The sequence below is a fragment of the Streptomyces albiaxialis genome, from assembly GCF_039530985.1.
GTDB classification, from domain to species: Bacteria; Actinomycetota; Actinomycetes; order Streptomycetales; family Streptomycetaceae; genus Streptomyces; species Streptomyces albiaxialis.
The window spans coordinates 57,672-112,594 of sequence record NZ_BAAAPE010000025.1 but is presented as its reverse complement, the minus strand read 5'-3'; the positions used below and the strand labels follow the sequence as shown (position 1 = coordinate 112,594).

The 54,923-nt window shown below is 73.1% G+C and carries 55 protein-coding genes, 2 pseudogenes and 1 riboswitch (2 of these 58 cut by a window edge); of the genes and pseudogenes, 27 read left to right on the top strand and 30 right to left on the bottom strand.

Annotation, left to right across the window (positions count from 1 at the left end):
• The 7 genes from ABD343_RS36955 to ABD343_RS36925 form a co-directional block, all read right to left on the bottom strand.
• Positions 1 to 343, bottom strand: partial view of a hypothetical protein gene (locus ABD343_RS36955; RefSeq protein ID WP_344534761.1) — the 5' portion only. Its footprint begins 596 nt before the window's first position; 343 of the gene's 939 nt are visible here — the first part of the coding sequence; the start codon lies at positions 341 to 343; its stop codon lies off the left edge, out of view.
• A complete protein-coding gene (locus ABD343_RS36950) occupies positions 340 to 795 on the bottom strand; it encodes a hypothetical protein (protein WP_344534759.1) in 456 nt (151 codons plus the stop codon). Before ABD343_RS36950 ends, ABD343_RS36955 begins: the two co-directional genes overlap by 4 nt.
• A 206-nt stretch (positions 796 to 1,001) precedes the next feature.
• Complete coding sequence (locus tag ABD343_RS36945) at positions 1,002 to 2,261, bottom strand: serine hydrolase domain-containing protein (RefSeq protein WP_344534757.1); 1,260 nt, start codon at positions 2,259 to 2,261, stop codon at positions 1,002 to 1,004.
• Between the two features lie 602 nt (positions 2,262 to 2,863).
• Positions 2,864 to 3,367, bottom strand: coding sequence for a nucleoside deaminase (locus ABD343_RS36940; protein ID WP_344534755.1), 504 nt, complete (start codon positions 3,365 to 3,367; stop codon positions 2,864 to 2,866).
• Complete coding sequence (gene xdhC, locus ABD343_RS36935; protein ID WP_344534854.1) at positions 3,364 to 4,266, bottom strand: xanthine dehydrogenase accessory protein XdhC; 903 nt, start codon at positions 4,264 to 4,266, stop codon at positions 3,364 to 3,366. The genes ABD343_RS36940 and xdhC overlap by 4 nt, the downstream gene beginning before the upstream one ends.
• 1 nt (position 4,267) lies before the next feature.
• Positions 4,268 to 6,676: a xanthine dehydrogenase molybdopterin binding subunit gene (xdhB, locus tag ABD343_RS36930; protein WP_344534753.1), complete on the bottom strand. Its 2,409-nt coding sequence runs from the start codon at positions 6,674 to 6,676 to the stop codon at positions 4,268 to 4,270.
• Positions 6,673 to 8,169: a xanthine dehydrogenase small subunit gene (locus ABD343_RS36925; protein WP_344534751.1), complete on the bottom strand. Its 1,497-nt coding sequence runs from the start codon at positions 8,167 to 8,169 to the stop codon at positions 6,673 to 6,675. The genes xdhB and ABD343_RS36925 overlap by 4 nt, the downstream gene beginning before the upstream one ends.
• 897 nt (positions 8,170 to 9,066) lie before the next feature.
• On the opposite strand from ABD343_RS36925, the pseudogene ABD343_RS36920 reads away from it, so the two are divergent.
• The 4 genes and pseudogenes from ABD343_RS36920 to ABD343_RS36905 form a co-directional block, all read left to right on the top strand.
• Positions 9,067 to 9,396, top strand: a pseudogene (locus ABD343_RS36920) (transketolase C-terminal domain-containing protein); the annotation flags it as partial.
• A gap of 158 nt (positions 9,397 to 9,554) precedes the next feature.
• Complete coding sequence (locus tag ABD343_RS36915) at positions 9,555 to 12,323, top strand: AMP-binding protein (protein WP_344534749.1); 2,769 nt, start codon at positions 9,555 to 9,557, stop codon at positions 12,321 to 12,323.
• 50 nt (positions 12,324 to 12,373) lie between these two features.
• Positions 12,374 to 12,829 (top strand): nuclear transport factor 2 family protein, encoded by a 456-nt coding sequence (locus ABD343_RS36910; RefSeq protein WP_344534747.1) that lies wholly within the window; start codon positions 12,374 to 12,376, stop codon positions 12,827 to 12,829.
• A 21-nt stretch (positions 12,830 to 12,850) separates the two neighbouring features.
• Positions 12,851 to 13,879 (top strand): zinc-binding alcohol dehydrogenase family protein, encoded by a 1,029-nt coding sequence (locus ABD343_RS36905; protein WP_344534745.1) that lies wholly within the window; start codon positions 12,851 to 12,853, stop codon positions 13,877 to 13,879.
• A gap of 28 nt (positions 13,880 to 13,907) precedes the next feature.
• On the opposite strand, the gene ABD343_RS36900 is transcribed toward ABD343_RS36905, so the two are convergent.
• A complete protein-coding gene (locus ABD343_RS36900) occupies positions 13,908 to 15,239 on the bottom strand; it encodes a tyrosinase family protein (RefSeq protein WP_344534743.1) in 1,332 nt (443 codons plus the stop codon).
• A gap of 248 nt (positions 15,240 to 15,487) precedes the next feature.
• Here ABD343_RS36900 and ABD343_RS36895 point away from each other — a divergent pair, with 248 nt between their 5' ends.
• The 3 genes from ABD343_RS36895 to ABD343_RS36885 all read left to right on the top strand — a co-directional run bounded on the left by ABD343_RS36895 (position 15,488) and on the right by ABD343_RS36885 (position 17,916).
• Positions 15,488 to 16,399 carry a hypothetical protein gene (locus ABD343_RS36895; RefSeq protein WP_344534741.1) on the top strand — a complete coding sequence of 304 codons (912 nt, stop codon included), beginning with the start codon at positions 15,488 to 15,490 and terminating at the stop codon, positions 16,397 to 16,399.
• Between the two features lie 190 nt (positions 16,400 to 16,589).
• On the top strand, positions 16,590 to 16,991 hold the full coding sequence (locus tag ABD343_RS36890; RefSeq protein ID WP_344534739.1) for a peptidase inhibitor family I36 protein: 402 nt from the start codon (positions 16,590 to 16,592) through the stop codon (positions 16,989 to 16,991).
• Between the two features lie 73 nt (positions 16,992 to 17,064).
• The gene (locus ABD343_RS36885) at positions 17,065 to 17,916 is read left to right on the top strand and encodes a lysozyme (protein WP_344534853.1); all 852 of its coding nucleotides are present in this window, start codon (positions 17,065 to 17,067) and stop codon (positions 17,914 to 17,916) included.
• Between the two features lie 25 nt (positions 17,917 to 17,941).
• Here ABD343_RS36885 and ABD343_RS36880 read toward each other — a convergent pair whose 3' ends face one another.
• Positions 17,942 to 18,376: a VOC family protein gene (locus ABD343_RS36880; RefSeq protein ID WP_344534737.1), complete on the bottom strand. Its 435-nt coding sequence runs from the start codon at positions 18,374 to 18,376 to the stop codon at positions 17,942 to 17,944.
• Positions 18,377 to 18,477: 101 nt separating this feature from the next.
• Positions 18,478 to 18,879: a DUF2795 domain-containing protein gene (locus ABD343_RS36875; protein WP_344534736.1), complete on the bottom strand. Its 402-nt coding sequence runs from the start codon at positions 18,877 to 18,879 to the stop codon at positions 18,478 to 18,480.
• A gap of 199 nt (positions 18,880 to 19,078) precedes the next feature.
• Here ABD343_RS36875 and ABD343_RS36870 point away from each other — a divergent pair, with 199 nt between their 5' ends.
• Positions 19,079 to 19,450 (top strand): DUF6479 family protein, encoded by a 372-nt coding sequence (locus ABD343_RS36870; RefSeq protein WP_344534734.1) that lies wholly within the window; start codon positions 19,079 to 19,081, stop codon positions 19,448 to 19,450.
• Between the two features lie 48 nt (positions 19,451 to 19,498).
• Here ABD343_RS36870 and ABD343_RS36865 read toward each other — a convergent pair whose 3' ends face one another.
• On the bottom strand, positions 19,499 to 20,647 hold the full coding sequence (locus ABD343_RS36865) for an FUSC family protein (RefSeq protein WP_344534733.1): 1,149 nt from the start codon (positions 20,645 to 20,647) through the stop codon (positions 19,499 to 19,501).
• Positions 20,648 to 20,908: 261 nt separating this feature from the next.
• On the opposite strand from ABD343_RS36865, the gene ABD343_RS36860 reads away from it, so the two are divergent.
• Positions 20,909 to 21,037 carry an LPFR motif small protein gene (locus ABD343_RS36860; RefSeq protein ID WP_344534732.1) on the top strand — a complete coding sequence of 43 codons (129 nt, stop codon included), beginning with the start codon at positions 20,909 to 20,911 and terminating at the stop codon, positions 21,035 to 21,037.
• 42 nt (positions 21,038 to 21,079) lie between these two features.
• Here ABD343_RS36860 and ABD343_RS36855 read toward each other — a convergent pair whose 3' ends face one another.
• The 5 genes from ABD343_RS36855 to ABD343_RS36835 all read right to left on the bottom strand — a co-directional run bounded on the left by ABD343_RS36855 (position 21,080) and on the right by ABD343_RS36835 (position 25,717).
• Positions 21,080 to 21,931, bottom strand: a complete 852-nt coding sequence (locus ABD343_RS36855; protein WP_344534731.1) for an ABC transporter ATP-binding protein — start codon at positions 21,929 to 21,931, stop codon at positions 21,080 to 21,082.
• Positions 21,928 to 22,956, bottom strand: coding sequence for a FecCD family ABC transporter permease (locus ABD343_RS36850; RefSeq protein ID WP_425578364.1), 1,029 nt, complete (start codon positions 22,954 to 22,956; stop codon positions 21,928 to 21,930). The genes ABD343_RS36855 and ABD343_RS36850 overlap by 4 nt, the downstream gene beginning before the upstream one ends.
• A gap of 41 nt (positions 22,957 to 22,997) precedes the next feature.
• Positions 22,998 to 24,038, bottom strand: coding sequence for an ABC transporter substrate-binding protein (locus tag ABD343_RS36845; RefSeq protein WP_344534849.1), 1,041 nt, complete (start codon positions 24,036 to 24,038; stop codon positions 22,998 to 23,000).
• Positions 24,039 to 24,112: 74 nt separating this feature from the next.
• A riboswitch (cobalamin riboswitch) is annotated at positions 24,113 to 24,322 on the bottom strand.
• Between the two features lie 37 nt (positions 24,323 to 24,359).
• Entirely contained in the window at positions 24,360 to 24,734 is a 375-nt protein-coding gene (locus ABD343_RS36840; RefSeq protein WP_344534730.1) for a VOC family protein, read from the bottom strand.
• A gap of 125 nt (positions 24,735 to 24,859) precedes the next feature.
• A complete protein-coding gene (locus ABD343_RS36835; RefSeq protein WP_344534728.1) occupies positions 24,860 to 25,717 on the bottom strand; it encodes an SDR family oxidoreductase in 858 nt (285 codons plus the stop codon).
• 73 nt (positions 25,718 to 25,790) lie between these two features.
• Here ABD343_RS36835 and ABD343_RS36830 point away from each other — a divergent pair, with 73 nt between their 5' ends.
• Entirely contained in the window at positions 25,791 to 26,543 is a 753-nt protein-coding gene (locus tag ABD343_RS36830; protein ID WP_344534726.1) for a TetR/AcrR family transcriptional regulator, read from the top strand.
• 4 nt (positions 26,544 to 26,547) lie between these two features.
• Here ABD343_RS36830 and ABD343_RS36825 read toward each other — a convergent pair.
• Both ABD343_RS36825 and ABD343_RS36820 read right to left on the bottom strand, forming a co-directional pair.
• Positions 26,548 to 27,089: pseudogene (locus ABD343_RS36825) on the bottom strand (sensor histidine kinase); the annotation flags it as partial.
• Positions 27,082 to 27,771 (bottom strand): response regulator transcription factor, encoded by a 690-nt coding sequence (locus tag ABD343_RS36820; protein ID WP_344534725.1) that lies wholly within the window; start codon positions 27,769 to 27,771, stop codon positions 27,082 to 27,084. The pseudogene ABD343_RS36825 and the gene ABD343_RS36820, both read right to left, overlap by 8 nt.
• 87 nt (positions 27,772 to 27,858) lie before the next feature.
• Between ABD343_RS36820 and ABD343_RS36815 the strand changes: the two genes are divergently transcribed.
• A complete protein-coding gene (locus ABD343_RS36815; protein WP_344534724.1) occupies positions 27,859 to 28,503 on the top strand; it encodes a M15 family metallopeptidase in 645 nt (214 codons plus the stop codon).
• Positions 28,504 to 28,631: 128 nt separating this feature from the next.
• Positions 28,632 to 29,573: an endonuclease/exonuclease/phosphatase family protein gene (locus ABD343_RS36810; RefSeq protein WP_344534847.1), complete on the top strand. Its 942-nt coding sequence runs from the start codon at positions 28,632 to 28,634 to the stop codon at positions 29,571 to 29,573.
• Positions 29,574 to 29,607: 34 nt separating this feature from the next.
• Here ABD343_RS36810 and ABD343_RS36805 read toward each other — a convergent pair whose 3' ends face one another.
• The 6 genes from ABD343_RS36805 to ABD343_RS36780 all read right to left on the bottom strand — a co-directional run bounded on the left by ABD343_RS36805 (position 29,608) and on the right by ABD343_RS36780 (position 33,226).
• Positions 29,608 to 30,213, bottom strand: a complete 606-nt coding sequence (locus ABD343_RS36805; protein WP_344534722.1) for a hypothetical protein — start codon at positions 30,211 to 30,213, stop codon at positions 29,608 to 29,610.
• Positions 30,214 to 30,291: 78 nt separating this feature from the next.
• A complete protein-coding gene (locus ABD343_RS36800) occupies positions 30,292 to 30,735 on the bottom strand; it encodes a nitroreductase family deazaflavin-dependent oxidoreductase (RefSeq protein ID WP_344534720.1) in 444 nt (147 codons plus the stop codon).
• 209 nt (positions 30,736 to 30,944) lie between these two features.
• Complete coding sequence (locus tag ABD343_RS36795) at positions 30,945 to 31,256, bottom strand: hypothetical protein (protein WP_344534718.1); 312 nt, start codon at positions 31,254 to 31,256, stop codon at positions 30,945 to 30,947.
• Between the two features lie 147 nt (positions 31,257 to 31,403).
• Entirely contained in the window at positions 31,404 to 31,706 is a 303-nt protein-coding gene (locus ABD343_RS36790) for a transcriptional regulator (RefSeq protein WP_344534716.1), read from the bottom strand.
• Positions 31,703 to 32,197 carry a hypothetical protein gene (locus tag ABD343_RS36785; protein WP_344534714.1) on the bottom strand — a complete coding sequence of 165 codons (495 nt, stop codon included), beginning with the start codon at positions 32,195 to 32,197 and terminating at the stop codon, positions 31,703 to 31,705. The genes ABD343_RS36790 and ABD343_RS36785 overlap by 4 nt, the downstream gene beginning before the upstream one ends.
• 63 nt (positions 32,198 to 32,260) lie before the next feature.
• Positions 32,261 to 33,226, bottom strand: coding sequence for a phosphotransferase family protein (locus tag ABD343_RS36780; protein ID WP_344534712.1), 966 nt, complete (start codon positions 33,224 to 33,226; stop codon positions 32,261 to 32,263).
• Between the two features lie 156 nt (positions 33,227 to 33,382).
• Here ABD343_RS36780 and ABD343_RS36775 point away from each other — a divergent pair, with 156 nt between their 5' ends.
• A complete protein-coding gene (locus ABD343_RS36775; protein WP_344534710.1) occupies positions 33,383 to 33,592 on the top strand; it encodes a hypothetical protein in 210 nt (69 codons plus the stop codon).
• 185 nt (positions 33,593 to 33,777) lie between these two features.
• Here the strand turns inward: ABD343_RS36775 and ABD343_RS36770 are convergent, their stop codons facing one another.
• A complete protein-coding gene (locus ABD343_RS36770) occupies positions 33,778 to 34,140 on the bottom strand; it encodes an anti-sigma factor antagonist (RefSeq protein WP_344534708.1) in 363 nt (120 codons plus the stop codon).
• Positions 34,141 to 34,349: 209 nt separating this feature from the next.
• On the bottom strand, positions 34,350 to 35,852 hold the full coding sequence (locus ABD343_RS36765; RefSeq protein ID WP_344534707.1) for a SulP family inorganic anion transporter: 1,503 nt from the start codon (positions 35,850 to 35,852) through the stop codon (positions 34,350 to 34,352).
• A gap of 324 nt (positions 35,853 to 36,176) precedes the next feature.
• Between ABD343_RS36765 and ABD343_RS36760 the strand changes: the two genes are divergently transcribed.
• A complete protein-coding gene (locus ABD343_RS36760) occupies positions 36,177 to 36,566 on the top strand; it encodes a MerR family transcriptional regulator (RefSeq protein ID WP_344534705.1) in 390 nt (129 codons plus the stop codon).
• 13 nt (positions 36,567 to 36,579) lie between these two features.
• Here ABD343_RS36760 and ABD343_RS36755 read toward each other — a convergent pair whose 3' ends face one another.
• Positions 36,580 to 37,221, bottom strand: a complete 642-nt coding sequence (locus tag ABD343_RS36755; RefSeq protein WP_344534703.1) for a TetR/AcrR family transcriptional regulator — start codon at positions 37,219 to 37,221, stop codon at positions 36,580 to 36,582.
• A gap of 72 nt (positions 37,222 to 37,293) precedes the next feature.
• On the opposite strand from ABD343_RS36755, the gene ABD343_RS36750 reads away from it, so the two are divergent.
• Positions 37,294 to 38,754, top strand: a complete 1,461-nt coding sequence (locus ABD343_RS36750) for an MFS transporter (protein WP_344534701.1) — start codon at positions 37,294 to 37,296, stop codon at positions 38,752 to 38,754.
• On the opposite strand, the gene ABD343_RS36745 is transcribed toward ABD343_RS36750, so the two are convergent.
• The gene (locus ABD343_RS36745; protein WP_344534699.1) at positions 38,751 to 39,704 is read right to left on the bottom strand and encodes an SDR family oxidoreductase; all 954 of its coding nucleotides are present in this window, start codon (positions 39,702 to 39,704) and stop codon (positions 38,751 to 38,753) included. The genes ABD343_RS36750 and ABD343_RS36745 overlap by 4 nt on opposite strands.
• Before the next feature lie 112 nt (positions 39,705 to 39,816).
• Between ABD343_RS36745 and ABD343_RS36740 the strand changes: the two genes are divergently transcribed.
• From ABD343_RS36740 to ABD343_RS36725, 4 genes are read left to right on the top strand one after another with little or no spacing between them, the layout of a single operon-like run.
• Positions 39,817 to 40,581 (top strand): enoyl-CoA hydratase family protein, encoded by a 765-nt coding sequence (locus ABD343_RS36740; protein ID WP_344534697.1) that lies wholly within the window; start codon positions 39,817 to 39,819, stop codon positions 40,579 to 40,581.
• A 14-nt stretch (positions 40,582 to 40,595) separates the two neighbouring features.
• Positions 40,596 to 41,444, top strand: a complete 849-nt coding sequence (locus ABD343_RS36735; RefSeq protein ID WP_344534845.1) for a CoA transferase subunit A — start codon at positions 40,596 to 40,598, stop codon at positions 41,442 to 41,444.
• Entirely contained in the window at positions 41,441 to 42,238 is a 798-nt protein-coding gene (locus tag ABD343_RS36730; RefSeq protein WP_344534695.1) for a CoA-transferase subunit beta, read from the top strand. Before ABD343_RS36735 ends, ABD343_RS36730 begins: the two co-directional genes overlap by 4 nt.
• Positions 42,235 to 43,338 carry an NAD(P)H-dependent flavin oxidoreductase gene (locus ABD343_RS36725; protein WP_344534694.1) on the top strand — a complete coding sequence of 368 codons (1,104 nt, stop codon included), beginning with the start codon at positions 42,235 to 42,237 and terminating at the stop codon, positions 43,336 to 43,338. Before ABD343_RS36730 ends, ABD343_RS36725 begins: the two co-directional genes overlap by 4 nt.
• On the opposite strand, the gene ABD343_RS36720 is transcribed toward ABD343_RS36725, so the two are convergent.
• Together ABD343_RS36720 and ABD343_RS36715 are read right to left on the bottom strand one after the other, a co-directional pair.
• On the bottom strand, positions 43,322 to 44,479 hold the full coding sequence (locus ABD343_RS36720) for an acetyl-CoA C-acetyltransferase (protein WP_344534692.1): 1,158 nt from the start codon (positions 44,477 to 44,479) through the stop codon (positions 43,322 to 43,324). The genes ABD343_RS36725 and ABD343_RS36720 overlap by 17 nt on opposite strands.
• Positions 44,480 to 44,523: 44 nt before the next feature.
• Complete coding sequence (locus tag ABD343_RS36715) at positions 44,524 to 45,318, bottom strand: SDR family oxidoreductase (RefSeq protein WP_344534690.1); 795 nt, start codon at positions 45,316 to 45,318, stop codon at positions 44,524 to 44,526.
• Between the two features lie 132 nt (positions 45,319 to 45,450).
• Here ABD343_RS36715 and ABD343_RS36710 point away from each other — a divergent pair, with 132 nt between their 5' ends.
• From ABD343_RS36710 to ABD343_RS36675, 8 genes are all read left to right on the top strand, one after another.
• Complete coding sequence (locus tag ABD343_RS36710; protein WP_344534688.1) at positions 45,451 to 46,641, top strand: acyl-CoA dehydrogenase family protein; 1,191 nt, start codon at positions 45,451 to 45,453, stop codon at positions 46,639 to 46,641.
• On the top strand, positions 46,641 to 47,672 hold the full coding sequence (locus ABD343_RS36705) for an acyl-CoA dehydrogenase family protein (protein ID WP_344534687.1): 1,032 nt from the start codon (positions 46,641 to 46,643) through the stop codon (positions 47,670 to 47,672). Before ABD343_RS36710 ends, ABD343_RS36705 begins: the two co-directional genes overlap by 1 nt.
• A 246-nt stretch (positions 47,673 to 47,918) precedes the next feature.
• On the top strand, positions 47,919 to 48,764 hold the full coding sequence (locus ABD343_RS36700) for an SDR family oxidoreductase (protein ID WP_344534685.1): 846 nt from the start codon (positions 47,919 to 47,921) through the stop codon (positions 48,762 to 48,764).
• Positions 48,765 to 48,985: 221 nt separating this feature from the next.
• On the top strand, positions 48,986 to 49,522 hold the full coding sequence (locus ABD343_RS36695) for a hypothetical protein (RefSeq protein WP_344534683.1): 537 nt from the start codon (positions 48,986 to 48,988) through the stop codon (positions 49,520 to 49,522).
• 20 nt (positions 49,523 to 49,542) lie between these two features.
• Positions 49,543 to 50,061 (top strand): hypothetical protein, encoded by a 519-nt coding sequence (locus ABD343_RS36690; RefSeq protein WP_344534681.1) that lies wholly within the window; start codon positions 49,543 to 49,545, stop codon positions 50,059 to 50,061.
• Between the two features lie 235 nt (positions 50,062 to 50,296).
• A complete protein-coding gene (locus ABD343_RS36685; protein WP_344534680.1) occupies positions 50,297 to 50,773 on the top strand; it encodes an SRPBCC family protein in 477 nt (158 codons plus the stop codon).
• A 295-nt stretch (positions 50,774 to 51,068) separates the two neighbouring features.
• Positions 51,069 to 52,814: a hypothetical protein gene (locus ABD343_RS36680; RefSeq protein ID WP_344534679.1), complete on the top strand. Its 1,746-nt coding sequence runs from the start codon at positions 51,069 to 51,071 to the stop codon at positions 52,812 to 52,814.
• Between the two features lie 127 nt (positions 52,815 to 52,941).
• Positions 52,942 to 54,923, top strand: partial view of a tetratricopeptide repeat protein gene (locus ABD343_RS36675; protein WP_344534677.1) — the 5' portion only. Its footprint extends 535 nt past the window's final position; the window shows 1,982 of its 2,517 coding nt (coding positions 1–1,982); the start codon lies at positions 52,942 to 52,944; the stop codon falls past the right edge of the window.

Here is a 54,923-nt window from a genome sequence, read left to right as displayed (position 1 = left end):
CGTAACGGCCCCGGTGCGGCCAGCTCTTGGCCTCGGGGCGGGGCAGGCGCTTCCACTTCAGGCCCTTGTCGGCCATGCAGGACGCGATGAGGCGGTCCTGCGCGAGGGTGATGTGCGCCATCTGCGGGGAGTCCAGCGCGTAGGAGTCGAAGGGGAGGGTGAGTTCGCGGACCTCACGGGTCGGGAGTACGGGACGGGGGCCGGATGAGGACTCGGCGGCGTCGGACGGGGCCGGCCCCTTCTCGTCCGCGCATCCGGCGGTCAGCAGGAGCGCGGCGACAGCCAGTGCGGGCACCCCGCGCGAGCGCGGGGTGCCCCAGCCCTTGGGAGCCCTTCGGGTCACGGGCAGGACTTGTAGAGGGAGCTGGTGCGGTAGCCGACCCTGTTGTTGGACAGGTTGGCGTCCCAGCTCCACGGCTTGAACGTGTTGTGCGAGCCGCGGTTGTAATAGTCGGTCCACAGGGTCCACCAGCAGCCGCGGGTCAGGTTCTTCACCGAGCGGATGTGGTCGTTGACCCTGCCCCCGTTGTTGAAGCGGTTGTCGGAGAGCTTGTAGTCCGACTTGCAGAACTTCTTGTAGCCCCCGGTGTAGCTCGTGTACTGGTACGCGTGCAGCGGTGCGGGGCATGCCGCCGCCGCGGAGGCGGACGCGCCCGCGGCCGTTCCCCCGGACGCGCCCGCGGCCGTTCCTCCCCCGGACGTGCCCGTGCTGGCACCGGCCGCCGGTGCGAAGCTGAGCACGCCCGCGACGGTCAACGCTGCCGCGCCCAGCCCCAGTCGGATCTTCTGCCTCATGATGGTTCCCCCTTGGTTCCCCGTGTGCCGACGGGGAGGCGGTGGGGCCGGTCCGGCCCCGTCGTTCCGAGAGACGAAGCTACGGCGCGCGGGGCGCGCTGCCATCCCGCAGCGGATTGACCTCGCGAGGCAACTACGGGCGTACCACGGCCAGTTGACTACACCTGCCGTCACGGGGACCTCTACCGCCGTGGTACGAGAAGGCGTCAGCCGGTGAGGGTGCGGATCTCGCGCTCGGCGATCTCCCACAGCGGCACGCCGTCGCAGTTGCCGAGGATGACGCCGACCCAGCCGGTGTCCGGGTAGATGTTCCAGCTCGCCACGCTGCCGGGGTTCACGCCGGCGCGGCCGTTGACCCACTGGCCGTTGACGAGGCTGACCGGCATCATGTACGTCCCGAACGACGCGTCGGCGGGGGCCTGCCGCCCCTTCCGCAGGCCCCCGCCGCCCTGCGGGGCGAGCGGGATCTTGGGCCCGGTGAACAACTCGGCGTAGGGCCGGTCCAGCACCGTGCCGTCACGGAGCGCGTGCGCGAAGCGGACCAGGTCCGGCGCGGTGGCGAAGCCGCCGTCACCGGGTGCGTCGATGAAGTTGCGGCCCGGGTTCCTGCCGAGCTGGTTCGGGTCGGGGCTGCCCTGGTCCAGGTTGCGGACGGCGTCCACCAAGCTGCCGTCGGCGACTCGCATGTACGAGTGGGCGATGTGCTCGTCGGTGAGCCACTGCGGCCTGGTGTAGAACCCCGTACCGGTCATGCCGCAGCGCTCGAAGATGTGCTCCTGGACGTAGTCCCAGTACGTCGTGCCGGTCACGGCCTCGACGATCAGCGCGGGGATGGCGACCTCGGCCCCCGCGTGGTCGGTGGGGGTGCCGGGCGGGGCCACCAGTTTGGCCTTCCTGGCCCACCGTTCGTTGTACTCGCGCACCTCCTCGCGGCTGCGGAAGACGCGCTGCGGGTCCTCCTCCGGGGTGTTCAGCCCGGAGGTGCCGGAGAGCAGGTGGTGGATGGTCACCTGCTCGGCGATCTCCTTCGCGAAGCCCTTCAGATGGGTGCCCACCGTGTCGGAGAGCCGCACCTTGCCCCGCTGCGCGAGCTGCAGCACGGCCACCGCGCCGAACGGCTTGCCCGCTGAGGAGAGGTTGAACGCGATGCCCTCGTGGTTGCGGACCTTCCTCTCCCTGTCGGCCATCCCGTAGCTGCGCGACAGGATCGTACGGCCGCGGTGCGACAGCAGCACCACGCCGGAGAACTTGTCCTCGGCGGCCAGCTTCGCGACGTACCGGTCGTACGCCCCTCCCGGCCGGGCGTCCGGCGGGACGGCTCCGGAATCGGCACCGGCCTCGGCACCGGCGGCGGGCGGCGCCGCCACCGCCCGCTGGGTACCGGCCGCCGCCGCGCCGACGGCCGCCACCCCGCCCCACCCCAGCAGCTTCCGCCGGTTCACCCCGCGCGCGGATTCCGCGTCCATGCTCACGCCCTGCCTCTCCCGATCGACGAACCGACCGCCGACGCGCGGCGGTCCACGTCCCCAGGGAATGCGGGAGAGCGTTTCTGTGGCGTATGCGTTTTCCGATACGCCCGCGATACGTCCCATGGCGTAACCGCTCCTCGCGGTGAGGCGCGTGGTCGGAGATCCGCCCGAAGCCGTCGGCCGGGGCGCGACACGACGCCGTCCAGCAGGTGCTCGGCCTCCTCCCCGGCCATGCGAACGGGTACCGCATGGCGGCCGCCTTCGGTCGCACCGACGTCGCCGCCGGTCCGCGGCGCAAGCTGGTCTCGTCGGGAATCGTGCAGCCGCACCGGCGGAGGTACCTGCTCGCCCCCGACGGCCCTCGCGAACCCGACCGCGTATCCGGTCTTCCGCGCCAACGACGTGCGCCGGCCGGGAGCCGAGAGTCCCGTCCCCTTCGGACGGGCCGCTCGGCAGCGCCTCCTCCAGGGCGTGTCCCTGGGCCTACCGGCCCGCTGCGCACACGCGCACGCACGTACGCGCACGCACGGGCGCGGTGCCGTACCGCCCTACTGCGGCACGGCACCGGTGCCGGCACCGCACCCGTGGCCCGCCGTGCGTCAGTAGTCGACGCGGTCGGACTTCGCGACCCAGGTGTCGAACGGGGCGGTGCGGTCCGGCAGGTCGAGCTGTTCGACCTGCATCGGCCACATCTCGGAGGGCTTCTTCTCGAACAGGTCGTAGAACCTGCGGTCGTCGAACCCTGCCACCGCGGCGTCGTGCCGGTCGGCGGCGAAGACGAGCCGGTCGATACGCGCCCACAGGGAGGTGGCCAGGCACATCGGGCAGGGCTCGCAGGACGTGATCAGCGTGCAGCCGTCGAGGGCGAAGGTACCCAGCTCCTGGCAGGCCGCGCGGATCGCGTTGACCTCGGCGTGCGCGCTCGGGTCCAGGTTGGCGGTGACCTGGTTGTGCGCGTCGGCGACGACCCGGCCGTCCTTGACGATCAGCGCACCGAAGGGGCCGCCTCCGCTGGTCGCGCTGGTGGTGGCCAGCGCGATGGCCCGCTCCATCCAGGCGCGCTCGGATTCGCGGAGGCCCGGTTCCTGGGTACTGACGGTCATGAGTGCTCCTTGTCGGTGCTGGTACTGATACTGGTCCGGCTCTGCTCGAAGGTGCGCAGCAGGTCCGCCGCGACGCTCACCGCGATCGTGGCGGGCTCCTTGCCCGTGATCTCGGAGATGCCGATCGGGGTCTTGATCCGGTCGATGGTGGCGTCGTCGTGGCCGCCCTCGGTGGCCAGACGTTTGCGGAACCGCGCCCATTTGGCGGCGGAGCCGATGAGCCCGATCGAACCGAGGTGGTCGGTGCGCAGGGCCGCGTCGGCCAGCGCGGCGTCCTCCGCGTGGTCGTGCGTCATGATCAGGATGTGGGTGCCGGGGGCGAGCCCGGCGAGCACTTCCTCCGGCAGCAGGGGGGTGTGGTGGACGTGGACCCGCGCGACCGCGTCCGCGAGCGCGGCGAGCCGCTCGTCGGCGAGCATGTCGGCGCGGGTGTCGATCAGGTGCAGGTCGAGGTCGTGGCGGGCCAGGACGCGTGCCAGCTCCAGCCCGACGTGCCCGACGCCGAAGACCGCCACGGCCGGGACCACCGGCAGCGGCTCCAGCAGCACGGTGACGGTGCCGCCGCAGCACTGCACGCCGTGCCGGTTGGTGACCTTGTCGTTCAGCGCGAACTCCATCAGCTCCGGCTCTGGAACCGGCTCCGGCACCGGCACCGGCTCTGGAACCGGCTCCGGCACCGGCACCCGTTCCGGAACCGGCGTGCCGATCAGCTCGCGGGCGCGGTCGATCGCGGCGGCCTCGATGTTGCCGCCGCCGATCGACCCCCAGGTCCCGGCCGCGCCCACGACGAGCTTGGCGCCCGCCCGCCGGGGGGCGTGACCGCGCACGCCCGCGACGGTCACGAGCACGCCGGGCTCCCGGCGCTCCCGCAACCGCGCGACCGCGGCGACCCAGGTCATGTCAGGCATTGCTCAGGACACTCGCGCCCACGGCGACACCACCACCGTCGTCATCGCCGCCGCCGTCGGGCCGCGTGCCCCCGGCGCGAGCCGACTCGACCGCCCAGTACACGGCCTCCGGCGTCGCCGGGGAGGCGAGTTCCACGCTGACCCCGGCGGGCCCGAACGCGGCGGCGGCCTGCCGCAGCGCCTCCCGTACGGAGAACGCCAGCATCAGCGGCGGCTCCCCCACGGCCTTGGAGCCGTACACCGCGCCCTCCTCGGTGGCGTTCTCCAGCAGCGTGACGTGGAACTCCTCGGGCATCTCCGAGAAGCTCGGCAGCTTGTAGGTGCTCGCGGCCTGGGTCGTCAGGCGCCCGCGGTGCGGCCCGTCGCCGGTGTCCCAGCGCAGGTCCTCCAGCGTGAGCCAGCCCGCACCCTGCACGTAGCCGCCCTCGACCTGGCCGATGTCGATCATCGGGGAGAGGCTGTCGCCGACGTCGTGCACGATGTCCACCCGCCGGATGCGGTACGCGCCCGTGAAGCCGTCGACCTCGACCTCGGTCGCGGCGGCGCCGACGGCGAAGTACTTGAACGGGGAGCCCTGGAACGTCTGCGCGTCCCAGTGCAGGCCCTCGGTCCGGTAGAACCCCGCCGCCGAGAGCTGGACCCGCTGGAAGTACGCGGCGCGCACCAGGTCGTCCCAGGCCAGCTCCTTCTCGCCGCCCAGCGCACGCGCGACGCCCTCGACGATGCGTACGTCCGAGGCGTTCGCGCCCAGTTGGGAACCGGCCACCCGCAGCAGCCGTTCGCGGAGCTGCTCGCAGGCGTCCTTGATCGCCCCGCCGTTCAGATCGGCGCCCGAACTGGCGGCGGTGGCCGAGGTGTTGGGCACCTTGTCCGTACGGGTCGGGGCCAGCCGCACCTTGTGCAGCGGGATCCCGAGCGTGGTCGCCGCCACCTGCATCATCTTGGTGTGCAGGCCCTGGCCCATCTCGGTGCCGCCGTGGTTGATCAGGACCGAGCCGTCCTTGTAGATCAGGACCAGCGCGCCGCCCTGGTTGAAGGCGGTCAGGTTGAACGAGATGCCGAACTTGACGCCCGTGAGCGCGACCGCCCGTTTGGTGTGCGGGTGCGCGGCGTTGAACGCGGCGATCTCGCGCTCGCGGTCCGCGATACGGCCGTCGTCATGGACCTGCCGCCAGACGGTGGAGATCCGCTCGGGCTGCGTGACCGGCTGCCCGTACGGCGTCGACTGTCCCTGGCCGGGGCGGTAGAAGTTGCGCTCGCGCAGCTCCATGGGGTCCAGGCCGAGCAGCGGCGCGCACCGGCCCATGATGTCCTCGATCACGAGCATGCCCTGCGGTCCGCCGAAGCCGCGGAAGGCGGTGTTGGAGACCGTGTGGGTCTTGGCGATGCGTCCGGCGACGCGCGCGTGGGGGATCCAGTACGTGTTGTCGATGTGGCACAGCGCGCGGGCCAGCACCGGCTCGGACAGGTCGAGGCTCCAGCCGCCGTCCGCGACGAGCGTGGCGTCCAGCGCCTGGATGTGCCCCTCGGCGTCGAAGCCGATCCGCCACTCGGCGTGGAATCCGTGCCGCTTGCCCGACATGGTCAGGTCCTGGGTCCGGTTGAGCCGCATCCGCACGGGACGCCCGGTCAGCTTGGCGCCGAGCGCCGCGACCGCCGCGAAGCCGTGCGGCTGCATCTCCTTGCCGCCGAAGCCGCCGCCCATCCGCAGGCACTGCACGGTCACCTCGTGGCTGTGCAGCCCGAGCACGTGCGCGACGATCTCCTGCGTCTCCGAGGGGTGCTGGGTGCTGCTCTGGACGAACACCTGGCCGTTCTCGTCGATCTGAGCCAGCGCGGCGTGCGTCTCCAGGTAGAAGTGCTCCTGCCCGGCGAACTGGAACGTGCCGCTGAACACGTGCGCGGACTCGGCGAAGCCGGCGTCGACATCGCCGGTCACCATCACGGGCCGGGCGCCGTGGTAGCTCCCCGCCGCGATCGCGTCGTCCAGCGTGACCAGCGCGGGCTGCTCGTCCAGCTCGACCTCGACGGCCGCTGCGCCGATACGGGCGGCCTCCAGGGTCTCGCCGAGCACCCAGGCCACGGCGTGGCCGTGGAACATGACCTCGTCGGGGAAGAGCGGCTCGTCATGCTTCATCCCCGCGTCGTTGACGCCGGGCACGTCGGCACCGGTCAGCACGCGGACCACGCCGGGCACCGCGAGCGCGGCCTCCGTACGCAGCGCGGTGATCGTCCCGTGGGCCTTCATGACCTGGACCGGGTAGGCGTGCAGCACGTCCTTGGTGCGGTGGACCAGGTCGTCGGTGTAGAGCGCGGCACCCGTGACGTGCAGGGCCGCGCTCTCGTGCGGCAGCGGGACCCCGACGACGGGCTTCTCGGGACGCTCGGACAGATGACTCATGACGACACCGCCTCAAGGGATTCGGCGTACTCCGCGTACAGCTTCCGCAGGCTCTGGCCGAGCATCGCGGCCCGGTAGTCGGCGCTGGCGCGGTGGTCGCTCATCGGCGTGCCCTGGGCGCGCAGCAGTTCGGCCGCGGCCTCGACCGTCTCCGCCGACCACGGCTCGCCCTCCAGCGCCGCCTCGACGGCGAGGGCGCGGACCGGGGTGGCGGCCACGCCGCCCAGGCCGATACGGGCCTTCCGGACGATCCCGTCCCGGACGTCGAGCGCGAAGGCGGCGGCCACGCTGGAGATGTCGTCGAAGCGCCGCTTGGCGATCTTGTGGAAGGCCACGACCGGCGACAGCGGCAGCGGCAGGCGCACCGCGCGGATCAGCTCACCGGGACGCCGTACGCTCTGCCGGTAGCCGGTGAAGTAGTCGGCCAGCGGGACCTCGCGCTCGCCGTCCGCGTCGGCGAGGACCACCGTCGCGTCGAGCGCGAGCAGCACCGGCGGGCTGTCGCCGATGGGCGAGCCGGTTCCCAGGTTGCCGCCGAGCGTCGCGCTGTTGCGGATGAGCCGGGAGGCGAACTGCGGGAAGAGCTGCGCCAGCAGCGGGACCCGGCCGTCGAGCCGGCGCTCGATCTCGGTGAGCGTGAGGGCCGCACCGATCTCGATGTGATCGGACGTCGTCCGCAGCTCCCGCATCTCGGGCAGCCGGTCGAGGGCGATCACGCAATCGGCCCTGCGGGAGCGGATGTTCACCTCGACGCCCCAGTCGGTGCTCCCGGCGACGAGCACGGCGTCGGGCCGCTCGCGCAGCAGCCGCAGCGCCTCGGGCAGGGTGCCGGGACGCAGGAACACGCTGTCGTCCTGGGCGTACTCGGTGGCGACGGCTTCCGGCGGGGCCTGTTCGCGGCGCCGCGCCAGCGGGTCGTCCGCGGCGGGCGCGCCGACGGCGAACGCGGCGTCCCGGATCGGGCGGTAGCCGGTGCAGCGGCACAGGTTTCCGCTGAGCGCGTGCAGGTCGAACCCGTTCGGGCCGTGCTCGGCGTCGGGGCCGTCGGCAGTGGCGCCGTCAGCACCGCCCTCTGTGCCCCCGTGCGCACAGCGGCCGGGCCGGTAGTACTCGGCGGCCATGCTGCACACGAAGCCCGGCGTGCAGTAGCCGCACTGCGATCCGCCGCGTACGGCCATCTCCCGCTGCACGGGGTGCAGCGTGGGCAGGGTTCCCGGGGCACCCTCGGTGGCGAGGCCTTCCGAGGTGACGATCTCCTGCCCGTCGAGGGCCGCGACCGGAGCCAGGCAGGCGTTGACCGCCACCCAGTCGGTGGGCTTGTCCACTCCGGGACGGGCGACCAGGACCGAGCACGCGCCGCACTCCCCCTCGGCGCAGCCCTCCTTGCTCCCCGTGAGACCGCGCTCACGCAGGAAGTCCAGGACCGTGGTGTGGGGTGTGGCCGGGGAAATCGGCAGCTCCTCCCCATTGACCGTGATCCGCGCGGCTACCATGCGGCATCACCATTTCGGCGCGCGGCCGTCATTTCTGTTCCAGTCGCCATTTCAGGGGCTTTCTCTTTCTGTGGCGCAGCGTGAGAACCCGGGGTGCGAAACCAGCACGCCACGACGTGCCGCGGACGGGAAAGGGAATTCAAACGACACCGGCGGCGCGCCTCGCGTCCGCCGGAAAGAGGCTGCTCAGCAGTCGTGCGCGATACGGCCCGGAGTCCAGGCGGCGCGCCTGACGAGGCGATTCAGATCGGGATCCGAAATGGTGGACATCCGACATCGCCTCCTTCCATGTGTTCGCGAGCCGGTGCGACCGGAGCCAACCGGTGCGACCGAAGCTAATTTGCGGCGGATCCCCCGGTCAACCCTGTGCGCGAGAGATCGATATTGCTTCAGAGGAAGCCATGAAGCCACCCCCGGCACCTCCCCCGGCCTTGGTGATTCCTACAACCCGCCGGACGTACGGTGCTGGAGGTGTCGCCCGCGGAAATGCCTCCCGGAGACGCCGCGCACCGTCGGCGTCGAGGGCCGCTGGAGGCACGGGGGGGGGGGAACGGAGGGGCGAACGGAGCTGAACGCCCCCACCACGGCGGAACACGCCGCGACGGCGCTGGGGTTGCCCTTCCGGCGGGTGTCGCTCGCGGACTCGCCCGGGGCGTGGGACGAGCACGCGCTGGACGCGAGCGCGGGCGTGCCCGTACCCGTGCCGGACCGGGCGCGGTGCTGGCTGAACCGGTACCGGACAGGCGAGAGGATCCCTTCCGCACAAAGGACGGCGCCGGGACGGTGCATCTGCTGGCCTGCGTACGGACCGTCGCGGTCGCGCGGCTCTTCCTGTGAGCCGTCAGAGGCGTGCCACTGAGCTGTCAGGGGCGTACCGCGCTCAGGGCCGTGAGCCACCGGGCCGCCGACGAACTCACGGCGGAGGGCCTCGCGGTGCGGGTGATCGACCTGTACTCGCTCAAGCCCGTCGACGCCGGAGCGCTGCACAAGGCGGCAGCGGCGACGGGCTGTCTGCTGACCGTCGAGGACCACGTGCCGGAGGGCGGGCTGGGCGACGCGGTCGCGACGGCCTTCGCGGACGGCCGTCCGGCACCGCGCATGGTGCGGCTCGCGGTGGACACCGTGCCGGGCCCGGCCACCCACGCCGAACGGTTCCGCGAGGCGGGCATCGACTCCTCGGCGGTCGCCGCCGCCCTCCGGCGGCTCACCGACCGGCGGCCCGACTGACCGACCGACCCGACCGACCGCCGGGGCCGAGCGCCTCACCATGAAGCCCGAAAAGGGGCTTATGCCCTTTAACTGCTCTTGGCGTTTTATCAGCCTTTCTGCGAGGAAAGGCAGGCTATGCTCCTTCTTCCTGCCTCGATCACCCCGTGGGAGATCTGATGACCGCCCATCAGCAGGCCGCGGCGCACGCGCCGGAGGCGTCCGGGCTGAGCCGGCTCCTGTCCGACGCCGCCGACCGGCACCCCGGCAACGGGATCCGTTTCGGTTCCGGATCACCCGGGGCCCCGTGCACGTACCCCGAACTGCTGGAGAAGGCTCTTCGGCTGCTCGCGGGGCTCCGGGAGAGCGGGGCGGAGCCGGGCCGCCCCGTCGTGGCGCTGCTGCACGAGCCCGCCGATTTCGTCCCGGTGTTCTGGGCCTGCGTGCTGGGCGGCATGCCGATGTGCCCCATGAGCACCGGGAGCGGCGACGCGCGGGATCCGGCGGAGCGCCTGGGCGAGGTGACCGGGCTGCTGGACGCCCCGCTGACGGTCACGACGGAGGCGCTGAGCCGTCCGCTCGCGGGGGCGGGCGGACGCGTGGTGGCGCTGGAGCGGCTGTCGGCCGGGCCGTCCGGGGACGGCCTGCCGGATCCCGGCCCCTCCCCCGCCGCCCCGGAGGATCCCGCGCTCTTCCTGCTGACGTCGGGCTCCACCGGGGTGCCGAAGGCCGTACGTCTCACGCATGCCAATCTGCTCGCGTCCATGCGCGCGAAGGCCGGTCTGCTCGCTCTCTCCGAACGGGACACCGCGTTCAACTGGGTCTCGTTCGACCATGTCGCCGCCTGGGAAGGGCACCTGCTCCCGCTCGCGGTGGGCGCCGCGCAGGTGCAGACCGCGCCGGAATCCGTGATGGCCGACCCGCTGGAATGGCTGCGGACCATCGACGCGCACCGGGTGAGTCTCACGTTCACGCCGAATTTCCTCCTCGGGGAGATCAATACGGCGCTGGATTCGCGTACGTCACCCTTGGACGCCGATCTGAGCTGCGTGCGGCACATCCTGTCCGGAGGGGAGGCCAATCCCGTGGCCACCGGCGTCGCGTTCCTGGAGAAGCTCGCGCCGTCCGGGCTCGGCGGGAACGTGCTGCATCCCGCTTTCGGGATGACGGAGACCTGCGCGGGCAGCATCGTCAACGTGGAATTCCCGGAACGCGACCGGGGCGCGGAGACCGCCGCCGTCGGCCGCCCCGTGAACGGGCTGGAACTCCGGGTGGTGAACGAGGCGAATCTCCCCGTCGCCGAAGGGCAGATGGGCGAGGTCCAGGTGCGCGGCCCGATGGTGACCGGCGGATACGAGAACAATGCCGCGGCCACGGAGGGCGCGTTCACCGATGACGGCTGGTTCCGCACCGGCGATCTCGGGCGGCTGGACGACGGCCGCCTCACGCTCGTGGGCCGCAGCAAGGACACCGTCATCGTCAACGGCGTCAGCTATTCCGGCCGTGCCATGGAAGCGGTCGTCCGGGAAGTCCCCGGCGTCGACGAGACCCATGTGGCGGCGTTCGCCGTGTGCCCGCCCGGCAGCGACACGGAGAAACTGGCGGTGCTCTTCGGCAGCACTCTCGCCGATGAGAGCGAGAACGGCCTGCACGACCTGGTAACCGCCGTACGGGGCGCGGTCGTCCGGCGTTGGGGATTCCGGCCGGACATCGTGCTGCCGCTCCCCCGGTCCGCTTTTCCCCGGACGAGTCTGGGAAAGGTCCAGCGGTCGCGGCTGCGCGAGCGTCTGCGGAACGGTGAATTCGACGAGCGGCGCGCCGAGGTCGACGCGCTGCTCGGACGGATGGCGGAGGAACGCACACCGCCGCGGGGCGGGACCGAATCCACCATCGTCGATGTCTTCGCCGAGATCTTCCCCGAGGACGCCGCCGCCATCGGGGCCACGACGAACTTCTTCGACCTCGGCGGCACCTCCCTCGACATCCTGCGCCTCTCCCGCCTGATCGACCAGCGCTTCCACGGGACGTCCGTGCCGCTCTCGACCCTGATGACGGCCCCGACCCCGCGCGCGCTCGCCGGGCTCGTCGAGGGAGAGCGCACCAGGGCCCGTACGGCGTACGACCCCGTGGTCCCGCTCCAGACGACGGGCGGACGGACGCCGCTGTTCTGCGTGCACCCGGGGGTCGGCGAGGTGCTGGTGTTCGTGAACCTCGCGAAGTATTTCGCCGGTGACCGGCCCTTCTACGCCCTGCGCGCGCCCGGATTCCACCCGGGCGAGAGGCCCTTCGGCACCTTCGCGGAAATGGCCTCGGTCTACACGGAGGCGATCCGCGCACGGCAGCCGCACGGCCCCTACGCGATCGCGGGCTACTCCTTCGGCGCCGCCGTCGCCTTCGAGATCGCGAAGATCCTCGAAGCCGACGGGGAAGAGGTCCGGTTCCTGGGGAACTTCAATCTGCCGCCGCACATCCGGCAGCGCATGAACGAGCTGGACTTCGCGGAGACCGCCGTCAATCTCGCGATGTTCCTCGAACTGATCGGTGAAGAACAGGCCGAGTCGATTCCGCCGCGCATCCGTGAACTGCCGGAACACGAACAGATCGCCACGCTGCTCCGCTCCGCGGCCCCGGAACGCTCCGCGCAATTGGGTCTGGACCAGCGGCAGTTCACCGAATGGGCCCGCCTCGCCTCGCATCTCACGGGACTCGGCCGCACCTACGAGCCGTCCGGCAGCGTCCGCGCGATGAGCGTCTTCTGCGCCGATCCGCTGCACGGCACCCGGGAGGAATGGGTCCGGAAACTGCACGGCTGGAACGCGTTCACGGACGAGCCGAACCGCTTCATCGACGTTCCCGGCGAGCACTACACCCTGATGGGCCCGACCCACGTCCCCACGTTCCAGGAAATCCTGCGCGTCGAGATCGGCCGCGCCATGGGGGACGGCTGAACCGCGCATCCACCCGAACCCGTCCACGACAACCGCGAGGGACACGCCCCATGCCCGAACCGTCCTCCTCCCCGCACCCCGGCACGGTGGAATCCCGGGTCCGGCACCTCTACGAAGTCTTCAACACCGGCGAACTGACGCGCATGCTCGACTATTTCGCCCCCGACGTGGAAATCGTCCACCCCCTGGGCGTACGCGAGATCGGGCCCGGAATCGCCGGGGTCAAGCGCGGGCACGACGAGGCCCGCGCGTTCTTCGAGCAGGCACCCCGCACCCGAGGGCCGATGCGGCTCGACCCGGACGAGTTCCTCGTCGCCGGGAACAGGGTCGTCGTGTTCGGCACCCGCGAGGTGCATTCCCTCGACGGCCGGAGCGCCGTACTCGACTTCGTCCATTCCTGGACGCTGGCCGACGGGAAAGTCACGCGATTCGAGGACCATTTCGACACCATCGAGATGTGCCGCCTGCTGCGCCCCGAGAAGTTCGACCACCCGGACTGGCACTAGAGCGCGGCGACCGGAGTCCAGATGCGCGCGGCAGTCGTCACATCCCCCGGCCGGCCCCCGCGATACGGCACGGCGGCCGAACCCCGGCCCGCCCCCGGCGAGGTCGTCCTCGACGTCGTGGCCGCGGGGCTCCACCCCGTCGTACGGGCGCTGGCGTCGGGCGCGCACTACGCGTCGGACGGCTCCTGGCCGCACGTCCCCGGCATCGACGGCGTCGGACGCCGCCCCGACGGCACCCTCGTCCACTTCTCCGGTCTGGCCCCCGGGCGGGGCAGCATGGCCGAACGGGTCGCCGCGCCCGAGGCCGCGCTCGTACCGCTGCCCGAGGCGCCACCCGGCACACCGCCCGGGATCTGCGACCCCGTCCAGATCGCCGCGCTGGTGAACCCGGCACTCTCGGCCTGGCTCGCGCTGCGCCTGCGCGCATGTCTCCGGCCCGGCGAGAACGTGCTGGTCCTGGGCGCCACCGGCTGCGCCGGACGGATGGCCGTCCGCCTCGCCCACCTCGCCGGAGCCGCCGACATCGCCGCCGCCGGACGCGACCGGACGGCGCTCGGCGAACTGCCCGCGCTCGGCGCCACCCGCACGGTCGCCCTGGACGGCGGCACGGAGGACGATGCCCCCGATGACGGCAGCCGGGCGGACGGGGACCCGGAGGACGGCGGCACCGCGCTGGCCGAGGCCGCCGCGCGGGCCGATGTCGTCGTCGACTACCTGTGGGGGCCCGTCACCGAACGGGCGCTGGCCGCGGTCCTCCGGCGGCGCGACCGGGCCCGCAGCGGGCGCAGCCTGCGGTGGGTGCAGGTCGGGGACGCGGCCGGTCCGGACATCACGCTGCCCGCGCGGGCGCTGCGCCAGCGGGACCTCGAACTCCTCGGCAGCGGAATAGGATCCGTCGCGCCGGAGGCCGTGCGCGGCGCCACCCGGGAGCTGATCTCGACCCTCCCCGAGACCGGCCTGCGCGTCGCCGCGCAGGCCGTGCCCCTGGACGGGATCGAGCGCGCCTGGCCGCTGCGGCGGTCCGGCACCCGCGTCGTGCTGGTGCCCTGACGGCCCGCCCGGACAGCGACCCGGGGGCCTACCTGTAGACGTACTGCCGTCTGTGGTCCAGCACCATGCGCGGCGTGACGGTCCACTTCATCGCGCTGTGGAACGGTTCGAGCGGGGTGTCGAGCCCGGGCACCCCGGGCGACGGCGAGGACGTGGGCGCGTAGTGGCGCACGGAGGGGTACCTCGCCTGCCAGTCCGCCCAGATCTTGTCGACGTAGCTGTGGTTCAGGAAGAACGCCGGGTCGTTCGGGGACGAGCCGGTGGACATGTTGCCGCCGATCCACGCGTGCGCGGAGCCGTGCATCGCGGCGCGCCGGAAGGCCCACCCCTCCAGATAGCCGCGGAAGGCGGGCGTCGTCCGGTCGAACGGAGGCTTGTCGTAGCGCCTGTGCCCCAGGGTGCTCCGTACGTCGGCGGGGCCGGACGGCCGCCGGACGCGGCGCCCGATGTCCCGGCGCAGGAAGTCGCGGTCGTCCTCGCTCACCGTCACGGGCCAGTTCCCGGTGGAGGCGGCGAACGGCCCGGTGAGCACCTCGCCCTCCTGCGGGTCGTCCTCGTCGTCGAGTTCCGGCCGGTGGTAGCCGTCGCCGCCCAGCAGGTCGTCCGTGAAGGGGACCGCGCCGACGGTCTGCTGCCTGCTCCAGTCCCAGTACGGCAGCGCACGCGCCCCGGCGTCGCGGAGCTGCTCCTCGAAGAGGTTGAGATAGGCCCGGTGCCACGGGAGGAACGCGGGGCTCATGTGCGCACCCCACTCGGGGGTGACGAACGCCTGCTGGTGGACGGCGACGAAGAAGTCGTAACGCCCGTCGTCCTTCAGCGCCAGCAGCGCGTCGACGAAGCTCTCGCGTTCCGCCCGGGAGAGGGCGGCGACGTTCTTGCGTACGACCGGGCGCCGCCGCGGAGCCGTACGGGAGCGGCCGGAGGACGGGATCTGCAGCTCTGCGGGGACGTCGGGGAGACGGGCCGGGGGCGCCTGGAGCGAGGCGCCGTGGAGCTGGCGCACGGCGTCCCTCGCGAGGTCCATCAGGTCCGGATACGTCTCGTGCGCGTTGAGGATGCTGATGAACTCGCCCCCGTGCGCCATCACCATCAGCGGCTGGTCGTCGAGCAGCACCGCCTTCTTCAGCAGGCCGTGGCCCATCTTGTCGCCGGGGCAGACGGTGACGGTGTGCCCGCGATAGCCGACGGTGGTGCACCACCCCGGCGATGTCGGGCCGTCGGGCCCCGGGATCGGGGCAGGAGCCGGAGCCGGGGCCGGAGCCGGGGCGGCGAACCCCTGTCCCTCCGTGGCCCCCAGCACCACCGCGGTGGCACCGCCGGCCGCCAGTCTCAGAGCAGCGCGTCTGTTCACGACATCCATGTCGGTCACCCCTACCAACGGCGCCGGGGAGACCTCACCCTGACCCCGCTGACCGCAGTAACCGCGTCACCGCGATGGCTGAGGCCGCACGAGGCCGCACGGGCACCCGATATCTGTGGCGTCTGCGCCCGGGCGCGGGTGAGAATGCGGCTGGTGCGGCGCCGGGGAGGGAGCCCCGGAGACCGCGCCGTTTCTGTGATTCCCCGATTCCCGATTCCCCGATTCCCCGATTCCCCGAGGAGGGTGCTGTGTCCGTACGGTCGAGGGCTGCCGCCACTGGTGCGGCCGTCCTGGTCCTGGCCTGCGCGGTCACCGGCTGCGCGGGGGACGCGGACGCCGGGCCGCCGCGCGCCGAGCCGTCGAAGGCGGGCGGGCCCACGGCACCCGTACCGCCGCCGGGCAAGGAGGCGACGGAGATCAGCGTCCCGCTGGACCGTTACGGCCCGTCGCCCGGCGAGCTGGAGACCATCAGGGCCGCCGAGGACGTGCTGACCGGCCGGTGCATGCGCGGCAAGGGCGTGGAGTGGAAGACGGCGCCGAGAGTGCCCGGGGAGGAGACCCAGCCGCGCAACCGCCGCCGTTACGGGGTCGTCGAACCCCGGATCGCGGAGATCTACGGCTACCACATGCCCGCCGAACGCCCGGCGGTGGCGAGGCGGGCAGCGGCCGAGAAGGCGCGCGAGAAGGGGCTCGGGGCCGCCGCGCGCAAGGCGGCCCACGGGTCGGGGAAGGCGCCGGGCGGCTGCGTGCGGAAGGCCAAGGAGACCCTGACGCGTGGCCTGCCCGACGCCGACTACGGCCTGCTCGACTCCACGCTCGGCGCCACCTACGACCGGGCGCTCAAGGAGCCGGAGGTCGTACGGGTGTTCCGCGCCTGGAGCGCCTGCATGAAGAAGGGCGGCTACGACTACCCGGGCCCGATGCAGGCCATCACGGACGCCCGGTGGCGCAAGGGGGACCACGTCTCGCGCGAGGAGATCCGGCAGGCGCGGGCGGACGTGCGCTGCAAGGAGCGGACCGGCCTGGTGGCGGTCTGGAACGCGGCGGAGACCCGCGTCCAGCGCGCGGCGGTGAAGGCCGAACCGGCCGCTTTCGAGAAGCTGGAAAAGGCGCGGAGCGCGTGGGTGGACGCCGCGAAACGGGTGCTGGAGAAGGCCTGAACGCGCCGCGCCGACCCCCTTCCCGTTGAGTCGCAGGAGCAATGGCGAACCGGCATCCCGAGCGGGGAAGCTCGCACCCCAACTCTCTTTACCACCCTCTGATTTGCTGCTTTACTCATCTTCACGCGGGCTCTCCGGAAATCGAAGCCCGATTCTTTGGCATTCTCTCTGGCAAATGAAGGATGGCTTCATGAAGCGCAAGTTCGTCGGGGCCCTGGGGGCCCTGTCGTTGGGTGCGGCCTCGCTGCTGGGCACGGCCTCGGCCGCGTACGCCCAGGAGGAGGGGACGGCCTCGGCCCAGGACGCGCAGCTCCAGTTCTCCTGCCCGTCGGTGAGCCTGTGCCTCTTCCAGTACGACAATTACGGGGGCTCCCGGCTCGTCATTCCCGAGCGGCAGAAGACCCCGGACCTCGCGGCCCGCGGCTTCGACAACAAGGCCAGCTCGATGGCGAACCAGACGGGCTCCGAGATCATCCTCTTCCAGCTCGCCAACTACTCGGGCATCCAGTACACGGCGAAGCCGGTCAGCTACGACAAGACCTTCTCCAACAACAACTTCGACAACAGGGCCAGCTCGGTCTACTGGCGCTGACCGGGCGGCGTGCGGGGCCCGTCTGGCCTAACGCGAGGTGCGCCGGGCGGTGACACACGATCAGATGTGGCCCATGCACAACTCCATCGCAGCCGCGTCCAGGTCCCACCGCCGTCTGCTCGCCTCAGGAGCCCTGCTCACCTCCCAGTTGCTCCTGCTGACCCTGCCCGCGACCTCCGCGGTCTCCGCGCCGGCCGGGGACACCAACGAGACGAGGCCGAGCCCGGGCTCGGCCCACATGGGCGCCGGGGTCCTCCTCCACGAGGGGACCCACGGTGCGCCCGTCTCCACCCGCGTCGCCCGGACCGAGGGCGTGGACGTCTCCAGCCATCAGGGCAACGTCGCCTGGCGGACCCTGAGGAAGAGCGGCGTCAAGTGGGCCTACGTCAAGGCCACCGAGGGCAAGTCCTACCGCAACCCGTACTTCGCCCAGCAGTACAACGGCTCGTACAAGTCGGGCATGATCCGCGGGGCCTACCACTTCGCGACCCCGAACACGTCGAGCGGCGCCACCCAGGCGAACTACTTCGTCAAGCACGGCGGCGGCTGGTCCAAGGACGGCAAGACGCTGCCGGGCGTGCTCGACATCGAGTACAACCCCTACGGATCGACCTGCTACGGCAAGTCGTCCCGTCAGCTCGTCTCCTGGATCCGCGACTTCCTGAACCGGTACAAGGCCCGCACCGGGCGCCAGGCCGTCATCTACACCTCCACCAACTGGTGGAAGCGCTGCACCGGCAACTACGGCGGCTTCGCCTCCCGCCACCCGCTGTGGGTCGCGCGCTACGCCTCGTCCGTCGGGCCCCTCCCGGCCGGCTGGAAGTTCCACACGATGTGGCAGTACACCTCGCGCGGTCCGACCGTCGGGGACCACAACAGATTCAACGGCTCGCTGAAGCGCGTCAAAGCCCTCGCCAACGGCTGACGCCCCGCCCGGCGCCCCGGATGCCTTACGGCATGCCGGGGCGCCGGGCGCTGATGTTGAACATCCAGGTGATCCCGAACCGGTCGACGACCGAGCCCGCCTCGTCGCCCCAGAGCTGCCGTTCCAGCGGCAGGGTGACGGTTCCGCCCTCGGACAGCTTCTGGAAGTAGCCGCGCAGTTCGCTCTCGTCGTCGCCGCCCAGGAAGACCGCCACGTCGTTCCCCGGCCGGTAGGGCGGGTGGCCCGGCCTGTGTGCGGGGAAGTCCCACGCCATCAGCGTGTGTCCGGCGGGGGTGTCCAGCCGGGAGTGCATGACCTTGTCGGCGTCGGGCGCGTCCGGTGAGCCGAAGTCCGCGACGGTTCCCAGCTCCAGTTCGCCCCCGAATATCTGCCGGTAGAACTCCATCGCCTGCCGGGCGTCGCCGTCGAACATGAGGCACGGATTGATCCGAGATCCCACCAGAGACCCTCTCGCGTCGCGTGACCGCCCGGGCCGCCCGGAGGTCGTCGGATCAAGGTCTCACCGAATGACGACACCTCCTGTCACGTTGCGGAGGGCTTTCAGGCCGTACGCCCGCCGGATTCCTCCGTCTCCAGGCCCAGCGCGTCCGCCAGGTCCTGCACATTGGTGAACGTGTCCCCCGCCGGGAGGCGGGCGGCCACGTCGAGGAGGCGGTCCGGGGCGTGGTTGCGCCGCAGGCAGGCGAGGACCGCGGAACGGTCCGCCGGATAGATCCCGCGCTCCAGATGGCGGGCCAGGTCGCTGCGCAGCGCCACGCTCTCCGAGGTGGCCAGCGGGGCCTCCGGGGCGCGCCCGGCCTCGGGCTGGTCGTCACCCGCGGGCTGGAGCTCGTGTTCCTCCTCGACCCGGAGCGCGCGGTCCGCCTTGAGTTCCCCCTGCATCTCCTTCTTGATCTCGTCGTCACGTACCGGGCTCATCTTGTCCCTGCCGTGCTGCGTCATTTCCGATCCCCTTCCCTCGAATCGAATTCCCCGGGCGGGTGCCACGCTCCGTACGGCGTATACGCGCGACCCTCCGGAAAAAGGTGGGTATCGGGCGATCCGTGTGTGCCGGGAAACGCGGGTAACCCGGCAGGCACCGTGCGGCGAGCGCGTACAGGAGTGCTGGTCGGAGCGGTGCTCGGGAAGGAGCCCGGAACCGATGGAAACATATGCGCAGGACCTGGCGGTGATGCGCGACCATCTGGTCGGCATCGTGCCGCTGCTGCTGGGCATCGGGATCGTCATCGCCCTGATCGGGGCGGTGTGGCTCGGCAAGAGAATACGCCGCCGCGAGCCCGCGCCCCCTTCCCCGGAATCCCAGCCGAGGCTGCCCGAAACGGGGCCGGTCGGCGAGGTCCAGGAATCCCGCATGCCCGACGAGATGCCCCGCGACGGGGTGCGGCGCCTCCCCCACGAGGGCGTCCGCGACTACGGCTCGGCCACCGACGACTCCCCGGAGGGCCACGGGCACAGAAGGTGGACGCCGGGGAACAGCGGCTCCTTCGGCAGCGGCGGCCCCGGGAGCGCCTGACGCCCCCCTCCGGAGCGCCTCGCCCGGTGCCGGAGCGTCGGCGCGGTCTCACCTGGTACCAGCGCTGTGCCGCGCGGTCCCGTCGACGACGTGACGCAGGACGTCGCAGGCGTACTGGGCCTCGTCCATCAACCGGGTCGCCTCCGCCAGGAGGATCCCGTACGGCTGGGAGGGGTCGCTCAGCGGCAGCTCGGTCCGGCGGGCGCCGGCGACCAGTTCCTCGCGCTTGTCCCGCGCCGTCTCGGCACAGGCGCACGCCTCCCGGGCCTGCTGCGCGAGATCCTTCCCGTCGATCTCGGCGAACCGGCAGATGATCCTCGCGAGCGCTTCGAGCAGGTCCGCGTAGTCCGTCAGGAAGCCGCGGCTCTCCTCGCCGTCCTCCTCGCGGCGCCATTTGCTCAGCGTGCGCGTCATCGACGCCACCTGGTAGGTGACGCGTTCCAGGGCGTCGATCAACGCCTGATAGTTGTCCAGCCCCTGGTCATGGGTGCTGCCGGGCAGGTGGCGGCGCGCGTTGTAGAAGCGGCTCTCCCAGGCCGTGGCGAAGGCCGAGCGGCTGTGCGTGACCGTGGTGCCCAGGGCAGTGGCGCGCTTCCGCCAGTTGTCGGAGCGCTCCTCGTCCCAGTCCTCGTCGCGCAGCGCCGGGTGGATGTCGTCCAGGAGCCCGACCAGGGCCTGGGCCAGCATGCGGATCCCATGCTCGGCCCGGCGGTAGCGGACCGGCGGCCAGACGCCGAGGTTGATCACGAGCGCGACCGCGCAGCCGATACCGACCAGGGCGAGGATCTCGCCGAGCTGGGTGAGCCGCTGTGCCGTGCCGCTCGCCGCGGCGTACGCGGAGAACGCGAAGAAGGCCGCCGTCGTCACCTGGCCGCCCTGCGGGCCCAGCGTCGGCCACCGCCCGATGACCAGGGCGATCAGCGCGACCAGGACGAACGTCAGCAGGTCGGGCCCGGCCAGTAGCCCCAGGCCCGCCTGGACGAAGACCCCCAGGCCCACGGCGCCCAGGTAGCGCAGCGCCTGGTGCAGCGACTGGTAGGCGGTCACCTGCGTGATGAGCACCGCGGAGAACGGCGCGAACGCCGGGGACGTCGCGGCCATGACGTCATGGGCGAGGTACCAGGAGATGCTCGCCGCGAGGGCGCTCTTGCCGATCAGCTCCAGCGTCTGGCGCTCCAGTCCCCCGGGCTGTCTCACCCGAGACGCCCACGCGCGCACGCGGCGCCGACGCTCCGTCACGGAGGTACGTTCGCGGCCCATCGTCCGACCTTGCCCCCGATTCCTTTCCCGTTGCCGGGCCGGGAGCGCTGCGTCTCCCGGCCTCCTCTCCGGTGTCCGGGTGGACCGCACGGGGAGCCGCACACATGAGGCCGCGGACCCGCCGTTGCCCGTGCCGCGGTTTCCCGCGTCATGAGGCGGTCACCCGCTCCGGGACGAGAAGCCGGAGGAGGAGGCATCATGCTCAAAGCCATCGCAGACGTGCTCAGGGCCATCGGCGGCGCCATCGCCACGGTGGTGACGCTGCCGTTCCGCGCCGTGGCCCGGCTCCTGGGCGGGGCGTCCCGCAGCGCGCACGGCCGCCACTGAAGCGCGGCCGCGGGCCGTCCGTCTCCTACGGCCGTCCCGAGGTTACTGACCGGTCGGCGGCGCGGCCGTCCGGTGGCGGAGGTAGCGGATGACGGGGTGACCGGGGGCGTGGGTGACCTCCGTGCGTACGCCGTAGACGTCCTGGATGAGGGAGGGAGTGAGCACGTCGGCCGGGGTGCCTTCGGCCACGGTGCGGCCGTCGCGGAGGACGAGCAGGCGGTCGCAGTACATCGCGGCGAGGTTGAGGTCGTGCAGGGCGATCACCGTGGTGACCGGGAGGCTCACGACGAGGTCGAGCAGGTCGAGCTGGTGCTGGATGTCCAGGTGGTTGGTGGGCTCGTCGAGGAGGAGTTCGCGGGGCTCCTGGGCGAGCGCCCGGGCGATCTGGGCGCGCTGGCGTTCGCCGCCGGAGAGGGTGTGCCAGGACTGGGCGGCCCGGCCGGTCAGGCCCGTACGTTCCAGGGCGTCCGTGACGGCCGGTCCGTCGGCGCCCGGGGCCGGGGACCACGCGCGGCGGTGCGGGATACGGCCCAGGGCCACGACCTCGCGGACGGTCAGCTCCGTCTGGGTGTGCGCGTGCTGCTCGACGGCGGCCACCCGGCGCGCGGTGGCGCGGCGTCCGACCTGCGGCAGGGGCCTGCCCTCCAGGGTGACGACCCCCGTCGAGGCGGCGAGCACGCCGGAGAGCAGACGCAGCAGTGTCGACTTTCCCGAGCCGTTGGGGCCGAGCAGGCCGACCGTCTCGCCGGGGCGGAGGGAGAGCGTGACGCCGTCGACGATGAGGCGGCCGTCGGCGCGCCGCCCCACGCGCTCGGCGCGCAGCCCGGGGTCGGGGCCGGGCGCGGGCTCGGGGCCTGCGATTTCCGGGCGCCGTGTCCGTTCGTTCGTGCTCATGCCCGCCTCCGGTCGCGGTAGAGAACGGCCACGAAGGCCGGGACGCCGATGAGGGACGTGACCACGCCCACCGGCACCTCCTGGGGATCGACCACGGTGCGGGCGAGGGTGTCCACCCACACCAGGAACACGGCCCCGGCCAGCGCCGTGACCGGCAGCAGACGGGCGTGGCCCGGCCCGGTGAGCGCGCGGGTGGCGTGCGGGAGCACCAGGCCGACGAAGCCGATCGCCCCGGCGCAGCTCACCAGCGCCGCGGTCAGCAGCGCGGTCACGCACAGCAGGACGAGACGGGCACGGCCCACCCGTACGCCCAGCCCGGCGGCGGCCTCCTCGCCGAAGGCGAAGGCGTCCAGCGTGGTCGCGTGCCCCAGGCAGACCACGAGGGCGACGGCCAGTACGCCCGCGCACAGCAGCACTTGGCCCCAGCCGGCCCCGGAGAGCGAGCCGAGCAGCCAGAACAGCACGCCCTTGGTGGTCTCGGCGTCCGCGGACGTCAGCACGATGAACGAGGTCAGCGCCGAGAAGAGCTGCATGGCGGCCACGCCGGACAGCACGACGCGGTCGGGGCTCGCGCCCAGCGTGTGGCTCAGCACCAGGACCATCGCGAAGGACAGCAGCGCCCCCGCGAAGGCGCCCCCGGACAGCGACACCGCCCCCGCCCCCGTCCCGAGCACGGCCACGGCGACCGCGCCCGTGGAGGCGCCGGAGGAGACGCCCAGCACGAAGGGGTCGGCGAGCGAGTTGCGCAGCAGCGACTGCATCACGGCGCCGCACAGCGCGAGTCCTGCGCCGCAGATCGCGGCGAGCACGGTGCGCGGCATCCGCAGGTTCCACACGATGCCGTCCCGCAGCGGGGTGAGCGCGCTCCGCTCCCCTCGGAAGTGGGCCGCGACCGATGTCCACACGTCGGCGGTGGAGATGTCGGCGGGCCCGATGGTCACCGCGAAGGCGACCGACACGGCCAGTGCCGCGAGGCCCGCGCAGGACAGCAGCAGCGGCGTACGGACGCCCGTGGCCGGGCGGATCCGCGGTACGCCCGTCCCCCGGCGGGCCCCGGTCAGGCCCGTCACTTGGCGAACCCGAGGTCGCGCAGGCCGTCGGCGACCTGCTCGACTCCTTCGACGGTGCGGATCGAGGGATTCATCGCCTGCCCGCTGAGCAGGATGTACCGCTTCTCGCGCACCGCCGTCAGGTGCCGGGTGGAGGGGTTCTTCTCCAGGTACGCGATCTTGGCCTTCGCGCTCTCCGCCGTCTCGGACTTCCTCGTCAGGTCGCCGAGGACGATGACGTCCGGGTCCCGGTCGGCCACCGTCTCCCAGTTGATCTGCGGCCACTCGTCCCGGGTGTCGGAGAAGGCGTTCTTCGCGCCGACGGCGCGGGTGATCGCGCCGGGCGCGCCGCAGCAGCCGGCGAGGTAGGGCGACTGGGCGTTGGCGAACCAGTACATGAGGGTGGTGTCGCGGACTTCGAGGCCGTCGGTGGCCTTCCGTACGCGCTCCTTGAGCCGCGCGACGAGCCGGTCGCCGCGCTTCTCGACGCCGAAGGCCCGGGCCAGGTCGCGTATCTCGCCGTAGACGGTGCCGAGCCCGAGCGGCCTGCTGCGCGACCCGTCGCCGCCGCTGCCGTTGTCCTTGCCCGCGGCGCAGTCGGACGGCGAGACGTACGTCGGCACGCCGAGCTTCTCGAACTGCTCGCGGGTGGCGACTCCGCCCCTGCCGAGCGTGGAGACGAACGAGGCGGTGACGAGGTCGGGCTCGGAGTCCAGGACCTTCTCGAAGGAGGGGTTGTTGTCGGCGAGCCGCGGCACGGACCGGTTGGCCTTGCCCAGCCCCTTCATCACCGGGTCGGTCCAGGTGGCAGTGCCGGCCAGCCGGTCTTCGAGGCCGAGGGAGAGCAGGATCTCCGTCGTGCCCTGGTTGAGGGAGACCGCGCGGCGCGGCGCCGTCCTCAACTCGACCTCGTGGCCGCAGTTGCTGAGGGTGCGCGGGTAGCCGTGGGCCGCCGCTTTCTGCTGTGCGGCACCGCCCCCGCCACCTCCGCACGCGGTGAGCAGGAGAACAGGGGCGAGCAGGAGTGCCGCGCCACGCCGGGCACGGAACAGGGGCATGCGGAACACGGATATGACCTTGTGCTGTCGGGGCTCGGGAACGCGGAGCCTGGCCTACATGGTTCCGCGACGCGTCGGGCGCCGCGGTGCCAGCAGGTCTTCGGACTCGGGTTCGTCCGGACGGGGCGCCTTCCCGGTGCCTCGCGCGCCGGCCGCTCGGCCCGCCCGCTCCGCCCCAGTGGCGTCTACTGCCCCGCCCGTCCCCCTCACCGCTGCGCGTCAGTTCCGGATTTCCACCGGATTCCCTGGCCTCGGCAGGCACGACTGGCCCCGGCAGCGTATCAATCACGCTCCCGCGCCCGAGGCCCCGCCCGAGGGGGCTCAGTGCACGCAGAGGCAGAACGGATGGCCCGCCGGGTCCGCGTACACCCGCCAGTTGGCCTCCGGGTGGATCTCGTCGGTCCGCTCCAGCACGGTCGCGCCGAGGGCGAGAGCGCGCGCCTCCTCGCCGTCGAGGTCGTCCACGTCGAAGTCCAGGTGGAGCTGCTGCGGGTGCTCCTGTCCGGGCCAGGCGGGCGGCCGGTAGCCGTCCACCCGCTGGCACGCGAGCGGCGTCCCCTCGAACCCGTGGACCTCGACCCAGTCGAGGTCGCCCGGGTCGGACACCACCCGGCCACCGAGCAGTTCCGCGTAGAACTCCGCCAGCCGTACCGGATCGGCACAGTCCAACGCGACAGCCTGCAGCTTCCGAATCACTCCGGCACTCCTTGTCCCCGTGGCCACTTCCGCGGCGTACGCGCCGTACGCCACCTCCCCGCGTGCCGCTCAGCGTTCCACATCGCGGCGTACGGCGGGCGGCGTACGGCGTACAGGGGGCGCCGTCAGCGGAAGTCCTCCGCCCGGTCGCGTGCCCACCGGGCGAATGTGCGGGCCGGGCGGCCCGTCACGGCCTCGGCGGTCGGCAGCGGGCCCAGGGCGTCGGGGTCGAAGTCCTCGATGTCCGCCGGGTCGGCCGGATTGCCGTCGTAATCGGTGAAGCCCAGCAGGAAGTCCGCGGCCTCGGCGGCGAGTCCGCCGATCCGCGCGTAGATCTCGCGCGCCTCCGCCGGGGTGACCCGCTCGAACGCGATCTCCTCGCCGAGCGCGTCGGCGATGGCCCTGACCTGGTCGCGCGAGCTGATCGACTCCGGCCCGTTGATGTCGTACGCCCTGCCGTGGTGCCCGTCCTCCAGCAGGGCCTTCAGCGCCACGTCGGCGACGTCCCGCTCGTGCACGGGGAACCAGGCCGCGTCCGGATTCGCGTCCCGCACCACGCGCTCGGCCCGGATCGACGGCCCCCACAGCGCGAGCTTGTTGGCCGCGAACTCGCCCGGCCGGAGGTGCGTCCATTCCAGCCCCGACTCCTCCACGGCACGTTCGACCGGCGGATGGAAGGTCCTGTCGAAGCCGCCGGTCACCGCGCCCGACGAGAGCACGACGATCCGCCGGACACCCGCCCGCGCGGCGCGCGCGACGACCTCCTTCGCCGTCGACGGCTCCGGGAAGAGGAACATCCGGTCCACGCCGTCGAACGGCACGCTCGCCGGCTCCGTGAGGTCCCCCCGGACGACCTCCGCACCGGGCAGATCCGCCCTCGCCGGGTCCCTGGTCAGCGCCCGCACCCGTACCCCCGCCTCGACCAGACCCGCTGTCACATGCCGTCCCACATTCCCGGTCGCCCCGGTGACCAGCACTCGCACGTGTGCCCTCCCTTTTTCCGTACGCCCTACGGATATTCTTTACCGTACCATCTACGGAAAAGAAGGAGGCCCGATGGAACGCAGCGGCGGCGGAGACCCCCGGGAGACCCTGCGCCTGCTCTGGCGTTCCCCGCGGGCCCGGTCGGGGCGCGGCAGGCCGCCCAAGGTCTCGCTGGAGAAGATCGTCGCGGCGGCCGTGGCGCTGGCGGACCGCGAGGGGCCCGACGCCATGACCATGGACCGGGTCGCCGCGTCCCTCGGGGTCGGCACGATGACGCTCTACAGCCACGTGCCCGGCAAGGCCGAACTGGTCGACCTGATGGTCGATGCCGCCCGGCAGGAACTCGACCTGACCCCCTCGGGCCCGTGGCGCGCCCGGATCGAGCACTACGCGAAGCAGACCGTGGCCCTGCACGAGCGCCACCCGTGGCTGCGGACGGTCTCGACCGTACGGCCACCCCTGGGCCCCGGGCTGCTCGCCCGGGACAACTTCCTGCTGGCGGCCCTGTCCACGGCCGGGCTGCCCGCCGCCGAGATGTCCGCGGCGAGCGACTCCCTGGTCACCTTCGTCGACGGCGCGGCCGCCAACCTCGCCGAGCACGGCCGTGCCGAGCGGCTCAGCGGGCAGTCCGACGAGGCGTGGTGGGCCGAGCGCCAGGTGTTCTGGGAGAGCTTCTTCGACCCGGCGCGCTACCCGGCGATCGCGCAGACCTGGCACGACGGCGGCTTCGACCGCGACGCGGCCGAGGCCGCCGCGAACGCCTTCGACCTCGGCCTGCGCGCCCTGCTCGACGGAATCGCCGCCATGGCCGAGCGGAACCGCTGACCGGTCAGGCCTGACCCTCCCCGCGCGGCGCCGTCGCCGGCAGTTCCACGGTGACGCGGAGGCCGCCGGCGGGGCGCGGGGCGAGGGTCAGTGTGCCGTCGTGGGCCTGGACGATGGTCTTGACGAGCGCCAGCCCGAGGCCGACGCCCGCGTGGTCGGCGTGGATGCGTTCGGTGCCGCGCTGGAACGGCTCGGTGAGCGTCGCGACCGTGTCCGGGGCGAGCCTCTCGCCGGTGTTCTCGACGGTGAGCGTCACGGCCTCGGGGCGGACGCCGGTGCCGGTGCCGGTGTGGACCCGCACGAGGCCTCCCTCGGGCAGGTTGTGGACGATCGCGTTGTGCGCGTCACGTCGAACGCGTCGGAGAGTTCCCGGAATTCGTCCCTTCGGCCCGGCAGCCGGATGCGGTGGGAGAGGGAACCGTTCGTGGCCAAACGGGTGGCGTCCGAGATCCTGGCCAGCGGGGAGAGCATGCTGCCCGCGAGGATCCACCCGCCCACGAGGCCGAATACCAGCAGGAACACCATGGACGCGGCTGCCTCAGTGGCCATTCTCGGTTCCGTTTCCGGAGGCCGTGTCGATGCGGTATCCCACGCCCGGCACGGTGGCGATGACCCAGGGTTCCCCGAGGCGTTTGCGCAGTGCCGAGACGGTGATGCGTACGGCATTGGTGAACGGGTCGGCATTCGCGTCCCATGCCCGTTCCAGAAGTTCCTCGGCACTGACGACCCCGCCTTCCGCGGCGACGAGGACTTCGAGCACGGCGAACTGTTTCCGGGTCAGCGCGACATAGCGGCCGTCCCGGAAGACCTCCCTGCGGAACGCGTCGAGACGCAGGCCCGCGATCTCCCGCACGGGCGGCCTGTTGTGGGCACGCCTGCGGTCCAGGGCCCTGAGCCTGAGCGCCAGTTCCTGGATCTCGAAGGGTTTCGTCAGGTAGTCGTCGGCGCCGAGTTCGAAGCCGGTGACCTTGTCGTCGAGCCGGTCGGCGGCGGTCAGCATGAGAATCGGCATGCCATTGCCGGAGGCCACGATGTGCTGGGCGATCTCGTCACCGGACGGCCCGGGGATGTCGCGGTCGAGGACGGCGATGTCGTAGGCGTTGACACCCAGCAGTTCCATGGCCGTGCCGCCGTCGCCCGCGATGTCGGCCGCGATCGCCTCCAGGCGCAGGCCGTCACGGATGGCTTCCGCCATGAAGGGCTCGTCCTCGACGATCAGCACGCGCATGCTCCCGATGCTACGGGGCGGCGCATATCGTCGGCGTATCGAAAATCCCATACGTGCCGGCAACACGGCGGGGCCTTGACTGGCCGCATGAATCACACAACATCCTCGTCGCGCACCCTGGCCCAGCGGATTCACCGGCGTCTCGTCGTCGGTCTCATCGCCCTCGTCGCCACGGCCGCCGCGGCCCTCGGCTACGAGGCGGAGAACTCCTCGTCCTCCGCTCCTCCCCCGGCCGCCTCGGCCTCGAAGTTCCCCGGCGGGAAACCCCACGGCCCGCTGGGCGAGGCCGACGGCGCCGTTCCCGACGGGACGACGGTTCTCGGCGGCCGCATTCCGGCGGTGAGCAGACTCGGGCCGGAATTACTCAAGGCCCTTCAGCGGGCCGCCGAGGACGCCGCGGGCGACGGGGTCATCCTCTATGTCAACAGCGGCTGGCGTTCCCCGGAATACCAGGACGAGCTGCTCCGGAAAGCGATATCCGAGTACGGCTCCGAATCCGAGGCCGCCCAATGGGTGGCCACCCCGAAGACGTCACCCCATGTGTCGGGAGAGGCCGTCGATCTCGGGCGCTCCGACGCCACGGAATGGCTCTCCGGGCACGGCGCCGCGTACGGGCTCTGCCAGATCTACCGGAACGAGCCCTGGCACTACGAGCTGCGCCCCGAAGCTACCGACCAGGGCTGCCCCCGCATGTACGCCGACCCCACCCACGACCCGAGGATGCGGAAGTGACCGGCACAGAAACGGCCGAACGGGCCGACACGGCCGAACCCGTCGACACGGCCGAACGGGCCGACACGGCCGAACCCGTCGGCGCGGCGGAACAGACCCCGACAGCCGGGCCCTGGAAACGCGGCAGGCTGCTCGCGGCGCTCGCACTCCTGCTCGGGCTCCTCCTGCTGCTGCACACGCACCTCACGGACCGCGGAGGCCTCGGCAGCCTGGTGGATACCTTCCTGCCGTGGTCCGGCCTGCTCGTCCCCGTGCTGCTGGCCGGGGCGGTGTGGCGGCGCTCCGCCTCCGCGGCGGTCGCGCTGCTGCTCCCGGCCGTGGTGTGGCTGAGCCTCTTCGGGGGTCTGCTCACCGACAAGTCCCACGCGGGCGGCGCCCTCACCCTGGCCAGTCACAACGTCGGCGCCGACAACCCCGACCCGGCCGCCACCGCCCGCGACCTGACCGCCTCCGGCGCGGACGTACTCGCCCTGGAGGAGATCACCCCCGAGGCGAGGCCGCGGTACGAGAAGGCGCTGGCGAAGGCCTATCCTCACCACGCCGTGCGGGGCACGGTCGGGCTGTGGAGCAAGCGGCCGCTGTCGGACGTCCGCGCCGTCGACACCGAGACCGACGTCGGGCCGCTCGCGGACACCAAGCCGGAGGCCGCCAGGATGGCCGACAGCCGGGCACTGCGCGCGACGGTGGCCACGGACCGGGGGCCGCTCGCGGTGTACGTGGCGCACCTGGGGTCCGTACGGGTGCTCCCCGGCGAAGGCTTCGCGACGGGCACCCGCGACCGTAACGCGAGGGCGCTCGCCAGGGCCGTGGCCGCCGAGCGCAACAGGCGCGTGGTGCTGCTCGGCGACCTCAACGGCACCGTGGACGACCGCGCGTTCGCCGGTCTCACCTCGCGGCTGCGCTCGGCGCAGGAGGAGGCCGGGGACGGCTTCGGCTTCACCTGGCCCGCGTCGTTCCCCGTGGCGCGGATCGACCAGATCCTCGTGCGGGGCGCGGAGCCGAAGGGCTCGTGGGTGCTGCCCGCCACCGGCAGCGATCATCTGCCGGTGGCGGCCGGGATCGACTGGTGAACGCCGCCCGGGCGGTGCCCGCCGCCCCTCGCGCTCACAGCTCCTTGAGGTACAGCGTGCGGGCGTACGCGTCGAAGTCGGCGAGGTGCGCGGTGATGAAGTCCACCTCGTGTCCGACCACGTAGAAGACGACGTCGACGCCGGACTCCTCCACCCGCCAGCCGTACCGGACGGAGATCATGGGCCCCGCCTCCCGGTCGTGCCAGCGGTTGACGGCGCGCATCCCCTCACCGAGCCGCCCGCCCGGGAAGGCCTCCGGCGCGAAGGGATGCGACAGCTCTTCCGCGTTGCCCCGGACCATCGTGCGCAGTTCCGTCTCCCGGTCCCCCTCGATGGCGCTGACGACGGCGAACGCCTGGTGCGGCGGTTTGCCGGGTTCGGGCGCGAAGAGGTACGCGTAGTGCGCCGGGAACGAGGAGAAGAGCCGCGAGAAGTCCACGAGCCAGTCCCGGAGTTTCTTCACGTTCCGCCGCTTCGGCCTCTCCCCGTGCAGGAGCAGCATCGCCCTGGCGCATTCCCCGGCCCAGTTCTCGCGCCAGTCGTCATGCTTTTCCCCCAGGGGCATGGGGAACCAGGGCTCCTCCGTGTCGGAGTCCACCATGAAGACCACATGCGCCTGTATGTCACTGGGCTGCACCATTCGGCTCCTTTCGCGCTTCTCTTCGCCCTCGGCATACGGTTCCGGGGGCGCAGCCTAGTGCCCGGTCGGGGCGGGCATTTACTGCGGAGTCAGCAGGACGACGGGGATTTCGCGCTCGGTCTTGCGCGCGTATTCGTCGTAGAGCGGGAAGATGCCGGCCATCTGGCGCCAGAGGGTCTCGCGTTCGGCCGGGGAGGCGACCCGGGCCCGGGCGGTGAACCGGCGGGGGCCGACCTGGACCCCGACGCTCGGTTCGGCCCGGAGGTTCTTGAACCATGCCGGGTCCTCGTCGGCGCCTCCCTTGGAGGCGACGACGACGAAGTCGTCGCCCGCGGTGCCGTAGATCAGGCACGTGCGGCGCGGAGTGCCGGTCCGGCGTCCGGTCGTGGCGAGCACGAGCGTGTGGACGCCGTTCATCTCGTGCCCCTCGGTGCCGCCCGAGGCCAGATAGGTTCGGGTCTGCTCGGCGACCCAGTCCCACTGCGAGTCGGTGGCGCGGTCGAGGTCATCGGCGACTGCCATGGCGGACGGTCCCTTCAGTGAAGTTCTTCGACCAGCCCGATGATGCTGCCTTCGGGGCCGCGGACATAGCAGGACGGCAGATGTCCTTGCACCGCGCCACCTCGCCCACCGGTTCGGCCCCCGTGACCCGCGCGGCCCGTCGGCGGCCGCTCCTGTCCCGGGGACGGAGCCGGTGCGGCGTCTCGACACGACCGCGACCGTGACGGCGGTCAGCGGGTCACGGCGAACATGAGCGCGGCGATCAGGACCGCCAGGGCGCCGAGGGTGGCGCCGATGAGGGAGGGCCCGAAGTTCGTGGCCCGGCCCCGCTCGCTGTTCCAGACCCCTCGCGCCCCGAGCAGAAGAGCGAGCACCCCCAGGGGTGCGGCCACGAAGTCGCCGATCACGGGGAAGAACGAGCCCAGCAGGGCGACGATCCCCAGGGCCAGGGACAGCTCCCCCGGCCGGTTGCCGGCCGCCCCGGGAGTCCCGGGAGCCCCGGAAGCCCCGCCGCCCCCACCCTCCCCGTCCTGGTGCGGCATGCGGCCCTCTCACGCTGCGGTCCCGGTACGTCTCGCGAGCCACGCTACCCCGACGGCGCCCGGCACACGGCCGGGCACCGCGCTCCGGAGCCGCCGGGACGGGAGGGGCCAGCCCCCCCGACCGGTTCACCGGGGCGGAGCGTCCCGTCACTCGCCGACGATCGCGCGCAGCGCGGCCCGGTGGGCCTCGTAGGCCTTGCGGCCCTCGGGGGTGAGGGTCAGCCAGACGCGTTGGCGGGTGTCGCGTACGGCCTTGCGTTGCTCGACGTATCCGGCGTCCATCAGGACCGTCACGTGTTTGCTCAGCACCGAGGCGGAGACGTCGAGCTGGCGCTGGACGACCCCGAACTCGGCCTCGCCCGCGGTGTCGAGCAGGGCGCAGATGCGCAGGCGGTTCGGCGCGTGGATCGTGGCGTCGAAGCCGTCACCGGCACGGGCGGGGGACGTCATACGGCCTTCCGGTGCAGGCGGACGAAGGCGAGGTGCGCGGCGAGGGAGGCCCCGGCCCCGAGGGCGGAGGCGGCGAACAGCCACGCGGGCTGCGCGGTGAGGCGGAAGAGCGCCACCGAGCCCAGCAGCAGGGCCGGGAGCCCGATGAGGAGCGACAGCACGGCGGGGCGGGGGAGGACGTCCATACGGAGCGCGACCCCCGTCTTCCGGCGCCAGTTGGCCCCGGCGACCGCGAAGAGCGCCAGATATCCCACGGTGAGGAGGCCCATGATGACGCCCCAGGTGAAGGGCGGCAGGAGCCACTGCGGGCTCGCCACCACTCCCCCGTAGACGGGCGGGAGGGCCGCCGTGTAGAGCGTGAGCGTGGCGGTGAACCAGCGTGGCCACGGCGTCGCGGAGAGGGCGGCGGTGGCCGCCTGGACGTGCTGGATGTCCGCCAGGGCCGCGCTGGCCTGCCGAGCGGTCGGACGGACTCCCCCGTTGGTTTCCATGCCGGAAACAGTAGCCGTGAGTTTCCATTGCGGCAAGACTCGAATTTCCGCTACGGAAACACGTCACGCCCCCAGCAGGGCCATGACGTAGGCGTCCAGCCGCTCCTCCACGGCCCGCGTCGTCAGCTCCGGCCTCCCCGCCTTCCGCCAGGCCTCCGCCACCTCCCGTACCTCCTCCGAGGACGACAACGCGTCCCGCACCCGCCAGTACAGCCGTGCGTCCGGGCGCGCGGCGAGGGCCCCGCCCGCCTCCTCGTAGGCCTCGGTGAACCGCAGGCCCCACGCCGGGCCGTGCAGCAGCGCGAGGACGGTGGCGCAGTGCGCCACATCGAGGTCCGCCGGGCCCCAGGAGGGCTGCGCCCAGTCGATGACGCCGGTGATACGGGTGCCCGCCCGCCCCGTCGGCGGCACGGCGAACAGCACGTTGCCGGGCTGGAAGTCCCGGTGCAGGTAACACCCCTCGTACGGCGGCGGGGGCTCACGGATCACGTCGACGGCCGCCGCCCACGCCCCCGCGTCGGCGCCCCTCGGCACGACCACGGTCTCGGCGGTCGTCAACGCCTCGTACGGGCGGGGCCGTTCGGCGGGCCGCAGGGCGTGGATCGCCACGAGCTGGCGCGCCAGCAGCGGGACGCGCTCCTCCACCCCCTCGTCGTCGAGGACGGTCCGGCCGGGCACATGGGCCAGCAGCAGCGACGGATTCGCGCACTGTTCGGCGGCGGGATCGGCCGCGACCAGCGCGGGGGCCGGAACGTCGGTCCCCGCGAGCAGGGTCAGCGCCTCGACCTCCCTGGTCAGCCAGCCCTCGGCACGCCCCGCGTCGAACGTGTCGGCGAAGGTCCGCAGCACCAGATGACGGGTGCCGCCGTTCCGCGTACGGACGGTGAGGCGCCACACCTCGGCGGTGATGCCGCCGTGCAGCGCCTCGGCCCTGACGATGCGTTCGCCGTCCCCCAGTTGCCGCTCCGCCCAAGCCATGGTCAACGGCCGGACGCCCGCCGTCTCCCGGGCGTACTCCTGGTCGCTCATCGCGTCTTCTCCTCGTCTCTCATCCGTCCGGCGGGGCCGTGCGGTGCGCCGGGTGGGCGCACCCGGCGGAGTGACTCCTCGGTCGTCCGTGCATATCCGGGATCCAGGCCAGGCAGCTCTTCTACGCCCTGAACAGCAACGATCGAGGAGTTCCCCATGAAGACCACCAAGGCCCTCGCCGCCGTCCTGATCGCCGGAGCCGCCCTCCTCGGGGCCGCGGGCTCCGCGTCCGCCGCACCGGCCGGGGGCGACCCGATGGCGGGCATCGCCCTCAAGGCGTCCGACGCCTCCATGGCCAAGGCGGGCCCCGTGGCGGCCGGTGGCGGCAGCCACACGAAGGGGCTCCTCGTCGGCCCGAACTTCTGACCGCAGCGCGGCCTCCGGCATCCGTATCGACGCACGGGCGTACGGGCGTACGGGCCGTACGCGGGCACGAGTACGGGTGCCGGAGGCCGTGCCGAGGCCCTGGGAATCATGCACACGTCCCTGCCGAACCGCACGGGAATATTCGCGGCGCGGACCTCAGGGACCTCAGGGACCTCAGGCGGACCTCAGGGGGCCAGCGCCTCCGCGAGCGTGGGCACGGGACGGACGGCACGGTCGAGTCCCGCCTCGCCCAGGAGCCACAGCATGCGGGGATGAGGGCAGACGAGGCGCAAGGAGCCGCCCTGTGCTCCGACGCGCCGGTGCACACGTTCGACCATGCGCAGTCCCGAACAGTCCAGGAACTCGGCGTGGGTGAGGTCCAGCACGATCCGCGGGGCGGGAAGGGCCGTCGCCGCGTCCAGACGCGGGGTCGCGTCGTGTTCCGCCGCGATGTCGAGTTCGCCGTGGAACTCGATCACGGTACGGCCGGAGATCCGGCGGGTGCTGAAACGGAAGTTGAGGCTGTGGCTGAGGGTTCCGTACTCCATGGCATGTGCTCTTCGATGCGCTGGGGGTCTGGGCCGACAGCGTTCCGGAATCGCATGTGCGCGAATCAGCGTCCTGATTCTGCGGAGAAATACACCATTCCCCTTCTCCCGCCCGCTCTCACCTGTCCGGACGGGATGAATCCATTTTCCCCGCCGAATTCCCCTCGTGGAACAGATAATTGCAGGTTCGGGAGAAGGAGCCCCTTCCGTCAGTGGCTGCCGGTGAGTGCGCCGGTGAGCTTGGAGTGGAGGTGGGCGCTGGGCTGGTTGAGGCCGATGATCTCGACGGTCTTGCCGCGCTGGGCGTACTTCGTCTCGATGGCGTCGAGGGCGGCGACGGACGAGGCGTCCCAGATGTGGGCCGCGGTCAGGTCGATGACGACCTTGTCGGGGTCGCCCGCGTAGTCGAAGCGGCCGACCAGGTCGTTGGAGGAGGCGAAGAAGAGTTCGCCGGTGACGGAGTAGACCACGGACCCGCCCTCGGGGTCGGTGACGGCGGTGACGTCGGCCAGGTGCGCGACGCGGCGGGCGAAGATGACCATGGCGGTGAGGGTGCCGACGACGACGCCGATGGCCAGGTTGTGGGTCGCGACCACGCAGGCGACGGTCACGAGCATGACCGTGATCTCCCCGGCGGGCATGCGCTTGAGGGTCTTCGGCGCGAGGGAGTGCCAGTCGAAGGTCGCGAAGGACACCATCACCATCACCGCGACCAGCGCGGCCATCGGGATGTCGGAGACGACCGGCCCGAAGACGACGCACAGCACCATCAGGAAGGCCCCCGCCAGGAAGGTGGACAGGCGGGTACGGGCGCCGGAGACCCGTACGTTGATCATCGTCTGGCCGATCATCGCGCAGCCGCCCATGCCGCCGAAGAAGCCGGTGACGATGTTGGCGACGCCCTGGCCGATCGACTCGCGGGTCTTGGAGGAGCGGGTGTCGGTGATCTCGTCGACGAGCTTCGCCGTCATCAGCGACTCCATCAGCCCGACCAGGGCCATGGCGAGCGCGTACGGGGCGACGGTCGTCAGCGTCTCCACCGTGAACGGCACGTCCGGCAGCCCGGGTACGGGCAGCGAGGAGGGCAGCTCGCCCTTGTCGCCGACGGTCGGCACCGCGATCCCGGCCGCAACCGTGATCACCGTCAGCACGACGATGGAGACCAGCGGCGCCGGGACCACCTTGGTGACCTTCGGGAAGAGCACCATCAGCGCCAGTCCGCCCGCGAGCAGCGGATAGACGGGCCACGGCACGTCGTGCATCTCCGGCACCTGCGCCAGGAAGATCAGGATCGCGAGGGAGTTCACGAAGCCGACCATCACGCTGCGCGGCACGAACCGCATGAGCTTCGCCACCCCCAGCGCGCCGAGGACGACCTGGAAGACCCCGGCCAGGATCACGGCGGCGACCAGGTACCCGAGCCCGTGCTCGCGGTTGAGCGGCGCGATGACCAGGGCCACCGCGCCCGTCGCCGCCGAGATCATCGCGGGCCGCCCGCCGACGACCGCGATCGTCACGGCCATCGTGAACGACGCGAACAGGCCGACCGCCGGATCGACCCCGGCGATGATCGAGAACGAGATCGCCTCGGGTATCAGCGCCAGCGCCACGACCAGCCCGGCCAGCACCTCGGTACGCAGCACCTTCGGGGACAGCCAGGCAGGGCGGAGACCGCGCAGCCGCGCGCTCGGGGACAGTGCGGGTGAGGACAAAGGAAGGGCACCTGTCGGGCTCGGGCACGCCGCGTCCACGGCCGGCAGGACAGCAGGCAGCGGACAGGGCGTACGGATGGACGTACGTACGGCGGGGACGCCCCGGCACGGCGACGCGGCCGTCGCGGTGGCACGGCCAACGCGACGGCGTGGCCGTCACCGGAGGCCTCGTCGCCCCCGGTGCGGGGAGTGGGGAGGCGCGGGGGACAATTTCCCGCACCGCGGACGGGGCGGACGGCAGGGCCGTCGCTCCCGTCTCCGGCAACTCTACCCTGACGTTAGGGTAGAGATCGAACCCGCCCGAGGACGAGGAAGGCGAACGGCGTGAGCGGCGAGCACATGCAGATCGGCGAGGTCGCGACGCGCACCGAGCTGTCGCTGCGCACCATCCGGCACTACGAGGAGACCGGCCTCGTCACCCCCTCCGCCCGCTCCCAGGGCGGCTTCCGGCTCTACACCGAGTCGGACGTCGCACGGCTGATGGTCATCCGCCGCATGAAGCCCCTCGGCTTCACCCTCGACGAGATGCGCGACCTGCTCGCGGCCACGGACCGCCTCGACTCCGGCGAGGAGCTGCCCGACGGCGAGCGGACGGCGCTGCTGGAGCGGATCCGCGGCTTCGAGGAGGCCGCGCAGCGCCGGGTCGCCGACCTGCGCACCCAGCTCGCCCGCGCGGAGGAATTCGCCGCCACGCTCGCCGCACGCCTCCCGTAGGGCTGCCCCACCGCTATGCCTTACGGGCGTCCCCCGGCGCGCTCGTCACGTCCGGCGCCGCGAAGAGCTGGTCGAGGTGGGCGCGGAGGATCGTGCGGGCCGCCTCCGGGGTGCGCTGACCCACGAGGACGCTGGTCCCCAGGCCGTGCCCGAGGGCGAGGAGCAGCGCGGCCTCGCTCCGGGCGTCCCGGCCCGGGCCGAGCGCCCCGTCGTCCTGCGCGCGGCGCAGCGCCTCGGCCAACCGCCGCTCCAGCCGGTCGGGTCCGGCGACGAAGGGCTGGGCCGCCAGCTCCGGGTCCGTCATGGCCAGCGTCGCGTACGAGGTCCACACCAGGTGGAAGTCGCGGCTGGGCCCGTCGGTCGGGAGCGCCTCGGCGAGGAACGCGTCGACGAACGCGCGCGTCGTCACCGGGCGGCGCATCCCCGCCAGCCGTGCCGACCAGCGCTGGTGGCTCTGCTCCTCCAGCCGCTCCAGGGCGGCGTGCATGAGCTTTCCCTTGCTCTCGAAGTAGTACTGCACCAGTCGCACCGACACCTCGGCCTCCGCGGCGACGCCGCGCATCGTCACCGCGTGCAGGCCCTCGCGCGCGGCCAGCCGGACCAGCGCATCGGCGATGTGCGCCCGCCGCCGGGCGTGATCGACTCGCTTGGGCACTTCGCCCCTCCCTCACTTTTGATGGTACATATGTATCATCAAAACGCGGCGAGCGGTGGGAGGCGGGGAGTCATGGGATTCCGCGACACGGACGCGGGGAGCGAGGGCACCGAGGCGGGTGCCGCCCGGCCGCCGGGGCAGTCGGCACGGCGCGCGTCCTCGGCGGTGCTGTGGCTGGCGTGCGCGGCGCAGTTCATGGTGGTGCTCGACGTGTCCGTGGTGAACGTCGCGCTGCCGTCGATCCGTTCGGCTCTGGGCTTCGACGCGGTGGGCCTGCAGTGGGTGGTGGGCGGCTACGCGCTGGTGTTCGCGGGGTTCCTGCTGCTCGGCGGACGCCTGGCCGACCTGTACGGCCGCCGCCGGGTCTTCCTGTGGGGGCTTGCGCTCTTCTCCGCGTCCAGCCTGGTCGGCGGCCTCGCCACCACGCCCGGCATCCTCGTCGCGATGCGCGCCGTGCAGGGTCTGGGCGCCGCCGTGCTCGCCCCCGCCACTCTGACGATCCTGACCACCGGCTTTCCCGAGGGCGAGAGCCGTACCCGGGCGCTGGCGGTGTGGACCGCCGTCAGCTCCGCGGGAGGCGCGGCGGGCAATCTCATCGGCGGGGTCCTCACCGACGCGCTCTCCTGGCGCTGGATCCTGCTCATCAACGTCCCCATCGGCGCCTTCGCCGCCCTCACCGCCCTCCGCTTCCTGCCCGCCGACGGGGCGCGGAGCGCGCGCCGCAGGCTGGACGTCACCGGCGCGGTGCTGGTGACCGTCGGCGTCACGGCGGTGGTGCACGGCGTGACGCAGGCCCGGACGCACGGCTGGAGCGGCGCGACGACGCTCGCCGCGCTGGGCCTGGGGACGGTGGCGCTGTCGGCGTTCGCCGTCGTCGAGACGCGGTACGCGACGGCTCCGCTGCTGCCCCCGGCGCTGCTGCGGCAACGGGCTGTCCGTACGGGCAACTTGGTCATGCTGCTGGCCGGGGCCTGCTTCATCCCCATGTGGTATTTCCTCTCGCTCTCCATGCAAGAGGTCCTGGGCTACGGCGCGTTGGCGACCGGCGTGGGCTTCCTGCCGCACACCGTGGCCGGGATCGCGGCCGCGCGTCTGGCCCCGGCCGCGATGCGGCGCACCGGTGCGCGCGCCCTGATCGCGCTGAGCGCCCTGCTGTCCGCCGCGGGCTTCGCGTGGCAGAGCCGGACCGGAGCCGACAGCGGCTATCTGACCGGGCTGCTCGGTCCGGGGCTCGTCATGTCCACCGGCATGGGCCTGCTGATCACCCCGCTCACCGCGACCGTGACCTCGGGCATCCCCCGGCAGGACGCGGGCGCGGCCTCGGGCCTGATGAACGCCACCCGGCAGATCGGCGGCGCCCTCGGCCTGGCCGGCCTCGTGACGCTCGCCGCCGGTGACACCGGCACGGCCGACTCCTTCCGGCCGGTGTTCCTGGGCCTCGCGGTCCTGTGCGCGACGGTGGCGGCCCTCGCCACGACGCTGCCGGCACCCCCCACCGCCACCCGAACGTCCGCTTCCGGGGACGCCCCCTAGCGGCGGGCCCCGTACGCCGGTCGCGGGGGTTCGGCGGCGGTGAGGAGGTCCGTCGCCGCCGCTCCCGCCTCGGCCGGGGTCCAGCGCGCGCCCTTGTCGGCGGTGGGGCCCGCGCGCCAGCCCTCCATGACGGTGATCCGCCCTGCCTCGGCCTCGAAGACGCGGCCGGTGACCCCGGCGGAGGCGGCGGAACCGAGCCAGACGACGAGAGGGGACACGTTCTCGGGGGCCATGGCGTCGAACGCGTCCGCGTCGTCGCCCGGCGGTGCCGCCATGGCGTCCGCGAACACCTGCTCGGTCATGCGGGTGCGGGCCGCCGGGGCGAGGGCGTTGACCTGGACGCCGTACCGGCCCAGTTCGGCGGCGGCCACCAGCGTCAGGCCGAGGATGCCCGCCTTCGCCGCCGAGTAGTTGCCCTGGCCGACGCTGCCCAGGAGCCCGGCGCCCGAGCTGGTGTTGACCACGCGCGCTGCGGGCGCACGGCCGGACCCGGCCTCGGCGCGCCAGTGCGCGGCGGCGTGCCGGAGCGGCAGGAAATGGCCCTTGAGGTGGACGCGGACGACGGCGTCCCAGTCGTCCTCGTCGAGGTTGACCAGCATCCGGTCGCGGAGGAACCCTGCGTTGTTGACGAGGGTGTCGAGCCGGCCGAAGGCGTCGAGGGCCGTGGCGACGAGCGAGGAGGCGCCCTCGGCGGTGGCGATGTCGCCGGTGTGGGCGACGGCCGTACCGCCCGCGGCGCGGATCTCCTCGACGACCCGCTCGGCGGGCCCGGAGCCGGAGGAGCCGGAGGAGCGCCTGGCGGCCGAGCCGTCCGGGCCCACGCCGTAATCGTTGACGACGATCCGCGCGCCCTCGGCGGCGAAGGCGAGCGCGTGCGCGCGGCCCAGGCCGCGGCCCGCGCCCGTGACGACGGTGACGCGTCCGGCGCACAGTCCGGTCGTGGAGGCCATGCCAAGTGTCCTTTCGCCGGGGCGAGATGAGCACGCCGCCCTCCCGGGGCGCCGGGATCGCTGTTACCTTCTCACCTAACAAACGTTTGGTGGAAAGGTAGCTGATCTCCTCATGGGTGTCTCCACCTCCGTGCCGGAAGAGGGCATCGCGCTCGTCACCGTGGATTTCCCGCCGGTCAACGCCCTTCCCGTGCGCGGCTGGTACGAGCTGGCCGCAGCGGTGCGCGCCGCCGGAGCGGACCCGGGAACGCGCTGTGTGGTCCTCGCGGCCGAGGGCCGGGGCTTCAACGCGGGCGTCGACATCAAGGAGATGCAGCGCACCGACGGCCACGAGGCGCTGGTCGGCGCCAACCGCGGCTGCTACGAGGCGTTCGCCGCGGTCTACGAGTGCGAGGTCCCGGTCGTCGCCGCCGTGCAGGGCTTCTGCCTGGGCGGCGGGATCGGCCTGGTGGGGAACGCGGACGCCGTCGTGGCCGCCGACGACGCCACGTTCGGCCTGCCCGAGCTGGACCGGGGCGCACTCGGCGCCGCGACGCACCTGGCCCGGCTCGTCCCCCAGCACCTCATGCGGGCCCTCTACTTCACCTCCCGGACCGCGACCGCCGAGGAGCTGCACCGGCACGGCTCCGTGTGGCGGGTGGTCCCCCGCGCCGGACTCCGGGAGGCGGCGCTGGAGCTGGCGGGGGAGATCGCCGCGAAGGACGGCACGCTGCTCCGGCTGGCCAAGTCCGCGATCAACGGCATCGACCCGGTGGACGTACGCCGCAGTTACCGCTTCGAGCAGGGCTTCACCTTCGAGGCGAACCTCACCGGCGTCGCCGACCGGGTGCGCGACACCTTCGGCACGGACAGGACGGGCAAGGAGGAGCAGAGGTGACCCAGGACAAGACGATGACCGCCGACGAGGTGGTCGGCCGTCTGGAGAGCGGCATGACGCTCGGCATCGGCGGCTGGGGCTCGCGGCGCAAGCCGATGGCTCTCGTCCGGGCGATCCTCCGCTCGGACCTCACCGATCTGACCGTGGTGTCGTACGGGGGCCCGGACGTCGGGCTGCTCGCCGCCGCCGGGAGGATCCGCAAGCTGGTCGCGGCCTTCGGGACGCTCGACTCGATACCCCTGGAACCGCACTTCACCGCCGCCCGGCAGCGCGGCGCGTTCGAGATGGCCGAGCTGGACGAGGCCCTGTTCATGTGGGGCCTGACGGCCGCCGCGCAGCGCCTCCCCTTCATGCCCGTACGCGCCGGGCTCGGCTCCGACGTGATGCGGGCCGGTGCGGGGCTGCGCACGGTGACCTCGCCGTACGAGGACGGGGAGGAGCTGGTCGCGGCCCCGGCGCTGCGGCTGGACGCGGCCCTGGTCCACCTCAACCGCGCCGACGCGCGGGGCAACGGCCAGTACCTGGGCCCCGATCCGTACTTCGACGACCTGTTCTGCGAGGCGGCGGACCGCGCGTATGTCTCCTGCGAGCGGATCGTGGAGACCGCGGAGCTGCTCAAGGGGCACGAGCCGCAGAGCCTGCTGGTGAAGCGGGCGTTCGTGGACGGGGTCGTCGAGACGCCGAACGGGGCGCACTTCACCTCCTGCGTGCCCGACCACGACCGCGACGAGGCCTTCCAGCGCGCCTACGTCCGCGCAGCCCGCGACCCCGAGGCGTGGCGGGCCTTCGCCGCCCGGTTCCTGTCCGGCGACGAGGCCGCCTACCAGGCCGCCGTCACGGCGTTCCACGAGGAGGAAGCATGAGTGCCGAGGGGACGACGGCCGTCCGGGGCGGCGGCCGCCCGGGCCGGGCGACCCGGGCCGAGCAGTGCGTGGTGGCGTGCGCCGAGGTCTGGCGGGACGCGGGCGAGGTGCTGGCGAGCCCGATGGGCACCGTCCCCACGATCGGCGCCCGGCTCGCGCGGCTCACCTTCGCGCCGGACCTGCTGCTGACCGACGGGGAGGCGCTGCTCATGGGCGACGTGCCGGCCGTCGGGGAGCGGCCCGGGGCCGTCGAGGGGTGGCTGCCCTTCCGCCAGCACCTCGCGCTCACCGCCACCGGGCGGCGGCACGTGATGATGGGCGCGAGCCAGCTCGACCGGCACGGCAACCAGAACATCTCCTGCATCGGCCCCTGGGAACGCCCCACGCGCCAGCTCCTGGGGGCGCGCGGAGCCCCGGTCAACACCCTCAACAACCCGACGAGTTACTGGGTGCCGCGCCACTCGAAGCGCGTCTTCGTCGCGCGCGTCGACATGGTCAGCGGCGTCGGCTACGACCGGGCGGCAGCGGCGGGCCCCTCGGCCACGCGCTACCACCGCGTTCCCGAGGTCGTCAGCGATCTCGGCGTGTTCGACTTCGAGACGCCCGACCGTACGATGCGGCTGCGTTCCCTGCACCCCGGCGTCACCCTCGACGAGGTCACCGAGGCCACCGGCTTCCCCCTCGTCGTCCCCGACGAGGTGCCCGAGACCCGCCGCCCCACCGAGGCCGAACTGCGCCTGGTGCGCGAGGTCATCGACCCGAAGGGGCTGCGCGAGCGCGAGGTCCCGGCGTGAGCGGGCCCCCGGCGGACGGGGTCGCGCTCCCCACGCGGCTCACCGAGCTGACCGGCGTACGCCACCCGCTCGTACAGACCGGCATGGGCTGGGTGGCGGGGCCCCGGCTCGTCTCGGCCTCGGCGAACGCGGGGGCTCTCGGCATCCTCGCCTCGGCCACCATGACGGCCGAGCAGCTCCGTTCGGCGGTGCGCGAGGTCAAGTCCCGTACGGACGCGCCGTTCGGCGTCAATCTGCGGGCCGACGCCGTCGACGCGCGGGAGCGGGTGCGGATCATCGTCGACGAGGGAGTGCGGGTCGCGTCCTTCGCGCTCGCCCCCTCGCGCGAGCTGATCGCGGAGCTCAAGGACGCCGGGGTCGTCGTCATCCCCTCGATCGGTGCCCGGCGGCACGCGGAGAAGGTCGCCGCGTGGGGCGCCGACGCGGTGGTGGTGCAGGGCGGCGAGGGCGGCGGCCACACGGGGAACGTCGCCACGACGGTGCTGCTCCCCCAGGTCGTCGACGCCGTGGACATCCCCGTCGTCGCCGCGGGCGGCTTCCACGACGGCCGCGGCCTGGTCGCCGCGCTCGCCTACGGGGCCGCGGGCGTCGCCATGGGCACGCGCTTCCTCCTCACCTCCGACAGCACGGTCCCGGACCAGGTCAAGGCCCGCTATCTGGCGGCCTCCGTGCAGGACGTCACGGTCACCACGAAGGTCGACGGGCTGCCGCACCGGATGCTGCGCACCGACCTGGTCGACGCGCTGGAGCGCTCGGGCCGCGTCGCGTCGCTGCTGCGGGCCGCGCGGCACGCGAGGGCCTTCCGCGAGGTGTCCGGGGCGAGCTGGCCCCGGCTCGTGCGGGAGGGGCTCGCGCTGAAGCGCGGCAAGGACCTGACGTGGAGCCAGGTCCTGCTCGCCGCCACCACGCCGATGATGCTGCGGGCCTCGATGGTGGAGGGCAGGGCCGATCTCGGGGTGATGGCCTCCGGGCAGGTCGCGGGCCTCATCGACGACCTGCCGAGCTGCGCGGAGCTGGTGGACCGCGTCATGGCGGAGGCCGCGGCCACGCTGGGGGCGCTGCCCGGGGTCCCGGGCGGGGCGCTCAGAGACGCTCGATGATCGTCACGTTGGCCTGGCCGCCGCCCTCGCACATCGTCTGCAGGCCGTAGCGGCCGCCGGTGCGCTCCAGTTCGTGCAGCAGCGTGGTCATGAGCCGCGCGCCGGTCGCGCCCAGCGGGTGGCCCAGCGCGATGGCGCCGCCGTTGACGTTCACCTTGTCCGGGTCGGCGCCGGTCTCCTTCAGCCAGGCCAGGACGACGGACGCGAACGCCTCGTTGATCTCCACGAGGTCGATGTCCCCGAGGGTCATCCCGGCCTTCTTGAGCGCGTGGGCCGTCGCGGGGATCGGCGCCGACAGCATTCGGATCGGGTCCTCGCCGCGCACCGAGAGGTGGTGGACGCGGGCGCGAGGGGTCAGCCCATGCGCGTCCAGGGCCCGTTCGGAGGCCACCAGCAGCGCGGCGGCGCCGTCCGAGACCTGCGAGGACACCCCGGCCGTCAGCCGCCCGCCCTCCACGACCGGCTTCAGGCCCGCCATCTTCTCCAAGGAGGTGTCGCGGCGCGGCCCCTCGTCGGCGGCGACCTCCCCGCAGGGAACGGTCTCGCGGGCGAAGCGGCCCTCGTCGATCGCGCGCAGCGCCCGCTCGTGGGAACGCAGCGCGAACTCCTCCATGTCCTCGCGGCTGATGCCCCACTGGTCCGCGATGAGTTCGGCGCCGTGGAACTGGTTCACCGGCGCGTCCCCGTACCGGGCGCGCCAGCCCTCGGAGCCCGCGTACGGGCCGTCGGTCAGCCCGAGCGGCTCCGCCGCCTGGCGGCTGGCGAAGGCGATCGGGATCATCGACATGTTCTGGGTGCCGCCCGCGACCACCAGGTCCTGGGTGCCGGAGAGCACGCCCTGCGCCGCGAAGTGCAGGGCCTGCTGGGAGGAGCCGCACTGCCGGTCCACGGTCGTGCCCGGCACCTCCTCGGGCAGGCCCGCCGCCAGCCAGGCCGTGCGCGCGATGTCGCCCGCCTGCGGGCCCACGGCGTCGAGGCAGCCGAAGACGACGTCCTCGACCGCGGCGGGGTCGATCCCGGCGCGCTCGACCAGGGCCTTGAGGACGTGCGCCCCGAGGTCTGCGGGGTGCACGGCGGCCAGCCCGCCCCGGCGCCTGCCGACGGGGGTGCGGACCGCTTCGACGAGGTACGCCTCGGCCATGAGTGCTCCTTGGTGAAGGGGTGCGTGGAACGGGGGGGGACGCATCAGGCCCGTTGGCTGCTGACCGAGACCGTCTCTCCCGTCATGTACGAGGAGTAGTCGCACGCCAGGAAGACGATGACGTTCGCGACCTCCCAGGGCTCGGCGTAACGCCCGTACGCCTCGCGGGCGGTCAGCTCGTCCAGCAGTTCGGGGGTGGTGACCTTCGCCAGGTGGGGGTGCATCGCGAGGCTCGGCGCCACCGCGTTGACCCGGACGCCGAAGTCGGCGGCCTCCAGGGCCGCGCAGCGGGTCAGGGCCATGACTCCGGCCTTCGCCGCCGCGTAGTGGGCCTGGCCGCGCTGGGCCCGCCAGCCGACCACCGAGGCGTTGTTGACGACCACTCCCCCGCCCTCCTGCTCCCGGAACCGGCGCAGCGCGGCGCGCGTACACCGGAACGTCCCGCCGAGGGTGACGTCGAGCACCTTCCCCCACTGCTCGTCGCTCATGTCGACGAGGTCCGAAGTGCCGCCCAGACCCGCGTTGTTGACGACGATGTCGAGGCCGCCGTGCCGCTCGGCGGCGAGCGCGAGCAGCTCCGCGACCTGGCGCTCGTCGGTCACGTCGCAGGGCAGTCCGGCGACGCGGTCCGCGCCGAACTCCCCGGCGAGCGCCGCGGCGCTCTCCCGGAGGCGGCGCGCGTGGGCGTCGCCGACGACCACGCGCGCGCCCTCTTCGAGGAACCTGCGCGCCGTCGCCCCGCCGATCCCGGCTCCCGCCGCGGCGGTGACCACCGCGGTACGGCCGTCGAACAGGGCGTGGCCCGGCACGTAGGGGGGCGGGGTCTGCACGGACGTCACGGGCGTACCTCCTCGACGCTGCTCCTGACCGTACGCTAATCTACCTAACGCTTGTTAGGGAAGGAGGAGGCGTATGCCATCTGCCCACGACGGCACGGGTGTTCGCCCGGCGAGGGAGAGGGCGGGCGGCTGATGGACCTCGGCTTCGACGCGGCGGACGACGCCTTCCGCGAGGAGGCGCGCGACTGGCTCGCGGCGCACGTGCCGCCCGCTCCCCTCCCCTCGCTGGAGACGGCCGACGGCTTCGAGGCCCACCGCCGGTGGGAGGCCACCCTCGCCCGGGACCGCTGGTCGGTGGTGTCCTGGCCCGAGCGGTACGGCGGCCGGGACTGCTCGGTCCTGCGCTGGCTGATCTTCGAGGAGGAGTACTACGCGGCGGGGGCGCCCGGCCGCGTCGGCCAGAACGGCATCAGCCTGCTCGCCCCCACCCTCTTCGAGCACGGCACCCCCGGCCAGCGGGACCGGGTGCTGCCCCCGATGGCACGCGGCGAAGTCGTCTGGGCCCAGGCGTGGTCCGAGCCGGAGTCGGGCTCCGACCTCGCCTCGCTCACCTCCACGGCCGTACGGACCGAGGGCGGCTGGCTGCTCAACGGCCAGAAGACCTGGTCGTCGCGGGCCGCCTTCGCCGACCGGGCCTTCGGCCTGTTCCGCAGCGACCCCGGCGCGGACAGGCCGCACCGCGGGCTGACGTATCTGATGTTCCCGCTGCGCGCCGACGGTGTGACCGTGCGGCCCATCGGGCGGCTCGACGGGAAACCCGCCTTCGCCGAACTCTTCCTGGACGACGTGTTCGTGCCCGACGAGGACGTCATCGGCGAGCCGGGCCAGGGCTGGCGGGTCGCGATGAGCACGGCCGGGAACGAGCGCGGGCTCACCCTGCGCAGCCCCGGCCGGTTCACCGCCGCCGCCGACCGCCTCGCCGCGCTGTGGCGCGAACGCGCCGACCCCGCCGACACCGCGCTGCGCGACCGCGTGGCGGACGCGGTGATCGGGGCCCGCGCCTACCGGCTGTTCGGCTACGCGACGGCCTCGCGCCTGCTGCACGGGGCCGGGAGCGGGGAGGGCGGCGGCCCGGACGCCGCCGCCTCCAGCCTCAACAAGGTCTTCTGGTCCGAGCTGGACATCGCCCTGCACGAGACCGCGCTCGATCTCCTCGGTCCGTACGGCGAACTCGCCGCCCACGCGCCCGACTCCCCCGCCCACGGCTCCTGGGCGGAGGGCCACCTCTTCTCCCTCGCGGGCCCGATCTACGCCGGGACGAACGAGATCCAGCGCGACATCATCGCCGAGCGGCTGCTCGGCCTGCCGAAGGGACGCCGGTGATGCGGTTCCTCCTGGACGCCGAGCAGCGGGAGTTCGCCCGTTCCCTCGACGGCCTGCTCGCCTCGTCGGACACCCCGTCCGTCGCCCGTTCCTGGGCGTCCGGCGATTCCGGCCCCGGGCGGGCGCTGTGGGGCCGCCTGGCCGAGACGGGGGTGTTCGCACTCGCGGTGCCCGAACGGTACGAGGGGCTCGGCGGGCCCGGCCTCCTGCCGGTCGAACTCACCGTGGCCTTCGAGGCCCTGGGGCGGCACGCCGTGCCGGGGCCGCTGGTCGAGACCGTGGCCGCCGCCGCTCTGCTGGGGCGGCTCGGCGACGCGGCCCCCGCAGCGGGGCTCCCCGGGCTCGCCTCCGGCAAGACCATGGCCACGCTGTGCGTCACCGACACGAGTCCGTACGCCCTCGACGCCGACGCGGCGAACGCCGTGTACGTCGTGGAGGGCGCGGAGGGCATGGACGGCGAGCACGGCGTGCGCGGCGGCTCCTTGCGGCTCGCGGAGGGGCACGGTCCCGTCCAGGCCTCGGCCGACCCGGCACGGCGGCTGTCCCGGCCGGGCGGCGGCGGTACGGTCCTCACCCGCGGCCCCCAGGTGGCCTCGGCCGCCGCGTACGCCCGCGACACGGCCGCGCTGGTCACCGCCGCGCAGGCCCTCGGGCTCGGCCGCGCGCTGCTGGAGCGCACCGTCGTGTACGTCAAGCAGCGCACCCAGTTCGGGGCGGCGATCGGCACCTTCCAGGCCGTGAAGCACCGCCTCGCGGACACCCTGCTCGCACTGGAGTTCGCCGCGCCCCTGCTGCACGGCGCGGCCCTCGCGCTGGCCGCGGAGGCCCCGTCGGCCGGGGCGGAGACCGCGGCGGCGAAGGTCGCGGCGGGCGAGGCGGCATACCGGGCAGCGCGCACCGCGCTGCAGCTCCACGGCGCCGTCGGCTACACGGAGGAGCTGGACCTGTCGCACTGGATCCGCAAGGCCCGCCCGCTGCGGGACGCCTGGGGCACCCCGGCCGCCTGCCGGGCCCGCGTGCTGCGGGGATGAGTGCCGGGTTCGTGGTTGCCCTCTGCTGTGGCTGCCGGGCAGGGGCTGCCCCTCCCTGTCCGTCGCAGACTGCGAGTTGGGGGTGGTCGCTCGCGCAGTTCCCCGCGCCCCTGGAGGTTGAGGGCGCTCCTCGGAGTGCCCCCTCAGGGGCGCGGGGAACTGCGCGCCCAGCCACGACGACAGCCGCGCCCTGCAACACACGGCACGGGGCAGTCCCTGCCCAGCCCAGAGCAGCAGAGGGCAACCATGAACCAGATGTCCGCCGAGGAGGTCCTCATCGTGCAGGTCGCCAATCCGCTGGACCACACAGGACGGGCGGCGCTCGTGACCGGAGGCACCAAGGGGATCGGCGCGGCCGTCGCCGCCGCGTTCCTCGCCGCCGGCGCGGACGTCGTCGTCTGCGGGCGCACCGCTCCCGCCGCGCCGCCCCGCGCCGGCGGCCGCGAAGCCGTCTTCGTCCCCGCCGACGTCCGCGACCCGGGGGCCGCCGACCGGCTGGTCGCGAGCGCGGTCGAGCGCTTCGGCCGGCTCGACGTGGTCGTCAACAACGCGGGCGGTTCCCCCGAGGCGGACGCCGCCACCGTCTCCCCGCGCTTCGTCGAGAAGATCGTCGCGCTCAATCTGCTGGCACCGTTCTACGTCGCCCAGGCCGCCCACCGCGTCATGTCCGCGCAGGAGAGCGGCGGTTCGGTCGTCAACATCGGCAGCGTCTCCGCGCACGACCCGCAGCCGGGCACCGCCGCGTACACGGCCGCCAAGGCGGGACTGCTCGGCCTCACCCGCGCCCTGGCCCTCGAATGGGCACCGAAGGTGCGGGTCAACCACGTGACCGTGGGCCTGATCCGCACCGAGAGCGCCGCCCCGGTCTACGGGCGGGACGGCGGGGCCTCGGTCGCCCGGGTGATCCCCATGGCACGTATGGCCGTTCCCGAAGACGTCGCCCGGGCCTGCCTGTACCTGGCGAGCGACCTGTCCGGGTACGTCAACGGGGCGGATCTGGCGGTGCACGGCGGCGGGGAGTTCCCCGGCCGGTACCTGGCCGTACGGTCCTCCGCCGGGGCCGAGGAGGAGCCCACCGGCGACGAGGGGTGACGTCCGCCTCTGCCACGCCCCCGCGCCCGCCCTCCTGTCCGGGACGCGTCCCTTCCGCCTCGCTGACCTGCCGGGACAGCGAGGCGGCTGTCCGGGACACCCGGCTCCCCTTCCGCCGGACCGCCGCGCGCCGAAGGATCCGGGGCCGAGCGGCACCTTCCTCCGGGCGTGGCCTCCGCCGGCCCGGTGAGACGGAGGTGCCCTCCTGAGAAGGAGGAGACATGAGGCTCAGATCCATCGCGCCTCTGCTCGCCGCCGTCACCTGTCTCGGCCTGACGGCCGGTACGGCATCCGCTGTGTCCGGGTCGGACACAGGCACGCGGGTGGCGAAGGCGGCGAAGGGCGCTTGCGAGGCGAAGCACGTCAAGAGGTATCCGGGCACGGCGCTTCCGCCGTACTGGCGGTGGGGCGAGGCCGACTTCAGCGTCACCGTCTGCCCGTCGCAGGACGCCTCCGCGTGGGCCCTGGCGGCCCGCGCCGAGACGAACCGGGTGGGCGCCGCCAACGGGCACCTCGTCGGCTCGCCGAAGCTGCGGGCGTTGAAGACGGACGAGGACGCCCGGACGAAGTCCGCCCTGTACGGCGGGAGTCTCGTCCTCAAGGTCTGCACCCCGTACGTGGAGTGGCCCTGCTACAGCACGTCCCGCATCACCTCGTACTTCACCGTCACCCTCACGAAGGCGACGGGCGCGGTCCAGGTGCGGCCCGAGTTCCACACTCCCCTCCCGCTGGGGACCGCCCTGTACGAGACGCCATGAGCACGCCGAGGAGAGCGACGATGCGGACACGTGCGGCCGCCCTGGGCGCGGCGCTGCTGACCGTCCTGGCCACCGGAGCGGCGACGGCCTCGACGGCCGCCGCCCAGCAGAAGGGCCCGGCACCGCGCTGCGAGACGCACACCGTCACGTGGTACCCGGGCACGGCGGTGGCCGCGGTGCGCTACGGGCAGTGGGACATGCACGTCCTCGTGTGCCCGGACAAGGCCCCCGAGGACTGGTCCACGCAGTCCGGGATCGAGCTGAACTCGACGGCCGCGAACGTGGGGCTGACCGTCAGCGAGGAATCGACCCTCGTGACGACCTCGACCGGCGAGAACGCGTGGAACCGCTACGCCCGCTACGAGGGCCGCTTCACCACCCGGGTCTGCACGCCCAAGGTCGGCTGGCCGTGCTTCGCGCCGAAGACCTGGAAGGCCTGGTTCACGATCACCGTCGACAAGAGGACGAAGAAGGCGACCACGCACCTCCAGGGAGGCAAGCCGCCCGAGTTCCCCCATGTCCTCTTCCGCAACCCCTGACCGCGCGGGCCGGTGAAGGAAGGCCTGGGACGCCGGGGGGGGAGGCGTCCCAGGCCGTGGTTCGGGGGCGGCGCGTCGCCGCGCGGCCGGACGTGCTCCCCACTATCCACCCCACGCCGCATATATGCATCCTCCTCGTCACCTCAAGCACCGATGAGTTCCGCCCCGCCGGGCCGTCTGCATCCGGAGAAGGCATCCGGCCGAGCGAGACGAGACGACAAGGAGCGTGCGCATCGTGAACGAGGAGAAGGTGAGCGCCAGTCTGACGGTCCCCGTGCGTGCCGCGAAGGTGTTCGCGGTGCTGGCGGACCCGGCCGCCCATGCCGCGATCGACGGCACCGGCTGGGTCCGTGAGCCCGTCGAGCGGGCGCCGCTGACCGAGGTCGGGCAGGTCTTCCGGATGGACATGTACCACCCCGGACATCCCGACGGCGACTACCAGGTGGCCAACAAGGTGCACGTCCTCGACCCGCCGCTCGCCATCGGCTGGCTGACGGGACAGGACAAGGGCGAGGGCCGGCTGGAGTTCGGCGGCTGGAACTGGCGGTACGACCTCGCGCCGGCCGGCCCGTCGGAGACCCGGATCACGCTGACCTACGACTGGTCGGAGGTGCCGGAGTCCGTCCGGGAGTACATCCGGTTCCCGCCGTTCGGCCCCGGCCATCTCGCCGACTCCCTGCGGCACCTCGCCGGGCTGGTCGGCGCCGGGTGACCGGCCCCCGGGGGGCCGTGGACGCCGCTCTACAATGCACCAGGCCGTGCGCCGGGGCCCCGCGGTCCCGGCCGACTCCGTGAGAGGCTCCCCGCATGGCCCCGGCCCGGACCAGAAGGGTTGCACTTCGGCTTGAGATGCACTAGCCGCACCATGGCCGCGAGCCGCGAGCCGCGAGCCGCGAGCCGCGAGCCGCGAGCCGCGAGCCGCGAGCCGCGAGCCGCGAGCCGCGAGCCGCGAGCCGCGAGCCGCGAGCCGCGAGCCGCGAGCCGCGCTGAGCGCGAGGGGGTTCGGGGTGGCCGCGCGTTCCGCTGACACCCCGTTCCTCCGCGTTCCGGTCGGGAGCGAGGCGCACCGCTGGAGCACCTTCCCCGGCGAGCGGACGCTCGTCGTCGCGACCCGCACCCTCACCTCGACGATCCGGGCCCTGGAGTCGCTGCCCGCCGTGCTGCGCGAGGACCCCCGGATCACGGTCGTCTTCACCCACGACCCCACCTCCGCCTTCGGCGACGGCGCGCTCGGCCTCCTCCACGACGCGGGCTGCCGGGTCATGCCCTGGGAGCAGTTGTCCGCCGTCGCCCCCGACCTGATCCTCAGCGCGAGCGAGAACATCGAGGTGCCGGGCGGCGACTGCCCGGTCCTCGTGCTCCCGCACGGGATCGGCTTCCAGAAGTACGTGCCGGACTCCCGCTCCCCGCACAGCAGGCTGTCCGGCGTCGCCCACGCGTCCCTGCTCGAATCCGGCCGCGCCTGGACGGCGGTGTCGCATCCGGACCAGGAACGGCAGTTGCTGGCCGCGCACCCGAAGACCGCCGGGCGCACGCTGCTCGTCGGCGACCCCTGCCTCGACGAACTGCTCGTCAGCGCGCACCTGCGCGGCCGTTACCGGCACGCCCTGGGCGTACGGGAGGAGCAGCGCCTCGTCCTGCTCAGCTCGACGTGGGGGCCGACGTCCCTGATCGGACGGCACCCGGAGCTGCCCGCGCGGCTGCTGGCAGGGCTGCCGTGGGACGAGTACCGGGTCGCCCTGGTCCTGCACCCCAACGTGTGGTCGGCGCACGGCTCCTGGCACCTCCGTACGCTCCTGGCCCGGGCCCTGGACGCCGGACTGCTGCTCGTCCCGCCGGTCCACGACTGGCGTCCCGCGCTCGTCGCCGCCGACGCCGTCGTCGGCGACCACGGCTCGGTCACGCTCTACGGCGCCGCGCTGGGCAGGCCCGTGGCCCTCGCCGCCTACGGGCAGGACGCCGTCCCCGGCACCGCGGGCGCCCGTCTGGCCCGGCTCGCCCCGCGCTTCGACCCGGAACGCGGCCCGCTCCGGCAGGTCCAGCACGTCCTGCGGGCCCACGCCGAGGACCCGGGGCGGTACGCGCCCGTGGCCACCGACGCCTTCGACGCGCCCGGCACCGCGCTGGCCCGGCTGCGCGACGCCGTCTACGAGCTGCTCCGCCTGGATCCGCCGCCCGCCGCCCCGCAGGAGCCGCTCGCCCTCACGCCGCCGGACGTGCCCGCCACGGCCGTCGCGTCCTGGATAGTGACCACCCGGGCCCGTACGGAAGATGACGGCCGGTCGGCCGTGAGCGTCCGCCGCGTCCCGGCGGCCGTCGCCGGGGAGTACGGCGAGGACGAGAGCGAGGACGAGAGCGGGGGGCGGTTCACGCATCTCGCGGTCCGTCCCGACGAGGAACGCGACCTGCGGCTGGTCGAGAGCGCCTCCGTCCTGGTCGGCTCGTCCCCGGCTCCCACCGCCGGGGCGGCACGCCGCTGGGCGCACGCGACCCTCGACCGCTGGCCCGGCGGCCTGCTGGCGGCGACCGCGCTCTCCTCGGGGGACCGCCTCGTGGCGCTGCGCGACGGACGGGCCGTACTGGTCTCGTACGAGGACGACCACCCCGCGGACGCGGACCCCGGGGCGGCCGCCGCGGTCGTCTACTCCCGGCTGCGCGCCGGTGACGCCCCGGACGGTGGCACGGTGACGCTGCACGTCGGCGACGGCCACAGCGGCGTCCGCCTGCGCCCCGCCCCGTCCTCACCGTCCTGACCAGCGTCTCCCCCGATCGGCCCCCAAGTGGCCCCCTACACAGCCCTCGTCACCGGCACTACGGTGGTCCCCGGCACACGGTCCGGGGCACTTCCAGCAGCCCTGCCGGTACGCGAAGGGGCGCTTGGTGGCAGTCGAGGTCGCGGCGGTCGCCGCGTCGGGCGCGACGAGCACATTGGTCGGGCTCGCGGTCACGGAAGCATGGACACGCACACGGACCCTGCTCGCCCGCGTGCTCGGGCGGCGCCGTGGCGAGGAGTCGGCGGCCGACGAGGAACTCCGCGCCGCAGTCGAGGAGTTGGCCACCGCGCTGCACGCGGAGGACCAGCACGCGCTGGGGGACGCCGCCGACCGCCTGCGGCGCAGGCTGCGCCGCTCGCTGCGCGAGGAGTCCGAGACGGCACGCGAGCTGGTCTCCCTCCTGTCCGAACTGGACGACTCCGAACCGGACGACTCCGAACCGGACGACGAGGACGCGCGGGACGCTGACGCCGCGCCCGTCGGAGCGGCGGCGGACCCGGTCGGCCTCGCCTACGCCGTTCCGCCGCCCCCGCTCCCGTACCCGTCCCCGTACCCCGAGGGCCCTCCTTCGCAGGTCCCGGCGCTGCACACCCGTTTCATCAACCGCGCCGCCGAGCTGAGCGAGCTGGACGGCCCGGCGCCGGGCGCGGCGGCGGACGCCTCGCACGTGGACGTACGGCTGCTGGCCGGGCCGCCCGGGGTCGGGAAGTCCGCCCTCGCCCGGCACTGGGCCCACACCGCGCGCGCACGCTTCCCCGGCGGGCGGCTCTACGTCGACTTCGCGGATCTGCGCGACCGGGCCGGGGACGTGGGCGCGGAGGTGTCCGAGGCTGTGGGCCACTGCCTGCGGTCCCTCGGCGTCGACGAGCGGCTCCTGCCCCCGTCCCTGGACGGGCGCACCGCCCTCTTCCGCAGCACGACGTCCCGGCTCCGGGTGCTGCTCGTGCTGGACGACGTGACCTCGCCCGGGCAGGTACGGGCGCTGATCCCCCGGGGCCCCGGGAGCGCGGTGCTCGCCACCAGCACCGCGAAGCTCGGCGAACTCGCCCTCGACGGGGCGCGCCCGCTGCCCCTGGAGCCCCTGACCGCCGAGGCGGCCCTGCTCCTGCTGGCCGACCGCTGCGGCGCGGCGCGGGTCGAGGAGGACCGGGAGGCGGCGCGTCGCGTGGCCGAGCTGTGCTCGGGGCTGCCGGTCGCGCTGCACGTGGCCGCGGCCCGGCTGGTGAACGACCGGCACCTGTCCATGGCCGCGCTCGCCGCCGAACTGGCCGACGACGCGGCGCGACTGGCTGCCCTGAGCGTGGGCGGTGAGTCCCCGGTGTCCGCGGTCCTCGACGCGTCCTACCGCCAACTGACCCCGGAGCTGGCGCACGGGTACCGGCTCCTCGGCTGGATCCCGGGCCCCTCCTTCGACCCCGCGACGGCCGCCGCCGCGCTCGGCTCCGACGTCGGGACGGCCCAGGTCCTCCTCGACGTCCTGGAGGACATGAGCCTGCTGGAGACGGCCCGGGACCGACGCCACCGGTTCCACGGCCTCGTACGCGCCCACGCGCGGGAACGCGCGGCGGCCGAGGAGCCCGCGGACGGCGAGTCCGCGGTCGTACGGCGGGTGCTGACGCACTGTCTGGCGGTCACCGCGTTCGCCGACCGCGCGGTGCGTGCCGACCGGCTGCGCGTCGCCGGCCTGGACGCGCTGCTCGCCGGGCGCGCCGATCCGTTCGCGGCGCCCGGCGGTCCTGGGCCGCTGGACTGGCTGGAGGCCGAGCGCCCCGCCCTCATGGCGGTGCTGCGCGCCGCCGGGTCCCACGGGCTGCACACCCTGGGCTGGCAGCTCGCGGAGGCGTTCACCGTGCTCTTCCTGCACCACCGGCACCTGGCCGACTGGCGGGAGTCCCTGGAGCTGGGCGCCCGTTACGCGAACGCCGCCGTCGCCCCGGCGGCCGAGGCCCGCCTGCGCACCCTCCTCTCCCGCCCGCTCCTCGACCTCGGTGAGCGGGGGCGGGCCGGGCAGGAGCTGGCCACGGCCCAGGCGTGCGCCGAGGTGGCGGGCGACACGGTGCTGCTCGCCTCCACGCTGGAGTTCACCGG

Excerpts from the sequence above, each read along its gene's own strand:
- ABD343_RS36950 (WP_344534759.1), bottom strand. The coding sequence starts at position 795 with ATGAGGCAGAAGATCCGACTGGGGCTGGGCGCGGCAGCGTTGACCGTC.
- ABD343_RS36945 (WP_344534757.1), bottom strand. The coding sequence starts at position 2,261 with ATGGACGCGGAATCCGCGCGCGGGGTGAACCGGCGGAAGCTGCTGGGG.
- ABD343_RS36940 (WP_344534755.1), bottom strand. The coding sequence starts at position 3,367 with ATGACCGTCAGTACCCAGGAACCGGGCCTCCGCGAATCCGAGCGCGCC.
- xdhC (WP_344534854.1), bottom strand. The coding sequence starts at position 4,266 with ATGACCTGGGTCGCCGCGGTCGCGCGGTTGCGGGAGCGCCGGGAGCCC.
- xdhB (WP_344534753.1), bottom strand. The coding sequence starts at position 6,676 with ATGAGTCATCTGTCCGAGCGTCCCGAGAAGCCCGTCGTCGGGGTCCCG.
- ABD343_RS36925 (WP_344534751.1), bottom strand. The coding sequence starts at position 8,169 with ATGGTAGCCGCGCGGATCACGGTCAATGGGGAGGAGCTGCCGATTTCC.
- ABD343_RS36915 (WP_344534749.1), top strand. The coding sequence starts at position 9,555 with ATGACCGCCCATCAGCAGGCCGCGGCGCACGCGCCGGAGGCGTCCGGG.
- ABD343_RS36910 (WP_344534747.1), top strand. The coding sequence starts at position 12,374 with ATGCCCGAACCGTCCTCCTCCCCGCACCCCGGCACGGTGGAATCCCGG.
- ABD343_RS36905 (WP_344534745.1), top strand. The coding sequence starts at position 12,851 with ATGCGCGCGGCAGTCGTCACATCCCCCGGCCGGCCCCCGCGATACGGC.
- ABD343_RS36900 (WP_344534743.1), bottom strand. The coding sequence starts at position 15,239 with ATGGATGTCGTGAACAGACGCGCTGCTCTGAGACTGGCGGCCGGCGGT.
- ABD343_RS36890 (WP_344534739.1), top strand. The coding sequence starts at position 16,590 with ATGAAGCGCAAGTTCGTCGGGGCCCTGGGGGCCCTGTCGTTGGGTGCG.
- ABD343_RS36885 (WP_344534853.1), top strand. The coding sequence starts at position 17,065 with ATGCACAACTCCATCGCAGCCGCGTCCAGGTCCCACCGCCGTCTGCTC.
- ABD343_RS36875 (WP_344534736.1), bottom strand. The coding sequence starts at position 18,879 with ATGACGCAGCACGGCAGGGACAAGATGAGCCCGGTACGTGACGACGAG.
- ABD343_RS36870 (WP_344534734.1), top strand. The coding sequence starts at position 19,079 with ATGGAAACATATGCGCAGGACCTGGCGGTGATGCGCGACCATCTGGTC.
- ABD343_RS36860 (WP_344534732.1), top strand. The coding sequence starts at position 20,909 with ATGCTCAAAGCCATCGCAGACGTGCTCAGGGCCATCGGCGGCGCCATC.
- ABD343_RS36855 (WP_344534731.1), bottom strand. The coding sequence starts at position 21,931 with ATGAGCACGAACGAACGGACACGGCGCCCGGAAATCGCAGGCCCCGAG.
- ABD343_RS36845 (WP_344534849.1), bottom strand. The coding sequence starts at position 24,038 with ATGCCCCTGTTCCGTGCCCGGCGTGGCGCGGCACTCCTGCTCGCCCCT.
- ABD343_RS36830 (WP_344534726.1), top strand. The coding sequence starts at position 25,791 with ATGGAACGCAGCGGCGGCGGAGACCCCCGGGAGACCCTGCGCCTGCTC.
- ABD343_RS36820 (WP_344534725.1), bottom strand. The coding sequence starts at position 27,771 with ATGCGCGTGCTGATCGTCGAGGACGAGCCCTTCATGGCGGAAGCCATC.
- ABD343_RS36815 (WP_344534724.1), top strand. The coding sequence starts at position 27,859 with ATGAATCACACAACATCCTCGTCGCGCACCCTGGCCCAGCGGATTCAC.
- ABD343_RS36805 (WP_344534722.1), bottom strand. The coding sequence starts at position 30,213 with ATGGTGCAGCCCAGTGACATACAGGCGCATGTGGTCTTCATGGTGGAC.
- ABD343_RS36800 (WP_344534720.1), bottom strand. The coding sequence starts at position 30,735 with ATGGCAGTCGCCGATGACCTCGACCGCGCCACCGACTCGCAGTGGGAC.
- ABD343_RS36795 (WP_344534718.1), bottom strand. The coding sequence starts at position 31,256 with ATGCCGCACCAGGACGGGGAGGGTGGGGGCGGCGGGGCTTCCGGGGCT.
- ABD343_RS36790 (WP_344534716.1), bottom strand. The coding sequence starts at position 31,706 with ATGACGTCCCCCGCCCGTGCCGGTGACGGCTTCGACGCCACGATCCAC.
- ABD343_RS36785 (WP_344534714.1), bottom strand. The coding sequence starts at position 32,197 with ATGGAAACCAACGGGGGAGTCCGTCCGACCGCTCGGCAGGCCAGCGCG.
- ABD343_RS36780 (WP_344534712.1), bottom strand. The coding sequence starts at position 33,226 with ATGAGCGACCAGGAGTACGCCCGGGAGACGGCGGGCGTCCGGCCGTTG.
- ABD343_RS36775 (WP_344534710.1), top strand. The coding sequence starts at position 33,383 with ATGAAGACCACCAAGGCCCTCGCCGCCGTCCTGATCGCCGGAGCCGCC.
- ABD343_RS36770 (WP_344534708.1), bottom strand. The coding sequence starts at position 34,140 with ATGGAGTACGGAACCCTCAGCCACAGCCTCAACTTCCGTTTCAGCACC.
- ABD343_RS36750 (WP_344534701.1), top strand. The coding sequence starts at position 37,294 with ATGGGATTCCGCGACACGGACGCGGGGAGCGAGGGCACCGAGGCGGGT.
- ABD343_RS36745 (WP_344534699.1), bottom strand. The coding sequence starts at position 39,704 with ATGGCCTCCACGACCGGACTGTGCGCCGGACGCGTCACCGTCGTCACG.
- ABD343_RS36740 (WP_344534697.1), top strand. The coding sequence starts at position 39,817 with ATGGGTGTCTCCACCTCCGTGCCGGAAGAGGGCATCGCGCTCGTCACC.
- ABD343_RS36735 (WP_344534845.1), top strand. The coding sequence starts at position 40,596 with ATGACCGCCGACGAGGTGGTCGGCCGTCTGGAGAGCGGCATGACGCTC.
- ABD343_RS36730 (WP_344534695.1), top strand. The coding sequence starts at position 41,441 with ATGAGTGCCGAGGGGACGACGGCCGTCCGGGGCGGCGGCCGCCCGGGC.
- ABD343_RS36720 (WP_344534692.1), bottom strand. The coding sequence starts at position 44,479 with ATGGCCGAGGCGTACCTCGTCGAAGCGGTCCGCACCCCCGTCGGCAGG.
- ABD343_RS36710 (WP_344534688.1), top strand. The coding sequence starts at position 45,451 with ATGGACCTCGGCTTCGACGCGGCGGACGACGCCTTCCGCGAGGAGGCG.
- ABD343_RS36705 (WP_344534687.1), top strand. The coding sequence starts at position 46,641 with ATGCGGTTCCTCCTGGACGCCGAGCAGCGGGAGTTCGCCCGTTCCCTC.
- ABD343_RS36700 (WP_344534685.1), top strand. The coding sequence starts at position 47,919 with ATGAACCAGATGTCCGCCGAGGAGGTCCTCATCGTGCAGGTCGCCAAT.
- ABD343_RS36695 (WP_344534683.1), top strand. The coding sequence starts at position 48,986 with ATGAGGCTCAGATCCATCGCGCCTCTGCTCGCCGCCGTCACCTGTCTC.
- ABD343_RS36690 (WP_344534681.1), top strand. The coding sequence starts at position 49,543 with ATGCGGACACGTGCGGCCGCCCTGGGCGCGGCGCTGCTGACCGTCCTG.